General features: G+C 41.3%; 36 protein-coding genes and 3 pseudogenes. 9 read left to right on the plus strand and 30 right to left on the minus strand.

Annotated features, from left to right (window positions below):
• The 25 genes and pseudogenes from BP549_RS02350 to BP549_RS02465 form a co-directional block, all read right to left on the minus strand.
• Positions 1 to 1,385: PKD domain-containing protein (locus BP549_RS02350; RefSeq protein WP_292377801.1), on the minus strand; the 1,385-nt coding region annotated here is incomplete at its 3' end.
• Between the two features lie 1,695 nt (positions 1,386 to 3,080).
• Positions 3,081 to 3,275, minus strand: coding sequence for a PKD domain-containing protein (locus tag BP549_RS15760; RefSeq protein ID WP_349682319.1), 195 nt, complete (start codon positions 3,273 to 3,275; stop codon positions 3,081 to 3,083).
• Positions 3,250 to 4,221: a glycosyl hydrolase family 28-related protein gene (locus BP549_RS02355; protein ID WP_292377803.1), complete on the minus strand. Its 972-nt coding sequence runs from the start codon at positions 4,219 to 4,221 to the stop codon at positions 3,250 to 3,252. The genes BP549_RS15760 and BP549_RS02355 overlap by 26 nt, the downstream gene beginning before the upstream one ends.
• Positions 4,222 to 5,247: 1,026 nt before the next feature.
• On the minus strand, positions 5,248 to 6,216 hold the full coding sequence (locus BP549_RS02360) for a right-handed parallel beta-helix repeat-containing protein (RefSeq protein WP_292377805.1): 969 nt from the start codon (positions 6,214 to 6,216) through the stop codon (positions 5,248 to 5,250).
• Between the two features lie 1,322 nt (positions 6,217 to 7,538).
• Positions 7,539 to 8,294 (minus strand): annotated as a pseudogene (locus BP549_RS02365) (PKD domain-containing protein); the annotation flags it as partial.
• Positions 8,295 to 8,407: 113 nt separating this feature from the next.
• Positions 8,408 to 10,123, minus strand: a complete 1,716-nt coding sequence (locus BP549_RS02370) for a glutamate--tRNA ligase (RefSeq protein WP_292377862.1) — start codon at positions 10,121 to 10,123, stop codon at positions 8,408 to 8,410.
• Between the two features lie 214 nt (positions 10,124 to 10,337).
• Positions 10,338 to 10,643: a hypothetical protein gene (locus tag BP549_RS02375; RefSeq protein WP_292377808.1), complete on the minus strand. Its 306-nt coding sequence runs from the start codon at positions 10,641 to 10,643 to the stop codon at positions 10,338 to 10,340.
• Entirely contained in the window at positions 10,643 to 11,377 is a 735-nt protein-coding gene (locus tag BP549_RS02380) for a fumarylacetoacetate hydrolase family protein (protein WP_292377810.1), read from the minus strand. Before BP549_RS02380 ends, BP549_RS02375 begins: the two co-directional genes overlap by 1 nt.
• A 73-nt stretch (positions 11,378 to 11,450) precedes the next feature.
• The gene (locus BP549_RS02385) at positions 11,451 to 12,230 is read right to left on the minus strand and encodes a dihydroorotate dehydrogenase electron transfer subunit (RefSeq protein WP_292377811.1); all 780 of its coding nucleotides are present in this window, start codon (positions 12,228 to 12,230) and stop codon (positions 11,451 to 11,453) included.
• A complete protein-coding gene (locus BP549_RS02390) occupies positions 12,230 to 13,135 on the minus strand; it encodes a dihydroorotate dehydrogenase (RefSeq protein ID WP_292377814.1) in 906 nt (301 codons plus the stop codon). Before BP549_RS02390 ends, BP549_RS02385 begins: the two co-directional genes overlap by 1 nt.
• A gap of 55 nt (positions 13,136 to 13,190) precedes the next feature.
• Entirely contained in the window at positions 13,191 to 14,141 is a 951-nt protein-coding gene (gene hemC, locus BP549_RS02395) for a hydroxymethylbilane synthase (protein WP_292377815.1), read from the minus strand.
• Positions 14,142 to 14,174: 33 nt separating this feature from the next.
• Positions 14,175 to 15,449: a glutamate-1-semialdehyde 2,1-aminomutase gene (gene hemL, locus BP549_RS02400; RefSeq protein WP_292374378.1), complete on the minus strand. Its 1,275-nt coding sequence runs from the start codon at positions 15,447 to 15,449 to the stop codon at positions 14,175 to 14,177.
• Between the two features lie 386 nt (positions 15,450 to 15,835).
• Positions 15,836 to 16,810 (minus strand): porphobilinogen synthase, encoded by a 975-nt coding sequence (gene hemB / locus BP549_RS02405; RefSeq protein WP_292377818.1) that lies wholly within the window; start codon positions 16,808 to 16,810, stop codon positions 15,836 to 15,838.
• 56 nt (positions 16,811 to 16,866) lie between these two features.
• The gene (gene hemA, locus BP549_RS02410; RefSeq protein ID WP_292377820.1) at positions 16,867 to 18,186 is read right to left on the minus strand and encodes a glutamyl-tRNA reductase; all 1,320 of its coding nucleotides are present in this window, start codon (positions 18,184 to 18,186) and stop codon (positions 16,867 to 16,869) included.
• A 257-nt stretch (positions 18,187 to 18,443) separates the two neighbouring features.
• Entirely contained in the window at positions 18,444 to 19,118 is a 675-nt protein-coding gene (locus BP549_RS02415) for a precorrin-2 dehydrogenase/sirohydrochlorin ferrochelatase family protein (protein WP_292377823.1), read from the minus strand.
• A gap of 39 nt (positions 19,119 to 19,157) precedes the next feature.
• Positions 19,158 to 19,616 (minus strand): siroheme decarboxylase subunit beta, encoded by a 459-nt coding sequence (gene ahbB / locus BP549_RS02420; protein ID WP_292377826.1) that lies wholly within the window; start codon positions 19,614 to 19,616, stop codon positions 19,158 to 19,160.
• 67 nt (positions 19,617 to 19,683) lie between these two features.
• Positions 19,684 to 20,232, minus strand: a complete 549-nt coding sequence (ahbA, locus tag BP549_RS02425) for a siroheme decarboxylase subunit alpha (RefSeq protein ID WP_292377828.1) — start codon at positions 20,230 to 20,232, stop codon at positions 19,684 to 19,686.
• Positions 20,225 to 21,292, minus strand: a complete 1,068-nt coding sequence (gene ahbD, locus BP549_RS02430) for a heme b synthase (RefSeq protein WP_292377830.1) — start codon at positions 21,290 to 21,292, stop codon at positions 20,225 to 20,227. The genes ahbA and ahbD overlap by 8 nt, the downstream gene beginning before the upstream one ends.
• 908 nt (positions 21,293 to 22,200) lie before the next feature.
• Positions 22,201 to 22,866 (minus strand): hypothetical protein, encoded by a 666-nt coding sequence (locus tag BP549_RS02435; protein WP_292377833.1) that lies wholly within the window; start codon positions 22,864 to 22,866, stop codon positions 22,201 to 22,203.
• Between the two features lie 100 nt (positions 22,867 to 22,966).
• A complete protein-coding gene (locus BP549_RS02440) occupies positions 22,967 to 23,161 on the minus strand; it encodes a hypothetical protein (RefSeq protein WP_292377835.1) in 195 nt (64 codons plus the stop codon).
• A 932-nt stretch (positions 23,162 to 24,093) separates the two neighbouring features.
• Positions 24,094 to 24,618: a hypothetical protein gene (locus tag BP549_RS02445; protein WP_292377837.1), complete on the minus strand. Its 525-nt coding sequence runs from the start codon at positions 24,616 to 24,618 to the stop codon at positions 24,094 to 24,096.
• A gap of 164 nt (positions 24,619 to 24,782) precedes the next feature.
• On the minus strand, positions 24,783 to 27,089 hold the full coding sequence (locus tag BP549_RS02450) for a DUF3160 domain-containing protein (protein ID WP_292377865.1): 2,307 nt from the start codon (positions 27,087 to 27,089) through the stop codon (positions 24,783 to 24,785).
• Between the two features lie 649 nt (positions 27,090 to 27,738).
• A complete protein-coding gene (gene aroC / locus BP549_RS02455) occupies positions 27,739 to 28,836 on the minus strand; it encodes a chorismate synthase (RefSeq protein WP_292377840.1) in 1,098 nt (365 codons plus the stop codon).
• A 176-nt stretch (positions 28,837 to 29,012) separates the two neighbouring features.
• Positions 29,013 to 29,753, minus strand: a complete 741-nt coding sequence (ribB, locus tag BP549_RS02460) for a 3,4-dihydroxy-2-butanone-4-phosphate synthase (protein ID WP_292377842.1) — start codon at positions 29,751 to 29,753, stop codon at positions 29,013 to 29,015.
• Positions 29,750 to 30,427, minus strand: coding sequence for a winged helix-turn-helix domain-containing protein/riboflavin kinase (locus BP549_RS02465; protein ID WP_292374362.1), 678 nt, complete (start codon positions 30,425 to 30,427; stop codon positions 29,750 to 29,752). The genes ribB and BP549_RS02465 overlap by 4 nt, the downstream gene beginning before the upstream one ends.
• 143 nt (positions 30,428 to 30,570) lie before the next feature.
• Here BP549_RS02465 and BP549_RS02470 point away from each other — a divergent pair, with 143 nt between their 5' ends.
• The 6 genes and pseudogenes from BP549_RS02470 to BP549_RS02495 all read left to right on the plus strand — a co-directional run bounded on the left by BP549_RS02470 (position 30,571) and on the right by BP549_RS02495 (position 34,470).
• A complete protein-coding gene (locus BP549_RS02470; RefSeq protein ID WP_292377844.1) occupies positions 30,571 to 31,230 on the plus strand; it encodes an HVO_0476 family zinc finger protein in 660 nt (219 codons plus the stop codon).
• A 46-nt stretch (positions 31,231 to 31,276) separates the two neighbouring features.
• Positions 31,277 to 31,921, plus strand: a pseudogene (locus BP549_RS02475) (protein-L-isoaspartate O-methyltransferase).
• A 102-nt stretch (positions 31,922 to 32,023) separates the two neighbouring features.
• A complete protein-coding gene (locus BP549_RS02480; protein WP_292377847.1) occupies positions 32,024 to 32,488 on the plus strand; it encodes a bifunctional nuclease family protein in 465 nt (154 codons plus the stop codon).
• Positions 32,489 to 32,666: 178 nt separating this feature from the next.
• A complete protein-coding gene (gene hisF, locus BP549_RS02485) occupies positions 32,667 to 33,488 on the plus strand; it encodes an imidazole glycerol phosphate synthase subunit HisF (protein WP_292374358.1) in 822 nt (273 codons plus the stop codon).
• 128 nt (positions 33,489 to 33,616) lie between these two features.
• Positions 33,617 to 33,877: a MazG nucleotide pyrophosphohydrolase domain-containing protein gene (locus tag BP549_RS02490; RefSeq protein WP_292377850.1), complete on the plus strand. Its 261-nt coding sequence runs from the start codon at positions 33,617 to 33,619 to the stop codon at positions 33,875 to 33,877.
• Positions 33,878 to 34,071: 194 nt separating this feature from the next.
• On the plus strand, positions 34,072 to 34,470 hold the full coding sequence (locus tag BP549_RS02495; RefSeq protein WP_292377853.1) for a hypothetical protein: 399 nt from the start codon (positions 34,072 to 34,074) through the stop codon (positions 34,468 to 34,470).
• A 182-nt stretch (positions 34,471 to 34,652) separates the two neighbouring features.
• Here BP549_RS02495 and BP549_RS02500 read toward each other — a convergent pair whose 3' ends face one another.
• The gene (locus BP549_RS02500) at positions 34,653 to 35,507 is read right to left on the minus strand and encodes an NmrA family NAD(P)-binding protein (RefSeq protein ID WP_292377855.1); all 855 of its coding nucleotides are present in this window, start codon (positions 35,505 to 35,507) and stop codon (positions 34,653 to 34,655) included.
• 363 nt (positions 35,508 to 35,870) lie between these two features.
• Between BP549_RS02500 and BP549_RS02505 the strand changes: the two genes are divergently transcribed.
• The 3 genes from BP549_RS02505 to BP549_RS02515 all read left to right on the plus strand — a co-directional run bounded on the left by BP549_RS02505 (position 35,871) and on the right by BP549_RS02515 (position 39,333).
• Positions 35,871 to 38,426, plus strand: coding sequence for a DUF3656 domain-containing U32 family peptidase (locus BP549_RS02505; RefSeq protein WP_292377858.1), 2,556 nt, complete (start codon positions 35,871 to 35,873; stop codon positions 38,424 to 38,426).
• A gap of 43 nt (positions 38,427 to 38,469) precedes the next feature.
• Positions 38,470 to 38,928: a nucleoside 2-deoxyribosyltransferase gene (locus tag BP549_RS02510; RefSeq protein WP_292374348.1), complete on the plus strand. Its 459-nt coding sequence runs from the start codon at positions 38,470 to 38,472 to the stop codon at positions 38,926 to 38,928.
• 147 nt (positions 38,929 to 39,075) lie between these two features.
• Positions 39,076 to 39,333 (plus strand): pro-sigmaK processing inhibitor BofA family protein, encoded by a 258-nt coding sequence (locus tag BP549_RS02515; RefSeq protein WP_292374346.1) that lies wholly within the window; start codon positions 39,076 to 39,078, stop codon positions 39,331 to 39,333.
• A gap of 90 nt (positions 39,334 to 39,423) precedes the next feature.
• On the opposite strand, the gene BP549_RS02520 is transcribed toward BP549_RS02515, so the two are convergent.
• The 4 genes and pseudogenes from BP549_RS02520 to mtbB all read right to left on the minus strand — a co-directional run.
• Positions 39,424 to 40,104, minus strand: coding sequence for a class I SAM-dependent methyltransferase (locus BP549_RS02520; RefSeq protein ID WP_292374345.1), 681 nt, complete (start codon positions 40,102 to 40,104; stop codon positions 39,424 to 39,426).
• Positions 40,105 to 40,123: 19 nt separating this feature from the next.
• Entirely contained in the window at positions 40,124 to 41,737 is a 1,614-nt protein-coding gene (lysS, locus tag BP549_RS02525) for a lysine--tRNA ligase (protein ID WP_292377859.1), read from the minus strand.
• A gap of 917 nt (positions 41,738 to 42,654) precedes the next feature.
• Complete coding sequence (locus tag BP549_RS02530; RefSeq protein WP_292377860.1) at positions 42,655 to 43,275, minus strand: PepSY domain-containing protein; 621 nt, start codon at positions 43,273 to 43,275, stop codon at positions 42,655 to 42,657.
• Positions 43,276 to 43,583: 308 nt separating this feature from the next.
• Positions 43,584 to 44,180, minus strand: a pseudogene (gene mtbB / locus BP549_RS02535) ([dimethylamine--corrinoid protein] Co-methyltransferase); the annotation flags it as partial.

The raw sequence follows: 44,180 nt of genomic DNA on the forward strand, positions 1-44,180 counted from the left end.
GCTGTTGAGCTCGTTCCGTCTCCAAAATCCCATTTCCATGATGTGGGAGCTCCTGTGCTGGTATCCGTAAACACAACGTTTAGTGGTTCACTTCCTGATGTCGGAGAAGCCGAAAACTCAGCAACCGGTTTTGTTGCAGCTATTGTTACTGTTATGTAATTTGATTTTTTAACCGTGTTACTTCCAGCTGCATTTGTTGCTGTCAATGTTACTGTGTATTTTCCTGCTTTGGAATATTTATGTGTTGGATTCTGCAGGGTTGACGATGTTCCATCTCCAAAATCCCATTTCCATGAAGTAGGAGTTCCTGTGCTGGTATCCGTAAACACAACGTTTAATGGTGCTTTTCCTGATGTGACATCACTAGTGAAACTTGCAACCGGAGTTACTGGATTTTGTACTTGAGTAGTACCTATAAACTGCCCGAAGGCAGCCGGATCTTCTCCTACCTTCACCGTAGCTATAACTTTGTTTGTGGCGGTGTTAATTACGGATACAGTATTGCTTTCTTCATTTGCCACGTATACCCTTGTTCCCTCAGGGTTGATGGCAATTCCTAATGGGTAGCTTCCTACTTTTATAGTGGCTGTAACTTTGCTTGTGGCAGTATCAATCACAGAGACAGTGTTATCTCCATAGTTCGTTACATATGCCTTTGTTCCCGTCGGGTTGACTGCAACTCCCCACGGATAACTTCCTACAGTCACCGTGGCTGTAACCTTATTTGTTGCTGTGTCAATTACAGAGACGTTGTATTCGTTCGTCACATATATTTTTGTTCCATCTGGACTAACTGCAACTCCAGTAGGGAGATTTCCTACATTCACCGTGGCTGTAACTTTGTTTGTATCTGCGTTAATTACAGCGACATTGTTATCGAGGGTATTCACAACGTATACTTTTGTTCCATCTGGACTGACTGCAATTCCACAGGGATAATTTCCCACTTCTACCGTGGCTGTAACCTTGTTGGCTGCAGGGTCAATTACAGAGACAGTACCACTGCCCTCGTTCGCCACATATACCTTTGTTCCCTTAGGGTTGACTGCAACTCCCCAGGGATTAGATCCTACTTTTACCGTGGCTGTAACCTTGTTTGTAGCTGTATTAATTATAGAGACTGCGTCGCTGACATCGCTCGCGATATACACCTTTGTTCCATCCGGGCTAACTGCAACCCCGTAAGGGTTGTAGCCTACATTCACCGTGGCTTTAACAGTGTTACTTGAGGTGTCAATTACAGAGACAGTAGTACTGCCGCTATTCGTAATATATGCATATCTAGCCGTGTTCGAAGTACTTTGTGCAGTAGCTGCCGATGCAGTAGATAACATCAGAATTAAAACTAAAAAGATCGCTGCTGAAGCTAAAACTACTGAACACAATTTTTCATTTTTTTTCATCATCTGGCTCCGTTATATTTCGTCCTGGATTCAGCAGGTAAATCGTTTTTCCAAATATTTTTACCGACAGCGTTTTGTGGAACCTTAGATTTCATCCCGTACTAAGAAACTGCAAAAATGGTCCGCTGAATATTTCGATAATGAGATTTAGCCCATATGTTATCCAGTTTCAAATACAGTACGGATTTATCTAATTTCTGAAAAGCGCTATCCTGATACCTTCTTCATCTCAAGGGAAAATTTTCTAATCAAAAACACAATAATTCTATCACATATTTTGAAAGTCGAATAAATTTATTAAATATTTTTATGTTTGAATAATTTTTTTAATTTCAGCAAATATGTGATGCTTATTTTTTCCCGTACAGTTTGAAGATGATACCTTCATGAAAAATATCCAAATCCTAATGTCGACCTACCGAATACAGGTTTCGTTATCTAAAACTCAGTTCCAAAATCTAGGTGGTTTTTGTTTTTTGTTTACAGACTGAAGCGGAGTTTATGACAATCATGAAATCGGGATGTAGCTATAGATTCCATGTAGATCTAACAAAATTAACAAACATCAAATCTATTTTGTTCAATTTTGGCATTGTCCAATCTTAAAGTCTACCGTTGGTACTTATTTATACCGTATTCATATCCTCTAAGAAAGAACCGTTATAGGGGTTCTTGTTATAGAGATTGTATGTTAGGTCTTACATGCTAGGAAATTAGCTATTTTTGTTCCACGATCAATGATTCATTCTATCTTTCTCTATTTTATATTAAAATGTTTCGAATATTTGACTAAATAATTTAATTTTTAGTTATTTCTTTTATTTTATGTGTTATTTGATGCGGCTTTGTAATATCAAATAAACTTCGGTTTAATTTATACGAAAAACATGGGCTCCAGTCCTTTCTTTATTGTAAAAATCAAATTCAACTTTAAGATAAATCTTAGACATTAGCATGAAAAATGATACTCATTTGATTTTTCGAATCTTGACCGAGTACGAATATTAATGCATTTAATAAATTGGGGTGTTGTTTTTTCTGTTAAATTACAAATTTTAAGAGATTTTCAAGTCAAAATTTGAGACATAAAAATAGGTTCATTTATGTAATACGAAAACTTGATGTCGGATTTATACTGAAATACTGCCAATCATAATTGCATATTTTGAGTAATTGTCTAAAAGTACTACATAAGAAATATTATTCTTCTTGGAATATCTACTGAAATTTCTTTAAAGTCTATTTTGATTCACAATTCCTGCTTCTCTTGAAGATATATTTTACATTCAACGCCTGTTTTATCTTTTCAAAAGTTGTTGATGTTTCTTTTTATTCCACATCTTCTCCAAAAATTATATTCTGCTACGCTTTTTCAAGTCAAGTATATGCTTTAATTAACCTAATAGCAATTAAAACAAGCAAATATTATTACTAATTTTCCAATTGGAGTATATATCTAAACTTATAGTACTTCAATTGGAAGCACTAATTGAAAACTCCAAATATAAAAAAGTCGAGATGTTATGTAGTGACAGTCGATTGCCGAAAACCGCAAGCACAATGCCGACTCTCAAACCTGGTAATACAAGGCTAAAGGGTTGGTTTTGTCAGATTTGATCATTGATTCTACACGCCCTTTAGTCTTGATCTCTTTCATCGTTTTTCAATTTAAGGTATTCATTTTTTGGATACTACAATATATCCAGCCATAGTTTTAGTGTTACTGCCTTTAGCGTTCTTCACTGTTAAGCTGACAGTGTATTTTCCCGCTTTACTGTATGTTGTGCAGGACTCATAATGTTGAGTACATTCCATCTGTTGAATATGTTCCATCGTGTTTGTTGAATCAGTTGTCAAGAGAGCCATATCCATATCCTTTCGCTACCCAATTCTCAACACTGTGATCAGATGGCCCCAATATGTTTGAACCTGATCCTACCATAACGTAAGGCGACACAGCCCACATAACGTTATCATGAACGTTAATTGACCCTCTTGCATTAAAATTTCCAATGCCTGCACTGCTGCTTGATCCTTTGAAATCATGCATGATATTATGATGGACATTCACATTCGTCAATGAATTTACCATCTCAACACAACACCAGCCAGATTCGGCACTACCTGAGAAGGTATTATGATCTACTTCAATGTTTGTGCAATTGTTTATCCTGACACCTGTATTGGTTTGAACCTCAACATCACAGTTATACATTCTGGAATCCTTAGTACCGGATAAGAATCCTACACCGTCGTGTCCTACGGAATGCATTCTGCAATTGTATACATCTATTCCAGAGCTTTTAGTGATTCTGACACCATCACTATACAGATAGCGAGTGAATAAAATATCGTGTACTTTACAATCACTCGATGACCTGAATTGTATGCAGTTTCGATAGCCTCCATGACCTCCATCATTTGGTCCAGTTGCTGTACTTTTGAACTGAAGGTCACATACTTCAACGTTAGAAACACCTGACCCGAACACATATGCAGGCGATCTCACTGAGTTACAAACTGAACCGGTAGCAAAGATTATTGTATCGTCGCCTGCACCTTTCAGTACCACATTAGATTTCAAAATTATAGGTGCACTTATCTGATAAGTGCCAGCACCAAGGATAACATATCCAGGGTTGCTTGATGTTGCTCCTGATGCAACAGAATTAATTGCTTTATTAATTGCAGTCTGGGCATCTGGTTCAGACGTCGGATTTACAGTTATTGTATTTTGTGCGCCTAACGCAGCAGGTACGGTTGTTAAAATAAGGCATGTTACTAGGAATAGGGTTCCTATCTGTCTTTTTAGCATCATATCACCTTTGGGTTGGATTTGGAATTTGAGTAAACAAAGAATTCCATAGGGTTAGAGTCTATTTTTCCCAAAGCACATACGGCCGTTAAACTAAGATATGTTGTCAGGAATAGGGCTTCCTGCTTCATTTTAAACATCGTATCACCTTTGGGTTGGATTTAAAATTTAAGTAAACTCAAAAACTCAGGATAATCGTATACTCTTTCCTAGATATTTTCTCAAAGTTCTATAATTGGAGGTGGGTTGGACATTAGAAGATTTTGCTTCTATTTCTCAAAATCTGTTACTGACCATAGGATGTTATTCTTCTGGTCGATACTTCCTGTTTCACTAACCACGGCCTCTAGCAAAGTTAACTTTTTTGAAAAGTTTTCATCTATCTGCTATTTTATTGCTAAGTTGGCATTTCAGGTTTATACAGGCTATATTATAAAATAGTATTTATTTTTCGGAAAAATTTTGAAAACAAGTAATGTAAAATATTAATAAGTTATTAGAGAAATCTAATTGTGGAAATAATTTAAATTTTAAGACAAGTACCAAACTTAATTGAACACTTCTGTTATTAACTTTAAAAATTCGAACTACAACAGTAAAACTTTTTAGAAATCGATAAAGAAAAATATTTTTGCTTTCCTTATCGTAACTGAAAAATTTATGAAAATAAATATGTTAATTCATAATCCATAATTATTTTTTAAACTTGTCTTAAAATTTAAATTATTTCCACAATTAGATAACGGGTAATATTAACATACTTCCAACGAGTAGATCTTAAAGAGACTGATTAATCTACACTTTCTCATTATTGATAAAAACAAAAAAATTAATGGAGAGTAGATAAAAGAAAAAGGACAGTTATCTGCCCCTTTTATTTCCGAAAATCACTTATGGGCAAATACGCCATAATTTCGTCTTTCTCTACCGCATCGATCCTACAAAAACCGAAGCTCTCGAACTATACGATCCTGTAAGTGTGTGCAGGACTCTTCTTAATATTGAATATGTTCCATCGTGTTTGTTGAATCAGTTGCCCAGAGAGCCGTATCCATATCCTTTCGCTACCCAGTTCTCAACACTGTGATCAGATGGTCCCAGTGTGTTTGAGCCTGATCCTACAGTAACGTAAGGTGACACGTTCCACATAACGTTATCATGAACTCTAATAGATCCGCTTGCATGAACATTTCCAATGCCTGCACTGCTGCTTGATCCTTTGAAATCATGCATGATATTATGATGGACATTCGTATTTGTCAGTGAATTTTCCAGCTCAACGCAGCACCAGCCAGATCCAGCATTACCTGAGAAGGTATTGTGATCCACTTCAATATTTGCGCAATTGTCTATCCTGACACCTGTATTGGTTTGAACCTCAACATCACAGTTATACATTCTGGAATCCTTAGTTCCGGATAAAAATGCTACACCATCATGTCCTACCGAATGCATTCTGCAATTATATACTTCTATTCCAGAACTTTTACTAACTCTGACACCATCACTGTACAGATAGCGAGTGAACAAAATATCGTGTACTTTACAATCACTCGATGATCTGAATTGTATGCAGTTTCGATAGTTTCCGTGCCCTCCGTCACTTGGTCCAGTTGCTGTACTTTTGAACTGAAGGTCACATACTTCAACGTTAGAAACACCTGACCCGAACACATATGCAGGCGATCCTTCGGAGTTACAAACTGAACCGGTAGCAAAGATTATTGTATCGTCGCCTGCACCTTTCAGTACCACATTAGATTTCAAAATTATAGGTGCACTTATCTGATAAGTGCCAGCACCAAGGATAACATATCCAGGGTTGCTTGATGTTGCTCCTGATGCAACAGAATTAATTGCTTTATTAATTGCAGTCTGGGCATCTGATCCAGACGTCGGATTAACAGTTATTGCATTTTGTGCGCCTAACGCAGCAGGTACGGTTGTTAAAATAAGGCATGTTACCAGGAATAGGGTTCCTAGTTGTCTTTTTAGCATCGTATCACCTTTGGGTTGGATTTGGAATTTGAGTAAACTCAAAAAAACCTTATAGGGACTAGTATATCTTCCCAAAAGCACATACGGCCGTTAAACTAAGACATGGTATCAGGAATAGGGTTTCCTGCTCTACTTTTAGCATCGTATCACCTTTGGGTTGGATTTGGAATCTGCGTAAACTCAAAAAACTATAAGATAGTTATATTTCTCCCAACAGTTGATACGGCTGTTAAAATAAGACATGGTTTCGGGAATAGGGTTTCCTGCTTTATTTTTAGCATCGTATCGCCTCTAGGTTGGAATTCGAATTTGAGCAACTCAAAAATTCCAGGATAATCGCATACTCTTTCCCAGATATTTCTCAAAATTCCATATTACGTACTCGTAATGTTTTTTCCGAACTATCTAATTAGACCGAGTATATCAATATCTAATTATGCCGGGTCTATACGGTAATTCAAAGATTATTATTACGTCTGCGTAATATTTTTGAATCTATCTAATTCAGTTCTCTGCGATTTATGTGGGGCGGACACGTTGCACACAGAGTCTCACTCTCCAATTACATTATAGGGATCAGTCATTGGAGGTGGGGTCGGATATTAGAAGTTTTGGCTTCTATCACTCAAAACCTGCTACTGACCACCATAGGATGTTATTCCTTCTGGTCAATAGTTACTTTTTTTACTAACACGGCCTCTAGCCGGGTCAACTCTTCTGAAAGGTTTTTCACTTTCTGTTGTTTAACTGCTAAGTTGACATCTAGGTTTATACAGGTTATATTATAAAATATTTTTGCATTTTTCAAAAAAAATTTGGAAAGTATACAATATATAATAATATGATTTATTGGAGAATGACTGACTCTAATTATATCCACATTTCTAAGATTTATGTAAAAGTATCTGATTGAAGCGGATCAGTGTAGAAACACAAGTATTTCGGCACAAAAGCATGAGACAAAAACATTAAGAATTTCACATTAGCTAAAAAAGTTAAGAAATTATATCTTGGGAGCCGGTTATTGAAAAATTGAGAGTATGAAGAATTGAGAGTATGAGGGTGGCTTTCAATTATTTTAAAATAAGGTCAAAGGGCGTGTTTATCATATATTATCAATGATACTATCACGCCCTTTCTCCTTGATCTTTTTCTTTTTCCAATTCAGTTTTATTTACTTTCGGAGTATATTCCCAGCCTTGTGTTTGTTGTCACCTTTATGAAGTTTGTCTTCGTTACAGTACTGTTGCCTTCCACATTACTTACTGTAAATCTAATCTTATAGAGCCCCAGAAGATTTACGATCATTTTCGAAATTGCAGTCACTTTGCCACTTTTATATAATTCCATTTTGTTTTTGTACTACTTCCTGCTGCATTTGTTGCTGTAAGTTTAACCGTGTAGGTTCCTGCGGCTGAATATGTGTGTGTTGGACTCTTTTCTGTTGAAGATTTTCCATCTCCGAAATTCCATTTCCATGAGGTTGGCGATCCTTTGCTTGTCTCAGTAAATGTTACCTTTAGTGGCGCTTTTCCTGAGAGTGGCGATCCCCAGAAATCTGCAGTCGGAGCTTGCGAAGTTCCTGTCACGGTTATATAATTTGATTTTGTCACCGTGTTGATGCCTGCCGCATTTGTTACTGTAAGTTTAACAGTATATTTCCCTGTTTTGGAATACTTATGCGTTGGATTCTGCTTGGTTGAAATTGTTCCGTCTCCAAAATCCCATTTCCATTTCTTTGGTGTTCCTGTGCTTGCATCGGTAAATTTAACATTTAATGGAACTTTTCCTGATGTTGGAGATGCAGAGAATGCAGCGACTGGTTTTGTCGCAGCTGTTGTTACTGTTATATAATTTGATTTTGTTGCTGTATTGCTACCCGCAGAGTTAGTTACTGTAAGTGTTACTTTGTATTTTCCTACTTTGGAGTACTTATGCGTTGGATTTTTGGCTGTTGAAGTTGTTCCGTTTCCGAAATTCCATTTCCATGCAGTTGGCGTTCCTGTACTTGTGTCAGTAAATTTAACGTTTAATGGTGCTTTCCCAGAAATTGGAGAAACAGAAAAGTTTGCGGCAGGAGGTATTGGTGCCGGTTCACTTTCAGATAAGAAATAAGAAACAATGAAAAATGAATAAAAAGAGTGAGCAAAAGAAAAGAGAACAGTTTCCTGTTCACCTTCTTCTAGGCATATTATTTGTGGGCAAAGTAAGCCACAATTTCTTCTTCACTTACGGTATCTATCCTGCAAAAACCGAAGCGCTCAAACTGTACAATGTTGTCAAGCTCGGTTGCAATCCCCTGCTCACCGATACCTTTTAGATCACCTTCGGGACCGCGTACTTTCACATTTATTCCTTCAAGTGGGACCCAGTGGATGATTTTTGCCTTTGCTTTTTTAAGAGCTTCAAGAGAAACATCGGAGAGCTTTGCCTGAAGTGGGGAAAGGGAAGTAATCTCTATATTGCAGAAATCTTTTAAGCGGATAACAGAACCCACTTCCAGCTTTTCGACATCCTCCGTGCAGACAAGAACCTTATTTCCTACAGCAATTTCCCTGAATCCCCTTGCATGGTCTGTGGGATGAAGAGGAAGCTTAGCAACTGTCGGTTTCGAATCTGTAATTTCCAGTTCTACAGGGTCCCAGACAAAGAAATAACGGTTTGCAATAGGGTCCACGATTTTGCGGTTTTCGGCGTAGAGAGACTCCATGCTTATACTCACGTCAGTCATTCCGACTCCCATCTCTATCATGAACTTCTTCAGAGCTTCGGCCTGGATTCCACGGCGTCGGATTGCCCGGATTGTGGGAAGCCTCGGGTCGTCCCAGCCACTATATTCCCCTGCTTCTATGGCTTTTCTCAGGGTACTCGTGCTAAACTTTCCAAATTCATGGATCTTGACCCTACCCCAGTGAGTTGTTCTCGGGTATTTCCAACCGAAGTATTTGTATATGTAGCCCTGCCGCTTTTCACTGTCTATAAGGTCTTTACCCCGGATAATATGGGTCATGCCCAGCTCGTGGTCTTCGATTGCGCCTGCAAAATCCAGAAGCGGCCAGACAACATATTTATTCCCAATTTCAGGGCGCGGATGCGACATCTTTCTTATCCTGAAGGCTCCCCAGTCCCTCAACGCAGGATCCTTATGTTTAATGTCGGTCTTGATTCTCAGCACTGCCTGCTGATCTTCGTATTCACCGGCAAGCATCTTTTCCCAATGCATAAGGTTTTCTTCAGGACTGGTATCCCTGTGCGGGCAGGCCTGCTTTGCATCCTTAAACCGTTTGAAATCTTCTCCTTTACAGAAGCAGACATAAGCCTTGCCCATCTCGATAAGTTTTCTTGCGTAGTCGTAATACATAGGGAAGTGGTCAGAGGCATAGACAACCTGGTCAGGTACAACCCCGAGCCATTTGAAGTCATCGAGGTACCAGTCATAAGCCTCAAGCATAGGCCGCTTTATATCAGGATCGGTATCGTCAAAACGCAAGACAAATTTTCCGTTGTACATTTTCACGTATTCGGAGTTAACTACCATGCCTCTTGCACTGCCAAGGGTTGCGGGCCCGTTTGGATTCGGAGCAAAACGCATTACAACTTTGCCATTTTCTGCTCCTTCAAGAGGTTTTAAGCCTTTGTCAGGCTCTTTTTTTACACTAAGGGCTTCGATGAGCTCGGGGGCAATTTCTGAGAGCTTTGCTTCCCAGGTTTCAGGGTTTCCCTTTGCAATCTCGGGAATAATGTTTTCAAGAGCCTCAGATACTGCATTAGGATCGGATCTGAGTTGAGGGCATTCCCCCATTACTTTGCCCATTACAGCTTTAGGCTGGGGGGCTTTCCCATATTTTACAGCATTTTGATAGGCGTATTTTTCAATTGTTTTAAGATCTTCAGGACTTAAGGTCATAGAAGCTTCTCCAAAAATAATCTGGATTGAATGATTAAGAGCAAGTCTTTTTAAATAAGACTTGATCGAATATGTCATGATGTCGTGATCAACCGCAACAGTTGCGGTTGAGAAAAACATGTAAATAGGATTATAAAAAGTCACCGAAGCGCAGGAATTCCCGGCAAAAGCTGAAAAAAAGCTTTCTGAATAGCTTATCCTACATACGGAAATCTCATTTGGGAATGGAAGCTTCGATTTCCCGGATGCGGGATACTTTCTCATTGATTTTCTTAAGCTCAAGCTCAAAATCTTCCAGGAACTTCGGGACTGCATCCCCGGGTACGGCACCCTGAGCCGAGGGCTTGATAAGGTTAGCCTGTTCAAGGACCCTGAGTGAGTAACGCACTTTATGGTTCTGCATTCCGGTAACTTCTGCAAGTTTCAGGATTCCAATAGGAGCTCCTTCAATCACTTTTTTGAGCACCAGAAGATGGCGCTCAGTAAGGTCAAGTTCGGTTACGATATTTCCAAGCAGCATCAGACAACCTCGTTTCTAAGTATTCCTATTCCCTGGATTTCAACTTCCACAATATCTCCACGCTGAAGTTCTCCAACCCCAGGCGGCGTCCCTGTGGCAATAACATCTCCAACTTCCAGGGTCATGATTTCGGTAATAAACTCAATAAGATAAGGAATGTCAAAAATAAGGTTTGAAGTGCTGGAAGCCTGCCTGGTTTCCCCATTTACCCTGCAGGCAATCTTTGCATCCGTAATATCAATCTCGTCGGGAAAAGCAAGATAAGGCCCAAAAGCTGCAAAGGTATCAAAACTCTTTGCCCTTGTCCACTGTCCATCTTTTTGTTGGAGATCCCGCGCGGTCACATCATTAAAGCAAGTATAACCCGCAATCACATCCACGGCCTTTGAGGCTGGGATATTCTTACATCGTTTGCCTATAACGACTGCAAGTTCGGCTTCATGTTCCACTCTGGAGCTTGATTCCGGATAAATTATCTTATCTTCATGCCCTATAACAGCTGAAGGAGGCTTTAAAAAGAGAACAGGTTTTTCCGGGACTTTCATGTTTAGCTCTTCAGCATGATCCTTGTAGTTAAGGCCGACACATACGATTTTGGAGGGAGATGAAGGCGGCAGGATACGAAGTTCCGAAAGCTCATAGATCCCTGCGGAAGTCCCTCCTTTTGGATACACGTGCCCATTTTCGATTTCTCCATAAAAAACTTCATCTTTTGATCTGAACCTTCCAATCATATATCAGTCTTCTCCTGCTTTCTGGGATGGTTTCGTCTGCTTTCCTTTATTTTTTAAAAGGATATATTCAAACTTAAATTTTAACTCTTCGCCCACTGGCATCCCGCATATATTTTCCAAGCTCGGAGTCAAGGAGCTGCTCACCTGAAAACACAGGCCCGTCCTTGCAAACTCTCAATCCGGACCGGTCTATGCAGCACGCCCCGCAGACACCTATTCCGCACTTAAAATAGCGGTGAAGGCTGAACTCAGATTTTTTAAGAGCCTTTCTTTCCTCAAGGAGCCTGAAAACCGAAGCCATCATTATTTCCGGCCCGCAGACTGCAATTCTGTTATAAACCGAAAGATTGAGGCCATTGAGCACATCGGTCACAAAGCCCTTTGTCCCTTTTGAGCCATCATCCGTAGAAACGTAGACTTTCCCTGCTGCTGCAAAACGCTCTTCAAAAAGCAGATCGTCTGCACTCCGGGCTCCGAGAACTGTGTGTACCTCAGAACCTGCACTCCGGGCTGCTTCGGCATAAGGAGCAAGAGGAGCAGCTCCGACCCCGCCTGCAATAACCAGAGTTTTTTCTCCTTCCGATGGCAGGGAAAAGCCCTTTCCGAAAGGCCCTCTGAGTCCGAAAGAATCCCCTTCTTTTAACTCAAAAAGCTTTGAAGTTGCCTCCCCTACTTTCTGGACAGTTATGGAGTTCTTACTCGAGAGGCCCATAGGCACCTCGTCCACACCCCTGACCCAGACCATCACGAACTGGCCGGGCTTCATAGTCTCAAACTGGAGATCAAAGAAAAAAGTCTTAACCGAAGGAGACTCTTCATTTATCCGTAATATTGTAGCATTAAGAGGTAGCATCAGACCATCTCATGGGCAAGCCCTATTAATTCTTTTACATCCGAATAGCCTTTCCTCTGCAGAAAAGCTTCGATACCTGTACTGATTTCTGAGAAGATGTCAAGCCTGTCATAGACGGCTGATCCTACCTGGACAGCCGCAGCCCCTGCCATCATAATTTCTACCGCGTCCTGCCAGGAAGATACCCCTCCTACCCCTATTACAGGAATTTCCAGGGCAGTATATAGGTCATAAACGCATTTGACAGCTACGGGTTTGACAGCCTTTCCTGAAAGTCCTCCTGAACGGTTTCCAAGAACAGGATATCCGGACTCGATATCTATAGCCATCCCTTTTAAGGTATTAATTGCAACAACTGCATCGGCACCCCCTGATTCTGCTGCATTACCTATGCACGTAATATCAGAAACATTCGGGGTAAGTTTAACCCATACTGGCACATTTGCCACATCTTTTACTGCGGCTGTTACTGCCTCTACAAGGCAGGGGTTAGAGCCAATGTCAGCTCCATATCCTTCTGCATGTGGACAACTTACATTAAGCTCAAAAGCATCGGGCTTTGCAGGAAGCATACCTTCAGCAACTTCCTCAAATTCGGCAGGACTTCCACCGAAGATGCTTGCAATTATCGGGACTCCGGAGTCCTTTTTTGCAATCTCGAGTTCCTGGATAAAAGCAGGATAGGAAGGATTCGGAAGTCCCATTGCGTTCAAAAATCCGTAGTCAAGCTTGACCATGCTTGGGTTTGGATGCCCGGTTTTAGGCATGGGACCTATGGATTTGGTCACAGCCGCGCCTGCTCCTCCCTCACGTGCAACCCTGCACAAAGATGCCCCAGTTGTGCCAAGCACTCCGGCTGCAAGAATGGTCGGGTTTTTCAGTTTAAGTCCGGTAAGAGTATACATTAGCTGGCTCCTTTCTGCCCTGTTAGAATATCGTTCTTATTATCATTCGCATTATTCACTCGTATAAATCATCTGAGTCACACGAATCTCTGGAAATCTGCAGGAGTGCTTCTTCAGCTAGTCTCTTTCCACCCATCTGTACAAGTCTGCGTCCGAGCTCCCTGGCTTTCTCGATGCCTCCTGCCATAGGTATGTATTCATTTATTCCTACAGTTTCTGTTCCATCAAGGGAAAGAACCTCAGCCCGCACATGGATTTCTTTCCGGTCAGGTGTAATTTCGGCATAAGAACCTATGGGAGTGGTGCAACCTCCACCGAGTTCGGAAATTAGGATGCGCTCGATTTCGGTGGCAATCCGGCTGTCGGTATGGTCAAGTTTGGAAACTGCAGCTTCAGCTTCAGTGTCTGCCCTTGTGACAACTGCAACCGTACCCTGGTTAGGAGAGGGACAGAAGAAATCAGGAGAAAGAATCTCACCTTCAAGTTCCCAGCCCATGCGTTCAAGCCCTGCCTTGGCAAGCAGGATGCCATCATATTGCCCTTCTTTGAGTTTCCTGAGCCTCGTATCGATATTACCCCTCAAATCCTGTGTAATAAGGTCAGGCCTGTAGCGCTTGATCTGGGCAGCTCTTCTCAGGGAACTGGTACCTATAATGGACTGCTCGGGAAGCTCATCCAGGGATGTCCCGTCATAAGTCAGCAAGATATCAAATGGGGTATCACGCTTCAGAACGGCAGCGGTTGGAAGGGTCGGCGGGCGAATCGTTGGCATATCCTTCATAGAATGGACTGCTATGTCTATTTCTCCTGCAAGCATAACTTCGTCCAGTTCCCTTACAAAAGCCCCAACTCCGCTTGAGATTGCGTGCAGAGGCCGGTCCGTAAACCGATCTCCGTTGGTTTTTATGATTTTCAAGCTGGTTTCAACGCCCTGTGCTTTCAAAAGGCGTTTAACATTCTCGGCCTGGGCAAGTGCAAGCTGGCTGCCCCGCGTACCTATAATCATGTGAAATCCTCGTTTTCAAAGATGTAAATCCGCTCAGAGATTTTCAGTATATGCTTTAAGGGTTTTTTCGATGTCCTCTTCGCTGTGGGCTGCGGAGACGAAATTGGTCTCAAACTGTGAGGGAGGGAGGAAAATTCCGCTTGCGAGCATCCTGTGGAAGAAAGCAAGGTAACCCTCCTTATCGCACTTCAGAGCTTCCTGGTAATTGTGAGGTTCTGCCCCGAAGAATATCTTGAACATTGAAGCAATTCCGCATACGCTGTAATCAAGTCCATTGTCCTCTACAATTTCGGAGAGTACAGCCCGTATGTAATCACCCTTTGAATTGACTTTTTCGTGAATCTTTTCTTCTTTCAGATAGTCGAGCACTGCAATACCTGCAGCCACGGAACACGGGCTTCCGCTGAAAGTTCCTGCCTGATAGACTGGGCCGGATGGAGAGATCATTTCCATGATTTCCCGCCTGCCGCCAAAAACCCCTATAGGCAGGCCTCCACCCACAATCTTTCCAAGGGTGGTCATATCAGGCACGACCCCGAAGTATTCCTGTGCCCCTCCCATTGCGAGCCTGAATCCGGTAATAACCTCATCGAATATAAGAAGCACATCATTTTCCAGGGTAAGCTTCCTGAGTTCTTCCAGGTATCCGGGAAGGGGAGTTATCGGACCTATGTTACCGAGCACAGGCTCTATGATGACTGCAGCCAGTTCATCTCTGTTCTTCTCCACGAGCTCGGTCATTGCTTCAATATCATTGTACGGAGCCTGAAGGGTGTACTTCGTGAAATCTGCAGGAATTCCCAGGGAATCGGGTTCTCCAAGGGTTGTAGCTCCTGACCCTGCTTTTACCAGTACCGCATCATGTGCCCCGTGAAATCCGCCTTCAATTTTGATGAATTTGTTTCTACCAGTAAAGCCACGGGCAAGGCGAAGGGCGCTCATCGTGGCTTCTGTACCTGTGGATACGAAACGGAGCATATCAATACTGGGATAATACCCTGCAATTTTCTCGGCGAGAGTTACTTCAAGCTCTGTTGGGGTTCCGTAGAGCCAGCCTTTGTCGAGCTGGGCTTTAATAGCCTCTTTTATTACAGGGTGGTTGTGCCCAAGGAGAGCAGGGCCATAAGCCAGACAGTAATCGATGTATTCGTTCCCATCAAGATCTTTTATTTTTGAGCCGTCGGCTGATGCTGTATAGAAAGGATAGGGCTTGATTGCGCGTACAGGACTGCTTACCCCACCCGGAATAAGGGTCTTTGCTTTCTCATACATCTGTCTGGACTTCTCAAGTGTTACCTCGGATATCATGGAAATCTCACCGGATTGGACTGAAAATTTGTAATAATTCTTTGTGAATTCAAGTGAAGTTCTGAACTGAGCTTAAATTAGATATCGAACTGAATTTATACTGAGCTAAATCATATCGAACTAAATTATATCGAACTATATTATACCGAACTATATTAATATTAAACGGACTTTATATATTAAGCTGCACTTTGAAGTAAGGCGTTTTATACCTTACTGTATTCCTTTTCTATCTTATAACAGAGCCTTCCCCTATTAAGCAGTTGTTGATGGTTTGGGCTGTAACTGGAATAAGCAATAAGCTTGAAAGACGAAAGCTGAAAGACGGGGAAGAAGAAAAACGAAATAAACTTTCTGAAAAGAAGGAGCGCCTGAAAAAGAGGCGCTTACTTCAGCATGCGGGCGACATCCTTTGCAAAGTAAGTGATGATAATGTCAGCTCCTGCCCTTTTGATGGAAATGAGGGATTCATACACGGTTTTCTCTTCATCAAGCCAGCCTTTAGCTGCTGCGGCTTTAAGCATGGAGTACTCCCCACTTACGTTGTATGCGGCTGTGGGCATCTGGTATTCCGTCTTGACACGATAGATAATATCAAGGTAAGGAAGGGCTGGCTTTACCATTATTATATCTGCACCTTCAGCCACATCGAGGGTTACTTCCCTGAGAGCTTCATCACTGTTTGCAGGGTCCATCTGGTAAGTAGATCGGTCTCCGAAAGAATATCCTGATTCGGCGGCTTCCCTGAAAGGCCCATAGAAAGAAGAATGGTACTTTGCAGCATAGGACATGATTGGAATATTCTCAAATCCGTTGAGGTCAAGTTCTTGCCTAATCGCTTCTACCATTCCGTCCATCATTCCAGAGGGGGCTACCATATCAGCGCCTGCTTTTGCATGGCTGACCGCAATTTTTCCGAGAACCTCAAGGGTGGGATCATTCAGGATTTCTTTCGTTTCAAAATCCACAATTCCGCAGTGTCCGTGGCTTGTGTACTCACACATACAGATATCCGTGATCACCACAAGTTCATCCCCCACTTCGGCTTTGATTCTCCGGACAGCTTCCTGCAGGACATCGGTTTCCCCATAGGAGGAACTGCCTTCCGCGTCTTTGAATGCAGGCACTCCGAAAAGGATTACTGCAGGAATCCCGAGATCTGCAATCTCTCTTGCCTCTTTTGCAACCTCTGAGAGAGGGAAACTGTATATGCCTGGCATGGAAGAAATTTCAACAGCAGAATCGATAGTCTCATTTACAAAAATAGGCTGAACCAGGTCGTCTAGGGATAAGGTAGTTTCGCGCACTAGGTTCCTGATTTTTCCTTTTCTCAATCGTCTTAACCTGATATCTGGAAACATTTGATCACTTCTCTGTGAATTCTCTGCAAATCTCATGTAGTTTCTGATTCTTTTTATTAGTTGCCTTTTTCAGAGACCCGATTTGTCATATTTCCGCAATCGGGTTTTATTTTTTCTATATTTGCCTTTTCTTTTTCCAGGCAGAAGACCCTTGAAACTACGTCAAGGAATTCTTCATTTCCGAGTTCTGCGGCCTGGCGGAGAACTTTGGTAGGTTCGGCAAGAATTTTATTTACTATGGAATGGGTAAGGTCATCAAGTACCTCAGTTTCAATTTCCCCTATAGTATGGTAAGCACAAAGCCTGTTGACTGCTTTTTCCCTTTCCCGTATCCTTACATCGTATACCTGCCTGTAAAGGTCAGAAATGATTTTGTCTGCTTTCTGGCGCTTATACTGGAGATTTAAAAGCCTGATCTCATCCTGAATTATCTCTTCGGCTTTTTTAGCTTCCTCTTTCCTCATCTTGAGCGTCTTCTCACTGATTACCCTGAGATTGTCAATATTGCACAGTTCCACGTTAGCGAGTTCAGCAACCGATTCTTCGATATCCCTGGGATTTGCTATATCAATTAAGAGGAGTTTACGGGATTTATCCCGGTCTTTTATAGCTTTTTCAACAATTTCTCTGGTTAAAATGTAATGAGGAGCACCTGTACCACTGATTACTACGTCAGCATCTTTAAGATAAACCTCTACTTCATCGAGCCTGACCGCGTGTCCTCCTAGTTCATAGGCAATTTCTTCGGCTTTTTTGAAAGTACGGTTAGCAATGTAGATTGCTTCAATGTTCTTTTCAGCCAGAGCTTTTGCTACAAGGACACCGATTTCCCCTGCTCCGATCACAAGTACGTATTTTCCTGTGAGCCCTTCCAGAATGTCCTCTGCAAGATCCACAGCTGCAGAACCTATGGAAACCGAACCCTTATTTATTCTGGTCTCGTTGCGTATACGCTTTCCGACCTGAATAGCCTTATCAAAGGCAGTATCCAGGATTTTTCCCGTTGTTTCTTTTTTCTTGCAATACGCATAGAGGTCTTTTATCTGTCCAAGGATCTGGTCTTCTCCTACAATCATAGACTCAAGCCCCCCAGCAAGCCTGAGAAGGTGCTCAAGGGATTCATCGTGCCCATAGAAATCTATAATATGGGTGGAAGCTCCCATTTCCTTTGCAAAAGAGAAAAGTACACTGCTGCTTTTGGGGGAAACAACATAGATTTCAACGCGGTTGCAGGTTTTTAACACGACACATTCGTGAACGTACTCATAATTACACAGGTGGTGGAGTAGCCCGTCCAGATCTCCGTGCCAGGCGGACTCCATTTCCTCAATTTTTGCTTTTTTATGGGATATAACCATACTTGAGATTTCTGTCACAGAGAGCCTCCGGATAGAATGGATAAGGGGATATAGAATTAATATAAGGAGTTAATATAAGGAATTATAAATTAAACTTTGTCCAGGACTCCTTAGCCTTTTCTCATTAAGTGAATTTTTATCTACAGAATACTTCGAGTTAAAGTTTTCATTTGCAGAATATTTTGATTCATAGAGTATTTATGTTCAAGAAGTTTTATTTCCTTCTTGTTTTTATTCTTCGAAAGTTCTTATAGTTCTTAGCTCCCTGTCAGGTTTTACCTGCTGGAATTTTCAAGGCAACCTGAAATTATATTGTATGCTCTTTCCGCTGCTGTTTCATAAGACTCGGAAAAGCCACTCCAGACAAACTTGCTTTCAAGAATTTTCCAGAGAATTGCCTTTCTCTGCCTCTGTTCTGCCACATGATGCTTGAGATAACTTCTAAGCTCATCCTGAAGCCGAATCATATTGGAATATTCTGGAGTTATCAAACCTTCGATCTGCTTGCGGGTGTATTTTGAGACTGCAGGACTGTGGCCGAGAGTGGAAATACCGATTACAAGGTCGCCTCTTTTTATTACTGATGGGATTACGACACTACCTAAAGCGTCAACCTGATTAATCAAAATATCGCTCTCCCTTGCAATGGCAGTGATTTTTTGGTTAAGTTCAAAATTGCTTGTCGCGGGTATGACAATAAAAGCCCCTGAAATTAGTTCTCTGAGTTCGGAATCCGAAGCTTCAAGCAGATCAAGCCTAACAAGCCGCACCTGTCCTGAAGCTTCAAGTTCCTGAAGGCGCTGGGAGAATTCGAGGCTGGCAACAAGAGTATCTGCACATCCTGAGAAGAGTTCAGCTTTGCGTTCTCCAACCGAGCCTCCTCCAAAGATAACGATTTTTCTGCCAGACAGATCAAGCATAAGCGGGAGAATATTGTTTGTTTCAGCCATAGCCAGGAACCTCGCAATGATAAATTTTAATGCAACACCTTACAGCCTGACCCCGGTTTTTTTGAACTCCCGTTCACTGAAAAAGAGGGTATAATCCTTAATTCCTGTAGCTTCTGAGATTCTGACAGCTACCTCTTTACAGTCTTCTGGAGTATAAGAGTGAACCATAGTGAACAGGTTATATGGCCAGTCAGGATAGCGCGGACGTTCATAGCAATGAGTCACTTCTGGGAATTTGGCCATTATTGTCCCGACTTTTTCAATTTGCTCCCCCGGGACGTTCCAGACACACATAGCATTGGCTGTTATTCCTATTGCCCTGTGCCCTATTGAAGCTGCAAAACGCCGGATTTTTCCGGCTTTCTGAAGGCGTTTAAGTCTGTCAACAACTTCCTGTTCACTTATCCCAAGTTCGGCAGCCAGACCTCTGAAAGGGGAATGGGTTAGCGGGATTCCATCCTGCACGAGCTTGAGAAGTTCAACATCTGTTTGATCCATTTTTTCACCTTATATGGATTTTTTGATAAACCTTTTTTAATAGGGTCTCATCTTTTTCATCCATTTTTCACCTGATATCGAACTTTACATTTATCTTGAAGAGACGCTTTGTGGGGAGATTTAACAGAGGACAGCCGGTTCTCTCCCGGATTTCGTGAATTATCTCTTCAAGTCTCTTTTTGCTGGGGGCCGAGAGGGTAAACCATAGGTTATATTTTGCAGCGTTTCGGAGGTAATTATGGGAAACTTCAGAGTATTCATTTATGAAGTTTGCAACCTCTTCAATTCGAGATTCAGGAACTTTCAGAGCTACAAGTGTGCTTACTCCGCCCATTTTTCTAGTGTTGAGTACAGGCCCTACCCGTCTGACTGCTCCTTTCCTGTTGAGTTCTTGCAGCCTTTCAAGCACCTCGATTTCGGAGAGGCCGAGAATTTCGCCTAACTTCTCAAAGGGCTCGACTTCAAGGGGAACTTCTTGCTGGATCTGGTTCAAAATTCTCTTATCAATCTCATCAAGTTCAAATTCAGGAACTTCTTCTTCGTAAGGCTGCATGTGAGAGGGAAAATTGGCTTTCTCCTGCTGGAGCTGAGTTTTACAGTTTTCAACTTCAATCATCCTGATCACTACCATTTTTTCGAGGCCTGTATATACAGTAAGGCTCTTCTTCAAGATAATCGCCTGTAGCAGCATAAGCTCTTGCCCTACAGCCAGAACAGACTTTTTTGTATTCGCAGATTCCGCATTTTCCCTTAAGTTCGTCGGGATTTCTGAGTTTTGCAAAGACTTCGGAGTTTTCCCATATTTCCTTAAAGGACTGTTCCCGGAGATCGCCGGCAAGTAGAGGCAGGTAGCCGCAAGGGTAGACCTTACCTACACTTGATACGAAGCAGAAACCTGTGCCTCCGAGGCAGCCTTTTGTCATTGCCTCATAGCCATGGGTTTTAACTGAGATCTCAATGCCCTCTTTTTTTGCCTGCTGGCGCATTATCCTGAAATAATGGGGGGCGCAGGTTGCTTTTAGCTGGATTTTCGATTCTTTATGTATCTCATAAAACCAGTGCAGAATACGCTCGTAGTCTTCAGGGGAAACCTCATCGGATTCCTCTCCCCTGCCTGTGGGCACAAGGAAAAATATGTGATACGCAACTGCTCCAATATCTTTTGCAAGCTCAAGAGTCTTGGGGATTTCCTCTATGTTGCGTTTTGAGACCGTAGTATTGATCTGGAAGGGAAAATCAGTTTTCCTTAGGACATCAATGCCTGCAAGCGTTCTTTCAAAAGCCCCGGGCATGCCCCTGAAATTGTCATGTTTCTCTGCAGTCGCTCCGTCAATGCTGATGCTGAGCCGCTGGATGCCCGCTCTTTTCAGTTTCTCCACGATCTCAGGCGTAAGAAGTGTGCCGTTTGTTGCAAGCACTACTCGAAGCCCGGCATCAGTACCATAACGCGCAATTTCAAAAACGTCAGGCCTGGTCAGAGGCTCGCCTCCGCTCAGGATGAGAATGGGTTTTCCAAGCTCTGCAACTTCATCAATGAAATGTTTAGCTTCGTCAGTTGTAAGTTCACCTGCCGGAACCGAGGAAGTGGAAGCTCCCCTGCAGTGTACGCAGTTCAGGTTGCACCCTGCAGTCAGTTCCCATGCAATAAGTCTTGGTGCATTTGTCATGGCGATCATAAATTAGCTGTTTTTATTAATAGCATTCAAAGTTTAATGAGATTTACAAATTAACGATAATTAAAAAGTTAAATTCATAGCTTGAAGAGCGAATAAGATCTAGATTAATTTACCGGGAATTTATCCAATTAAGACATGAAAGATTCAAATTTTATATCTGAAAGGTCATATTCATAAAGTAATATTAATATTCTGCCATTTCATATGAAAAATTGTGGAAAGAAAAAAACCAAATAGTAAGGGTTTTAATTTCATCCAGAGTCGTTGGCAATTTATTATCAAATAATCTATCTAAAAGTCAAAATGGAAAAATAAATTCATTAATTAGTAAACGTAAATCCAAAGCCTAGAAAACTCATTGAAGAATAAGAAATTCTCCTTTTAAACCGTAACTACTCCATCATTATTGGTGTCTCATTATTCCAGTATATATCTATAATGGCTGTACTCCAACGATGCAAAGATATTGAAGTTTTTTCTTTTGCCACTCCGTTATCTAATACAACTTTGAATGTATACTTTTTCTGTTCAAAAGAGTTTTTAAGATTAAACGGTTTTGTTTTTGAGACTGATTCGTCTGGACGGAGCTTATACGATTCCTTAAATATAGATTCATTATGAGAATTGAGTATTTCAACTGATACTTCGTGGGTTCCTACATCATGGTTTCTTAACTCAAAAAAGTTCTCCTCTGCTGGACCAACAAGAAGAAATGTTAACAAATAATAACCTATGATTGCAGCTAGGGGTATGAATTACAGAAATAAAAGTAGTTTTCTAAAATTTCGCATTTGAAACTCCTTTATATTTGAAATTCAACATATTATTCTGAGTTAAATAATTTGAGTCGCATATTGGGTTTTGGGATCTTCTCATTGAAAAAATGATAATGAAAACTAACTTTTTTGTTAAAACCATGGAAGTAATGAGTCTCCTTTTCCTTTTTCATTCCCCATCTTTAAACCATCAACTTTTCCTTCTTCATTAGACATATAATAGGATTCTGCAATCAATTTTTTCAGCGCGGGTGTTTCTTCAGTGAAATTTGTTAAGCCCATGATTCCGTAATAAACTATAAAATAATCTTCTCGAGTTTCAAGGAAAGGTCTCTCATACACTAGAAAATATCCTGACGTTTCAGGGCTTTCATATCCTGTTGCATTAAAAGAGGTAAGGTTATAGGAATTTTCAACTTCACGCTTTTCAGTTTCTTCTTGAAGTTCTTTACTAATATTTAGCTCCTGCTGGAACACATTACCATTTTCTTCGAGATAACGATAGAGGGTATTCTCTCCTTTTAAGAATTCAGATTCATCATCAAAATACCAAACACTTATAAATTTTCCTCCAGAAAAATTACCCATCTCACAGTATGAAGAAATTTTCGGGAAAAGTGCCGTGCATCCCTGTTCACTTTTTTGCCATGCTCCAGGGATGTACCATTTTGGCATGGATTCTGAAGGAGGCAGTCCTGGACCGATCTGAATGAAATCTAGTAATAACCATACTCCAATAACAGCAGCTATGAAAAAAATTAAAAGTGCTATCTTCTTATTAATTTTCTTATAACACATATGCCTGCTCCAGTTTAACAAAAATATAATGGGTGATTAAGGTCTCACCCATGCTGACACAGTTCCAGTCCAGCTCCCTAGCGTCACATGTCTAATGGGTTCACGAACTCACGTACTTTACCCATGTTGCCATAGCTCCAGTCCAGCTTCCAAAAGCCAGGTATCGTGTGGTGGTTGTATCCCATGTATCATGCAAAAGTACGTAGTCAGTATTTCCATCATAGTATCCCATGCAAGTAACACTATGCTCACCATAGTCACCGCTGCCACCAACAGGTGTTCCGCCATTTAGCATACTAAGTACAAAATTTTAATTGTAACACTTAATGTGATTAATTGTTTAATAATTTGCATAGAATGTCTATGTTCAGATATCGCAAGTCTTTTTTTCAAAATAAAGATTGAAGGCACCTGTGAAATGTTACAATTCTCTAAATTTAAGTCCCAAAAACTAATCGAAATTTTGCAGATGACTTTTCTCCTAAAAATCGTGCTTCATAATTACACATTTTTTGAGGGAGGTTCTTTCTTTTTGTTTGTACTATTAACGCAGATTTTGAAAAGAAAAAACTATTCCGCTATTACTCAAAATCTGAAATTTCATATAGATTCTTTCTCATTAAAAAATAAATGGAAATTATTATAATGTATCCACCGGCTATATTGAGAGAATAAGGAATAGTAATTCTAAATAAGAAAGTAATTATTGTTATTAAGAGCCACAGAATAAAGCCTATTAATGCGCTTTTCATACCGACTATGTCACTATTTTTTTCAATTCTACTCATATTCTTACTATACAATAAATAATGTCCGAAAATCACAAAAAATAAAATAAGACCTGTCCCAAGCCATTGATCTATTTGACCCCAATATTGAGCAGTGATTATTTCGCTGCCACTTACAACTGTCCTTTCTGAAAAAAATAACATTTTTGTATTATATATAAATATAGGTCGTCCATCATCATGCGGTTGATGTTCTCATGATTTATTTTCCAGTGCTAGAAATGCCTTATGTTTCGTGCATCAAGCATGTTATTGACCTTACTGAATTGCAAAAAAGGTATGATGCGCCACTAAATATGTTTTGGAACTAATATCAACTAACTAATAGTGCACGACCTAAATATAAGCCAAGAATAAAATAATACGATTCCAAATAAAACTCCGGCTATTTCCTGAATTTTATTTGAAATCGAGGTCGTATCTTTCATACAGTTACACCTTAAGGTCCATCTTCCAAAACTTCCTTAATTACAGTTTCTGTAGTCCATTCAGGCAATTCATCCATCTTTTCAATCGATTTCACTGTCTCATTTGGCGTATCAATAGTTATCATGTAGAACTCTCCACCGGTCATTTGCGAATAAGTAGATATTACGGACCCGTTCAGGGAATCAGCTTCTCTGTAGAGCTCTTCCATGGAAACATCCGGTCCAAGGTTTTTTAATGTACCATTTTGCAGCTCAACAGTTACTTCGTGAATATACCAGCCGTTAATCCGAATATATGCTACAGATTCCCCTGTTTCATTGAAGATGGCACCTATGCCTGAATAGTTTCCTTTTGTCAGGTTTTGGAAACCGCTATCATTTTCATATATTCTTTGCATTACATCTGAAGGAGCCAGTCTGTTTTCTCCACCACAGTTACTAATATCATCATTTGTAACCCAGGACAAATCGCCGGATTCATAGAGGGATAAAAGGAAAATTGCCGAGAATAAACCGATAATTATTAGCGAAAACAATTTACTTCCTTCCAGAATTATCCCTCTTTACCTCTCTGCCTTTTAATTTTTGTACCTGCCTTTTCTAGTTTTAGAAATCTGGCACATTACATGTTTTTTCTGGACTACGCAAGAGTACCCTTAAAATAAAAAATGGATGAAAAAATTAACTATACATGTATCTTTTATATCTTAAAAGACTCAACCCATTTTGGCCTTTCAGGAGGATTATTTGCCAGCATATCTCTCCATTCTTCATCTGTCAACCTCTGTCCTGGGAGCTGCCAGAATTCATAATAACTCATCACAGGACCTGCTCCAAGCACAATCCTGTCATCGGGCTGTTTATAGGCTACAACTATGAGATCCAGTTTTCCGGTTCCTTCTTCCAAAATCTCTCCTTCTCTATCTGTATAGACATCTGCGACCATGACCGACCTCTGGGAATCCTCATCTACGTTCTCAAGCATTGGGGCTATGTTTTGTCCGAAATTTCTTATGAACTCATACTCTTCATCTGTCAGCTCTTTGTTTTCAAGCTCTTTTATCGAGATTTCCAGCAACTTTTCAAGGGTGTTTTCAAGAGTTGTGAAATCTTTATCCGACTGCTCATCAAGCACTTCCATTTCAGCCAGCCCATTGTGTGTCATTTTTGTAAGGGCAAGCATCCTGGAATAGAATTCGGGAACTGGTTCCACATACCCCTGAACAGGCTTTTCTTCTGGAATATAGGGTACACCTGTGTAACGAGCCTGCTTTGCATAGAGAATAGTATCATGCCTGAGTTCAGTCCAGGAAGCAAGAGCTGTGTTAAGCTGTTTATCTTCCCAGGCTCCAGTCTGCATAAATGTAGGATAGCCCTCTGGATAACTTATTAGGAGAGGCTTTAAAGCGTACAGTTGAGCCCAGTAGAGATTTTTATTCCAGTCCTCTTCATCAAAAGCTTCAAATTCATTTTTCAGAGATGTGTGAGCTTTTTTGTATTCTTCATTTTCAGAAATACCCTGATTTTTCAGATGTTCTCTGGCTCTTTCAGAACCGAGAAGATCCATAATGTTCAGGGCAGGAGGTTTTAGTTTCTGGAGAATATAGGAGTCTGGAGTATATCGCTGACCCATGAATCTGAATCCTTTTGTAGCCTCAAGAGTTTTGTTTTCGGTTTCAGAGCCTGCCTGAATTATTTCCCCTGTTCCGCTGTAGATTTTTGGGCTTTCATATTTTTTCAGCTCGGTTTTCAGTGCTGTAAGACTTTCGTTGTTGAAACTTACTCCGTATCTGTCATTTCCAAAAATAGTATCCAGAGCTTTTGTATATTCATAGGGCCCGAGGTCATCAGAAAAACCGACATAAAAAGCAGTTACGTTATAGATTCTGTCCCATCTCTCTCGGAGGTTTTTGTCCTTATCACAATGGTCAGAAATCAAAAAAGCCTGTATAGTCTGGATTCTCGCTTCATTTTCCGGGTCTTCTGTATTAATCATGTCCGGCTTAAGTAGCATACTCATTCTACCATGCCAAATCATGGCCTTGAAGTATTTCTGAAGTTTTTCAGAGGATGTATAGTGTCCCCGTGGAGTGTACTGAGAGTAATCTTCACTGTACTTGAAAATCGGAGACACTCCCTCTTTTTGAGCTTCTATCAAAGTGAGTTCAGCCTCTACATCTTCCTGCACATATTTCGGGACTTCAAAGCTATATTTTTCTGAACTTGAAGTCTCTGTAGACTTGACCTGTATCCGATTTGGATCTGGTTTTTCTTCAAGCAAACTAAGGGCAACCGCAAAGTATGCAACATTTCTTCTTGCAGCTTCCTTTACTTCATCAGATAAAGAACTGTTTTCTTTTATCTCGTTATAATCTTCTATGGAAGATTCAAGGAGCGTTTTGTCAAGTCTCCAGAGCTCGTCGTAAAACTCATTTTCTTCAACCCTTTTTAAGGTCTCATCAAACTGGATACGGTAAAGGTGGAGGAGAGAGTCTGACGTGATGAATATAGGAACGTCAGCCACTTTCAGGTCTCTGTAAGTTACATTTACTTGCTCCACTTTAAATTGATTTTTGGTGACTTCATTTTCGATTACAATAAAACCATTTTTATATAGTAAATCTCTGCTTTCTTTAGTTAGGGGAATCTTTTGGACAAAATCATCATAATTTACAATTTCGGAAGCTTGTAAAGGTAGAGAATAAGTGGGAACTGCAGCCTCGAACTGCAGATTTTCTTTACTGTAATATTTGGAAAAGGAGTTTTGCCCTTCAAGTTTAAGGGCATTTTTACTTTTTTCGGAGGAGTTCTCTATAGAAACGTCTTCTTCGGTGGAATTATATGAACTAGTCTGAGTGTTCATCTCATCCTCAAGCTTTGTCTCATTAACTAGTTTTGTTTCATTAGCTAGCTTTGTCTCTTTTACTGGCTCACTGCTATTGTCAATGCAGCCTGATCCAGATATCAGTGATGCTATAAGCAAGCAAATAATTGTCAGTGCCCTCATTTTCAACTAAGATCCCCTCGAAACTGCAAAAGTAAACACAAATTCAATAACTAACAATTTTTAAATAAATTGGACTCTATAATTTAATTTAAGCATACACTTTATAAGTTTTTCTAGCCAAATCTTCAAACTTGTTCTTCTCATACCGTCTTCAAGTTATAATCGTTCCTTGATCTTTAATTGTCAGAGACTGTACACAGAATGCTTATATAACGACAGAGACCGTAGCTATTTCCTGTGATAAAGAAACTGTGACCTCACAACTTTATGATTTTTTACACGGCATTTCTACCAATATAAAAAGTTAGAATTTAGTACCAGATCTTTTTCAGACTCAGGTTTGGAAAAGGCAAAAAAATTCGATAAAAGGCAGAATTATCTGGTAAAACAATCTTGTTTTTCAAGAGCAAAAAGAAAAGAATTTGCGATGGAGAAAGTTGAAAAGAATTTGCGATGGAGAATGCTTATCGTCAGAGTGAATTCTAGAGGAAAAAGTCACAAAAAAATACGGGTAAAGGCAAAGCTACCTTATTATTTTGAAAACTATTCTAATAATTTTTGATAATTCCTAACAATTTGGCATAAGCTGGAATTGTATCAGTTGAAATGGATATTTTAGTGGGTTTGGATACAGTTCCATTGCATTCTCTTACTCCAGCAAAGTCCTCGGATTAATAAAACCGCTCCTGAGCATATGGTCGGCAAGCACAAGGGCAACCATGGCTTCGGCAACCGGCACCATGCGCGGAGGAATTGTCGGGTCATGCCGGCCTTTGATTGCAATTTCTGTATTTTCTAATGTTTTGAGGTCAACGGTCTGCTGAAGTTTTCCTATGGACGGGGTTGGCTTTACTGCTGCCCTGCAAATGATATCCAGGCCGGTTGAAATTCCTCCGAGAATCCCACCGGCATTATTGCTCGAGGTGGTTATTTTTCCTTCCTCGATCCGGAAAGGATCGTTCATTTCACTTCCGCGCAGGCGAGCAGCTTCAAATCCTGCTCCGATTTCAAAACCTTTGACAGCAGGAATACTCATAAGGGCTTTTGCAAGGTCCGCATCCAGTCGATCAAAGACAGGCTCTCCAAGGCCGGCTGGCACACCTTTTATAATGAGCTCGACGATGCCTCCAACGCTGTCTCCTTCCTGCCGAAGGGACGCAACTTTCTCAAGCATCTTTTCAGCAGCTTCAAGATCGGCACAGCGTACAGGGGTCTTTTCTATGTTTTCGAGGATTTCTTCAAAAGAAAGGGGCTTTGCCCGGATGGTTCCGAGTTCGATCACATGCCCGACAACTCGGATTCCGAATCTGGAAAGCAGGAGTTTTGCAAGGGCTCCACCTGCAACCCTGCCTATTGTTTCCCGGGCTGAAGACCTGCCTCCCCCACGGTGGTCTCTCATTCCATAGCGGGCCATATAGGTAAAATCGGCATGTCCGGGCCTGGGAGTATCTTTAATGGCATCATAAGCTGAAGACCTGGCATCCGAGTTCCAGACAAGCATGGAAACTGGAGTACCTGTACTCATTCCTTCAAAAACTCCCGAAAGGATCTCCACCCTGTCAGCCTCGTGCCGAGGAGTTGAAACCTCACTCTGCCCCGGGCGCCTCCTGTCTAGTTCTTTCTGGATGTCAGTCTCGGAGAAAGGAAGCCCTGCAGGCAATCCGTCTACTACAACACCTACAGCCCTGCCGTGGGATTCGCCCCAGGTGGTAATTCGAAACATCTGCCCGAAAACGTTTCCAGCCATGCATCTTAACTGGTTTTTTTGCTATTTGATCCTTGGGGTTGCTGAAGGAAGAGACGAAAATATCAGATGAAAAAAATTAAATGAAATAAATAACATGAAAAAGTCAAATGAATAAATCAGATGAAAAAATTAAGATGAAAAAGTTAAATTAAGAAAAGCGGAAGAAAAAAGAATTCTTATTCCGAGCCTGTCCATGTCATATAAGCTTCTACTATTTCCTGCCCTTCTAGAAATACCAGCCCGTGTTCTTTACCGTATTCTTTTGAGTCTTCTTTGGAGAGGGCCTTCCCATTATTATCGTCAAGCATCTCGCAGACTACCATTGCAGGGGTAATGCCTGCCATACGGGCAAGGGCAACTGAAAGTTCGGTCTGGCCTTTGCGCTCATCCAGAAGCCCTTCGGCAGCCCTCAACAGGGCAACGTGCCCAGGGGTTCGGAATTCATCTCCAAAATGAATTACGTCTCCGGACAGCTTCTTTTCAGTAATTTCCCCTATTTTCCGGATAGTAAGGGCTCTTTCGTTATCAGGAATGCCGGTTCTGGTCTCTCTGTGATTGACCCAGAGAGAAAAGGAAGAATGAGAATCATATTTGAGGTCGCCTTCTTTCTCTACGATTTCCCCAAGCACGTCACTGGCTTTGCTGGCTTCCCGGACGAGTTCAGCCATAAAGGGCAGCTTTAGCTGTTTTGAAGCCACAGGATCCACAGCCACACAGATAAGGCCGCCTGCATCTTTTCGCATCCATTTTACATCTTTGAAAGTGACCGCTTTTGCAGGGATTACAAGATCAGTTTCTCCTTCCCTCGAGTCCGAATCGTAAATCTGGATCATTTTTCCGGCTCTCAGGGCTTCCAGTGCTTGGTTGATGTTCTCATTTCTGTACGTAAGACATTCGTAAACTGTACTTCCGCTCATTTTTGGTTCTCCATGCCCTGTTTTTTTAACTTTACCACAACTCTGTCCCCATCGTTCAATTCCAAGGCGTCTCTTAACTTTACCGGTGCAATAATTTCAATCAAATCTGATGGGTAGTGCGTTCTTTCAGGAGCTACTACAGCAGCTTCTATACCGCCAACGATAACAGGATAGCAATTTCCGCTTCCAAATGTCCGTTCTCCATCGTTGAAACCTTCTACCCGGATAGCCGGCATTTCACGTAAAAGATTTCTAATAGGCGAACTGCTTTTAGAAAGCTGTACGTTCAGAGTCCCGGGAAAAGGTACAAAATGCAATTTTTCTTCGAATTGCTTCCGATACCCGGGTATATTTACGTAATACTGGCCTTCGCCAAGTCCCTTAAGCACCTTTCCTTCAAGCTCCAGAATTTCGGGTTCCGGAGAAAAGATCCTACTATAGTCGACGTATTCGTTCTTAAGAACTTCAATCCCTTTTTCTGTCATTTTTATCAACTGGCCACCGGGAACGATCTTCCGTTGGATCAGCCCTTCCTCTTCCAGCTGCTTTAGCTTTCTTGCTGCGGTTTTGGAGCTTGCCCCCGTGTGCTTTTGAAACTCGCTTGATGAGACCTTGATGGTTTTATTTACTGCTCCCATTAGTGCGAGTTTTTTAAGGTATTCAATATCAGGCACTTTCGGCACCTATCTTAATTTTGAGATGCATCTCAATTATGAGATGTTAGACTATGCATTCTGTTATAATAAAACTTTTGATAGCACTTTCTAACTGGTAAATCTTCAAGAAAGGCATCCGGAGAAGTTAAGTATTTAGTATCTTGAATCCATCTATTGATTATACCATGACAAGAGAAATTGAAGTTGAGTGCCCCTCATGTTCCCCTGAAGAAGAGGTAGGGCATGAGGTTCTGAAAGAGGGGCAGAGCCCGCTTGTACGCTGTCTGGAATGCGGGCAGGTGCATGCTGCGAAGCTTAAAACCCCTAAATCTGTCAGATTGAAAGTGATAGTAAGTAAGATGGACATTTCAAACACTTATAGAACTGAACTCGATTCTGAGACTGTCCTTCAGGTAGACGATGAGCTGGTTGTAGATGATGAAGAAACAGGAGTAGTGGTGCCTATATTGATCACTGCTCTTGATGCAGGAGGAAAACGAGTCCTGATTGCCAGGGCAGAAGATACCGAGACAATCTGGGGCAGAGCTATTGATGAGGTAACTGTAAAATTTTCCGCACAGGCAGGAACTGAAAAAACTGAAGTTCTTGAAAAACGCGTGCCTGGAGATTATGAATTTGTCGTAGGATCCGAAGAAAGAGTGGGAAATAAACGCATTTTCATTAACAAAATCAAGGTGAGAGACGGAGCATTCCGATCCAGAAAAGGCGATGTTGTGCTTGCAAAATACGTAAAAAGAATTTTTGCGAGAAAGAAAGGGGAAGGTTCGGGTCAACGTGATTTCCGAAGAGGGCCGTGGTAAAGGAAAAAATAAAAGAGATAAAGAAGAGGAAGAAATACTCGAAGAAATGCGCAGGCGCCTCGTAGACAATCTTGGGGCTTACCTGTTGCTGAAAGATAATGTTCGCGAGGCTATGCTTCGTGTCCCAAGACATAAGTTTGTTCCTGAGTATGAGCAAAAAGCAGCTTATGTAGATAGACCCCTTGAAATCGGCTATGGGCAAACAATCTCTGCCCCGCATATGGTTGCGATTATGTGTGACCTTCTTGAACTTTCAGAAGGTCACAAAGTCCTTGAAGTAGGGGCAGGTTCAGGATATAATGCTGCAGTTATGGGGGAACTAATAGGAAAAAGCGGACATGTGTATGCTGTTGAACGCATAGAAGCCCTTGTGAATTTTGCAAGAGATAACCTGAAAAAAACAGGATATGAGAATGTTACAGTAGTACTTGAAGATGGCTCAATGGGTTATTCTTAGTGTGCTCCCTACGACAGAATAGCCGTGACCTGCGCAGCTCCCTATATTCCTGAGCCTTTGCTGGAACAGTTGAAGCCGGGGGGTATAATGGTCATTCCTGTAGGGGACTATTCTCAAGAACTCTATAAAGTTAAAAAGGACAGCAAGGGCAATATACATAAAAAGAAAAAAGGTGGGGTCGTTTTTGTACCCTTGATTGGAAAACATGGCTTCCGAAAAAGTCCTGAACTCTAAGATTACGATCCGAAAAAGGTAGAACCCAGCTTTAAGCGGCTTCTTTAAAAATTTTAAAAAAATTAAATAAGGTATTAATAAGTGTAAAATCATCTATTGAATATGGGCGTCGACATTTATGAGGACTTTGAGGAAATTCGAGTCAAGGATGTCTACATAGTCGATGTTTTTACAGATCCGACTCCTGTGGTGCTTCTTGAAGATACACAGGGGAATATGCTTCCCATATATATCGGACATCTCGAAGCTTTATCAATAGGAAACGTAATTAAAAAGATTTCTCCACCGAGGCCCATGGCTCATGACCTCATGCTCAATATTTTCGACAGGCTGGAAGTGAAAATCGAGGGAGTATTAATTGATGAAAAGGTGGACAAGATCTATTACGCCCGGCTTCTTATAAGAAAAGACAACAGTATCATGCAATTTGACGCAAGGCCAAGTGACTGCATTGCTCTTGCCCTGCGTGTTGGAGCTCCGATAAGAGTTAGGAAAAAGGTGCTTGAAAGTTCCGAAGTCGAGATGTCAAGGCTTGAGGGTGCCCGTGTGATAAATATTTTCGGTTAGTGCCTGTTTGAGCGCTCAGAATTTCCTTCCTGGGCCTCTGGACCTCAACTTATTTTCGCTTACCGTCGCTTATCCCTGTCTTTTCAGTCTGCGAAATGTTGCTTTTAATGTTAAGACGGGCGGGCATTGACTTGATTTCGATAAGCTTTTAATAACAGTTAAATTCATTATCCCATAGATGCTCACCAAAAGAATAATACCATGCCTTGATGTGACCCTTGACAGAGCGGGCGGCTGTGTTGTTAAGGGGGTTGAGTTCGTGGACCTGAAAGAGGCCGGAGATCCTGTGGAACTCGCCAAGCGCTACAACCAAGAGGGCGCAGACGAGCTTGTTTTTCTGGATATTACAGCTTCGGCTCATGGTAGGGAAACCATGATCGATGTGATTGAAAGGACTGCAGATGAAGTTTTCATTCCTCTTACCATTGGAGGGGGGATAAATTCTATCGACGCAATTCGCCAGATTCTTAGAGCTGGTGCAGATAAAGTCTCAGTTAACACCTCTGCGGTCAAGAATCCTGACTTCATCAAAGAAGCCTCAGATATATTCGGAGCTCAGTGTATTGTTACTGCGATTGACTGCAGGCGAAATACCGATGTAAAGAATAACCCCGACAAAACCATTCTTGAAATGGAGGACGGGACCCCTGCCTGGTACGAGGTAGTAATCTACGGGGGCAGGGAAGCTACAGGAATCGATGCCGTGCAGTGGGCAAAAAGGGCAGAAGGACTGGGCTCAGGAGAAATCCTGCTCACAAGCATGGATCGAGATGGAACATGTGCTGGCTATGACCTGCCAATTACAAGAAAGCTTTCTGAAGAGCTTGATGTCCCGATTATAGCCTCAGGAGGAGTTGGAAGCCCTCAACACATCTATGAGGGATTCTCAATAGGAAAAGCCGATGCCGCCCTTGCAGCAAGCATCTTCCACTTTAGGGAATACTCAATTAAAGAAGTTAAAGAATACCTCAAGGAACGTGAAATTCCCGTAAGGCTCTAAATTCAGTAAAAAGCAGAAAAAAGGGAGTGGGAAGATAATAGAGATCTCAGAATTCTAGAAACTAATTCAAGGACTATACTAACATTGACAGGAATCTCCTCTTTTCGGTCAGGCCTTTTTAAAAAGGGTTGATATACGAACTGTATGATCATAATGACAGGAAAAGGGAAGGTAACGCTACTATACTCTGGCTGGTTGAGGAAATTGGAGAACTTGCCGAAGCCATCCGCAGGGAAGAGCTAGAAAATATCGAAGGGGAGCTTGCAGATTACTTCGCCTGGATAGGGGCATTGCTAATCTTTATGGTGTGGATCTCGAAGAAGCTTTCCTTAAAAAGTACCCTGGCATGTGTCCTAATTGCAAGCAAAAACCCTATATGCACGGAATAAGTAAAGTAAACATATTTTTCTTCGAGGAACCTGATTTTCAGAATTTGTTCCCTTGATCTTAATTGTCCTGTTTTTATCTTTCCGGAGATTTTTATATACATTCCTAGATATCTTGAGATACTTTTTTATTTCTTCGAGGCAATATCTTATGCGGAATTCTTATTTGGATTCTTTATTTATCTGGGGGAATATATATGTCAGCCGAAACCATGGAACTTCTTGAGGGGTTGCAGCTGAAGATTCTTAACAACACTGGCGAGGATCTAGTGCTTCAAGCTCAGAAAATTGAGAAAGGGAAATATAAAAAAGGCCGCCAGGCTCCTGCTAAAATCGAGTCTTATGAGGAAAAAAGTTTTGAGCTCGTTGCTTGTGAAGGGAGCTGCGAAGGTGGAGTGGATATTGAGGGTTGGGTCAAGTATGGGATAGGATGTACGGAGGGGTACTGTAAGATACACTTCAAATATGTAGGAAAAACAGACAAACTAGGCTACTCCTGTGAATGCCACATGCACGATGGAAAGATGCTCTGCGATGCTTCAAAGGATGAGAAAACCGGGAGGACCGTGAGCTGGATAATAGGGCCAAAGGTATAAACCCAAAAGAAATACTTATTTGACTTGCCCGATAACACTTTCAATTCATAGCTTCTTTTTTATTTTGGCTATGCTACAATCCCTGGTTGTAACTTAATATTTTCTAGCAGAGCAAACAAAAACGCTCTGCTAGTATACTCAATAACGCCCAGTAATCTATTATTAGTCGTCAGTAGAACCGATTATATAAAATTTTTCAAATAGCTTTCGAAGTCTGTAGAAAAATAGACCGGATTAGATATCTCATTTTTAGTTTTTCCTTCAATAACTGCTTTTGTCATAAGTGCAAGATTTTTTGCCCCATCTTTTGAGAACCCTGTCTGTATCAGTGTACTTTCCCATTCTTCAGGTAGCACCTGCTGTAAAATGACATTTCTATTTAATACCTCTCCAAATATCTTTGCTATATCTAAAGAACTGTAAGCGTGGGGTCCGGTTATCTCATATATTCTTTCTTTTGGGATTTTACAAACTATTACCTCTGACAAAAATTCTGCAACATCGGAAGGAGCAATCATAGGCACCTTCATCTCAGGTGGGAAAAAAGTTGGCAGTATTCCATGTTCCTTAATCAATTCTAAATATCCAAGCCAGTTACTAAAATAATAAGAAGGTCGGACAAAAACCTGTTCGATTTCAAGGTCAGAAAATGCGTGTTCCAGCATATAAGATGCCATCAGATTACCTGTTCCAGATTCATGCTGTGCCCCATTAGATGACAAACCAACAATTTTAGTGATGCCGGATGCTAAAATAGCCTCTCTATAATTATTTAAAATCGTTTTAGTTTCGCTTATAAAATCTTGAGATTCAGGATTTTCAGGTGTTAATAGAAAAGCTGAACTTCCTCCTTGAAAGGCTTTTTTTAAGGCTTCTACATCAAAATAATCTGCAATACTAACCTCAACACCCTTACTTCTCAATCTCTCTGCTTTAGAACCATTTCGAACAACAGCTCTTACGGATTGACCTCTCTTTATAAGATTATCAACAAGCATTGAGCCTATCTGTCCTGTTGCTCCTAATATTATATCCATTTTATAATCCCATCCATATAACTAATTTGAATTAAATTCAGTATTATTAACCCAATAACGGAAAGTCTGTTAGATATCCCTTAAATTTATAAGTCATTAATGATGGCTTCACTGTTTTAAAAGATTATTTGCTTATAAGCTATTGGGTTATTTTCACACTATTCAGTTATTCCATGCAAGAAAATTATAGAGATACATGTAGATACGCTGTAGGTACACAGTAAAATTTCCTTATAAAGCCTCTCAACTTGCTATAATAGGAATTGCTATGCTGTAATTCTTTCTTATAATCTCAGTTTCAGGTTTCCAGGAAATAGAGAGGATGCCAAAGTTTAATAAAGTGCAGGCTCTCTAATTCCATCGATGAAGCCTGAAAAACCGGAACTGCTTGCCCCGGCAGGTGGTATGGAAGCTTTTGTTGCGGCCGTAGAAAATGGGGCGGATGCTGTGTACCTCGGAGCCCGGGCTTTCAGTGCTCGAAGGTATGCCTCAAACTTTTCAGAGGAAGAACTTGAAGAAGCCATCGATTATGCTCATCTAAGAGGCGTGAAGGTATACGTAACCGTAAATACATTACTTAAGGAAAAAGAAGTAGAAAACGCCCTTAAACTGCTTTCCTGGCTGAGACAAATCGGAACTGACGCAATCATAATTCAAGATCTCGGGCTTATCTCCCTTGCAAGAAAATATCTGCCTGATCTTCCGCTGCATGCGAGCACACAAATGACTTTGCATAATAGCGAAGGGGTCGAATTTGTAAAAAAACTGGGAATAGAGAGGGTTGTGCTCTCAAGGGAGTGCTCGCTTGAAGAGATTGAACAAATGAGAAAGAAAACCGGGACTGAAATCGAGGTTTTCATACATGGGGCTCTCTGCATTTCTTATTCCGGCCAGTGTCTCCTGAGCAGCCTTATAGGGGGAAGGAGCGGAAATCGTGGGTTCTGTGCCCAGCCGTGCCGCAAAAAATACAGGCTATACTGCGAAGGAAAACTTATCAAAACAACCGGAAGCTACCTTTTAAGCCCGAAAGACCTTAACACGACTTCAGGACTGGGGGCCCTTATAGAAGCCGGGATTGAATCTTTTAAAATCGAAGGCCGGATGAAAAGGCCTGAGTATGTTGCAGGCGTTGTAAGGATTTACCGCCGCCTGATTGACAGGTATATTGAAAACCCTGCAGAGTATTACGTTTCCGAAGAAGAGCAGGAAACCCTCACTCAACTATTTAACAGGGGTTTTACTCAGGGTTACTTTTTTAAAAACCCGCGCTGGGAGCTCATGAGCCGGGAGAACCCTCACAACCGTGGAGTTCCGGCAGGTACGGTTATAGGATATGACAGGCGTTCAACCCGTATCCGGGTAAAACTTTCAAAGCCTCTTCGCCTGGGAGACGGGATAATGGTTGAAAATGCAGAGACCAGGCCCGAAGATAAAGGAAAAATCATATCCTCAATGTATACAGGAAAGGGCCAAGTATACAGTGCAGGACCGGGAGATATGGTAGAAATTCCCTTCGATTCAAGAGCACCTTCAGGAAGCACGGTGTACAGAACACATGACAAAAAGCTTATGGATTCCCTCAAAAAAGAAAGCGAGTCCGGAAGCCTGAGGCCTAAAATCCCTGTATTTATCATTGCAATTATTGCACCGGGAAGGCCGATAAGGCTTGAAGTAAAAGACAGAGATTCAAACGCAGTAGCAATTGAGTCCGAATATCTGGTTGAGAAAGCCAAAAAACAGCCTACTTCAAAGTCTCAAATCGAAAAACAACTTTCAAAACTTGGAAACACAATTTTTGAGGCTGCTGAACTTCATGTCACTGTGGATGGGGATATTTTTGTTCCTATGGGACAGTTGAATGAGCTGAGGACAAAAGCAATAGAGCAGCTTGAAAACCTGCGTATTTTCAGGTGGAAGCGAAAGCCTCTTGATACTCAACAATTCTTCGAATCTGAAGAAAAGGAATCTAGAGAGAAGGCAGGACAGGAAACCGAAAAAACTATTCTAGAGAGCCTTCCTATACGTCCTATGCTCTCGGTTTCCGTTTATTCCCTTGAAGGGCTTGAAGGGGCGCTTGCAGGCGGGGCCGATAGAATATATTTTGGAGAAGGACTTTTCAGAAGACCGGAAACATCAGGAAAAAAAGAGAGCCCGGCAAAAAGGCCTGAAGCCGTTTTTGAAAATGCTGTTGCGGAGGCGCAAAAGGCAGGGAAGAAAATCTATTTCATTACTCCAAAGCTTGTTAAAGATTCTAGAATGGAGTCTGTAGAAAAAATCTTCTCTCGGGTAAGAGAAACGGAAGCTGACGGAGTCCTTGTTTCAAACCTGGGAACTATGGGCCTCGCAAAAGCCGGAAAAATCCCTTTTATCGTGGACAGTCCTCTGAACATCTTTAACAGCCATACTTTTGCCCTTCTTTTGCAGGAAGGGGCTCAGATGGCGGTAATTTCTCCGGAGCTGACCCTTGAGGAATTAAAAAGTGTTGCATCTCACGGGCCTGCAGAGTGTATTGTTTACGGCAGGCTTGAACTCATAGAATCCGAACACTGCCTTACAGGCGGGCTGCTCGGGAACAATAAAGGGCAATGTAGTGCCCCCTGCAGGTCAGGAAAGTTTAAATTGGTAGACGAGAAAAACTATGAGTTTCCCCTGCTTATGGACTATGAATGCAGGATGCATCTACTTAACTCTAGATCGCTCTGCATGCTTGAATACGTTCCTGAAATCCTTGAAAGTGGAGTTTCAAGTCTGAGGATCGAAACTCTGGGAATGGAAAATCCAGACGAGATTCGAAAGGTAACTCGGGCGTACAGGAAAGCGATTGATATTTACCTTGAATCTGGAAAAAAAGGTAAGGACAACTGCGAAAAGCTTGGAAAAGGTTTTACTACAGGACACTATTTTAGGGGTGTCCAGTAAAAGCCGGAAGTGCCAGGAATGTGGATTAGAAGGTGAAAATAATATGGAAAACCTGGAGAAAATGAAGGTTTCTGAAAACAGAGGCCCCAAAATCTTTCTTTCCGGATCTATCCGTGGGGGGAGGCAACTGCTTGATACATACAGGTTTATGTTTGATATCTTGAAAGAAGCAGGGTCGGAAGTCCTCAGCTGGCACGTTGCAGATCCTGAGCTGGAAAAAACCGAAATGACAATGACAGAGGAAGAGATTTACATAAGGGACATGAATTTGCTTGTAAAAAGCGATGCTCTGATTGCAGAAGTTACGGTGCCATCCATTGGCGTGGGTTATGAAATCTGTAGGGCGCTTGTCCAGGAAATTCCCGTTCTCTGCCTTTACAGCCCAAATGCAATAGTTTCAGCAATGGTATTGGGAAATCCAGACCCTTTACTTGAGGCAAGAGCTTATTCGGACAAAGCCTCACTCAAAAAAATTATTACTGAGTTTCTCAGGGCTCTATGAGTAAAAAGCCTGAAATTTTTTCCCTTTTTTTGCAAAAAAAGTCTTCGGACGTCCTGCTCAAGTCTGATATATAATCTTTCATAGCTCGAAGCTGTATTCTAAAACTCAGTGATAATTATAAATAAGTTGAGCCCCTATGTATGATTTATGGTAGTTGGAATTATAGAAGTTTTAGTATTGATTCTGGCAATCATAGTGGCCTTTGTCCTGTATAAAGTACTTAAGACCGCAACCAGCCTTGCAATAAACGCAGTACTCGGGGTCTTAGTCCTTATGGCGGCAAAACTTTTGCTCGGACTTGAAATCGCAATTACCTGGGTAGCAGTTCTTATCTGCGCAATAGGGGGCATTTTCGGAGCGCTTGTTATAATTGTGCTGAATTATCTGAAAATAGCTTTCGTATAACAGTAAATAACAGCATAGTTTCATGAAATATTGAAAGTTATGGGAAGAATTTTTGATAAAACTTTTTTCTAAAAAGTTTTCAGAAGATCTTCATGGTTTCTGAAAGACTCCTTTTATCAGATGTCTCCTGTAAACTTTCCCTTTGAATATTTTTTCTTTTATTGCATCTTCCAATTCTATAATTTCGAATTCCTTAAAAACTTCCCTGATCTCTTCTTTAGTAAAATAGTGGTAGATTATTCCATTTTGTCGGGCAAAAGTCTTCTCTTCAAAAGGGATTGAGGCTTCTCCTCCGCAGCGCATATCCTCATAGCCGAAGGCCTCAAAGAAGAAAAGACCACCCTTTCGGAGTGTTTGACTGAATTCTTTAACAGCGGATTCCCTTTCTTCTTTGAAGAGGTGCTGGAGTACCCCGTAACAGAGAATTCCATCAAAAGTCTGGGCTTTAAATGGAAGATCCGAAATACTTGCCCCAAGGTGCTCAGCAAACCTTCCACTCCTTGCAAGCTGAACTCTGGAACCATTAAGAGCCGTTAATGAAATGTCAATTCCTACTGCGTTGTAATGCCTTGCGAGTTCTCCAAGGTATCTGCCATTTCCCGAGCCTGCATCAAGAATCCTGGACCCCGGAAGAAGATAGGCCTGTATATCCCGAATAGGAGCAGGCCCACCCCATTTCAGATGGGAGTATTCTTTGTCCCAGGCAAGGAAATGAATCTTCGAGGGACCTGCCTGTGAACCTGCGAGATTATGAGTATCCGAATTATCCATTTTTGCGATTCATCCGTGTTTATGACTGTTTTTCAGGGCTGTAATTTGAAGCTTCTTCGAACCTTTCTACCAGGAATTCCTTCTCAAATGAAGATAAGAACCATCCGGCTTTAGGGCCCGAGCTTTGTCCGAGTAATGAAATGTAAATTGCTTTGAAAAGCTCCTTAGGATCAACCTGCGGAGAGGGAATATTCAACTTTTCCGCAATCCGTCTATTTAGTTCGGAACCCTCGTCCTTTGCAGAATAGACAAGCATATGGTATTCTTCTCCACTGATTTCGCCTCTGGACTCAATAAGGGCTGCAAAGGCTGAAAGAAAGGCTTTCTGAAGTTCGGATAGGGTTACCGCTTGCACAGGCACCTTTTCTTTCACTTTAAACTTGGCAAAGGGCGGAGCATAGAGTTCGAGCCATTTAGAAACGTTATCTACCAGTTCTTTTATACACTTTTCATCCTTAGTTGAAAAGCCTGAACGTTTCACTATTTTCAGGATTTGATCAAAATCTCCCCTTGCTACCTGATAGATAGTCACCATCTGCTTGAAAGGAATTTCAGACTGGCAGATCCCTGTTGCCCTGGAAAGTTCATACACTCTTTTCTGAAATGTACCGAGCAAAGGATCATTTTCCCTGAACTGCGTCCTAAGTCGTTCGTATTCGTCCACAAGAGTGAGAAGAGGCTGTCCAGGATCAAACTGAATGTGTTTTTCAGGTTTTGTGCGGATGATCAGGTAACGAAGAACTTCAGGAGGCACGACTTCCAGCATGTCCGAAATCGAGACAACGACCCCTGTAGAAGAAGACATTGCTCCCTGTTTTCCAAGCATTATCCACTCATAAACAATAGGATACGGAGGTTCGTGCCCGAAAATTTCTTTTACTATTCTCTTTCCGGTATCGTAAGAACCGCCTCTTGAAGCATGGTCTTTTCCGAAAGGCTCAACTGTCACTTCTAAAACCGACCAGCGAGCAGGCCAGTCCACGCGCCAGGTAAGTTTCCCTCCCCCTGCCATAGGCACGGTTCCGGAGTGTCCGCATGCACAGACATAGTCTACGGTTTCAGCTTCCAGACCAAAGCCCGTAACCTTCGTGGTTGTGATCTTTCCGCATTGATTACATCTGGGATTGAAAGGACTCCAATCCGGAGCTACGGTTTTCCCCGAGACTTCTTCGAGGATTTTCGCAATCTCGTCTCTTTTAACAAGGGCGGTTTTTATTGCTTCGGTGTATTTTCCTGTCCTGTACATCTCGTCTGCCCTGTAAACCCGAGGATTGATACCCAGGCGTCTGAGGGCTTCCAGGAAAGGTTTCAGGAAATGCTCGGCATAGTTTGCGCATTTTCCGCAGGGACAGGGAACTTCGGATATGGGTTTTCCCACATGTTCGGCATAACTCTCGGGAAGGAATGGGTAAACCTTGCGCAGGGGATCATAATTGTCGGCAATATAAATAAAATCTGCATCTGCCCCCTTATCAATTAGAGCTCTATATGCAGCATCGGCAGTCACGACTTCTCTCATGTTACCTATATGAATATGCCCCGAAGGAGTTATGCCTGTGGCAACAAGATGTTTGCCGTTGTTTTTTAGCACTTCTTCGGCTATGACGTCTGCCCAGTGAACTGTGTCAGCCATATTTCTCACCAGAATTTATGCACAAGCCTTTTGAAAAAAACTGCTTGCCTGCAAGCCTTCTCCGAAAAGACTTGAGCGAAAAACTTTGAATTCCCTGCATAATCATCGTATCAAGTTATAAACCTTGGGCTGGAAGGCAAGGAATCGGAATCTGTTTTCATTTTGTGGTCTTTGGCAATAAAATATATAATTGAAACCAAAAATAAAAACCAGATATAAAAAATAAAAAAGAAGAAAAATTAATGGAGGTTCAAAGGCAAATTAATTCAGGAGTCTGCAGATTTACAGAGATTTAATATGGCACTTTACAGAGCAAATCAAGCAAACTTGATTTACTAAATAATAAAAGCACGTAAAAATATATAAATATTTCGAAATTGGTGGAATTAAATTGTAAAATCAAAAAGTAGTAGGACAAGCTAATTGAAAACAATATAATAGGAGTATGTCGTAAAAATTCTACTAAGAAACAGATGGACAGTTGTGAAACACAAATTAAAAAAGATAACTATATTTATACATATTTTTTTAAATAAATTAAAGTAAACTGAAACATACTAACAACTATAACAAATTAAAATACACTCTAAATAAAATAACAATCAAGAATTCCCGAAATGGGTTCAGAAAATTTATTGGAGTCTCCGCAAAAGCCCTTTCAGAATGACCTGATCAAAAGTGACCCTAAAAGTAGGACATACTCACATGAGGTACAAAATTAAAATGGTAAATATTGTATTTTTATTTCTATTTTATACAGTTAAATGTTTGATGCCACTGATTTTTCAGTTCGACTGCAAAGTTCCATTAAAGAATAAATTTTACTATGCTTTATTAATTTAATGAGTTTATATCCTTGAAATATCTTACCTAGTTTTTTATTTACACTTATAAAGTTTAACTATTTCTCCAGTATCTCAATCATCAACAACAGATTCAACGCTCCAATCCACAATTGTTCCAGTAGCTGCATTGATTTCAAATTCATATTTCATATTGCCAAAAACAATAGACCCTTCATATATTGCCATTCTATCTTCAGAATCAAAATGAAGCTGGATATCGGACTCAGTTGCTCCTGGGACTTTTGCAAGTGCTATGGATTTGGCCTTTTCTTCCCCAATATACGTATTAGTATTGCCTGATTGTGTACTGCCGGATGCCGAATAGTTTTCTGCATCAGAGTCATAGCTTAAAACCTCTCCGGTAGACATATCGATTTCATAATCGTACTCGGTGCTGGCATTGTAAAACTCGATTTCATATTCTTGTCTGCCATCGTCGGTGTCAAGGTTTGCTTTAACAAAAGTAACGTCAGCTTCTGTAAGTCCGGCATGAGCAAGAGCGATTTCCTTTGCTCTGTCTGCAGTAATATTATCCGCAACGATAGTAGTCTCATTTACTGACGAAGTTTCAGAAATTGCAGGGGGTAATGCTTCATCGTTAGTGCTGGGTGTCACATCATCTGTAGACGCACAACCAGCAGCACTGATTGCTAATAGACTGACCATTAACATTGAAAATATTTCTTTTTTCATTATAAATGCCTCAAATAGTTATAAATGACTCTCTGGTAAAATAACTATCTGATAAAATCACTAATGGCTTCAAGAAGCGTATTGGTGAGAATTAGCTAACTGTATTAAAAAGTACGTTAACCCTCTAAAAAATAGAAATAACAGTAGGGAATGTGGTCGCTATTTACCAAGGAAGAATTTTTCGGACCCGCCTGAGGAGTTTAATAGCTATCCTACTGCTGTTTTTTGGCAGGTCCGTAGTTCTCCAGTCTGGATCTTGTTTATCCCTACTGTGGAGGAACACTCAGGTTGCTACCTGAATTTTTTCTTTATGCTATCTGTTTTCTAAATTTATTGCAGGAGTTTATCTTTATATCGAGCAACTTTTCGATATTCATTTTTGCTGCAATACCTTTTGCTGCTCCTGGTACCGATGTAATGACCCCTATATCGAGTTCTTCACGCAGCTCGCGCATAACGTGCTCGTCTACGAGGTCCATCTTGTCGACTCCGAGTTTCTTTGCGACGTACTCTTTTGCTTCTCCTATGCGCATGTTCTTTGAGAACTCCATTCTTGCAACAAGGTCTCCTGCAGCTCTCATACCTGTCATACCTGAAGCCATAATGTGGGAAATCGGCATACCCAATGGGTCGCCGACTCCGATCTATATGCCGTCTACGCCTGCAATTTCTACCATTGCTTTGCTTGCCCTTGTAACTGCATCAATTGGAGGAGTCTCAAGCATTGGGATTCCGCCGACACCCATACCCATGTCAACATGACATGGAATTGGGGATGCTTCGACAGCTGCCTTCATGAAGGTAACTGCACGTGCAAGGTTCCAGGCTGAGGTCTTGCTGGTGTTGGTATTGCAAACTGGACCGAAAACGTTTGCACCGGCTTTTGCAACCAGAGGCGCCTGCTG

It is taken from the genome of Methanosarcina sp. UBA289, assembly GCA_002496565.1.
Classification (GTDB): domain Archaea; phylum Halobacteriota; class Methanosarcinia; order Methanosarcinales; family Methanosarcinaceae; genus Methanosarcina.

What these genes read in the sequence shown, in the direction of transcription:
- BP549_RS02370 (WP_292377862.1), bottom strand. Translation starts at nt 10,123, where the DNA reads ATGACCTTAAGTCCTGAAGATCTTAAAACAATTGAAAAATACGCCTAT.
- BP549_RS02505 (WP_292377858.1), top strand. Translation starts at nt 35,871, where the DNA reads ATGAAGCCTGAAAAACCGGAACTGCTTGCCCCGGCAGGTGGTATGGAA.
- BP549_RS02385 (WP_292377811.1), bottom strand. Translation starts at nt 12,230, where the DNA reads ATGCTACCTCTTAATGCTACAATATTACGGATAAATGAAGAGTCTCCT.
- BP549_RS02415 (WP_292377823.1), bottom strand. Translation starts at nt 19,118, where the DNA reads ATGGCTGAAACAAACAATATTCTCCCGCTTATGCTTGATCTGTCTGGC.
- aroC (WP_292377840.1), bottom strand. Translation starts at nt 28,836, where the DNA reads ATGGCTGGAAACGTTTTCGGGCAGATGTTTCGAATTACCACCTGGGGC.
- BP549_RS02530 (WP_292377860.1), bottom strand. Translation starts at nt 43,275, where the DNA reads ATGAAAAAAGAAATATTTTCAATGTTAATGGTCAGTCTATTAGCAATC.
- BP549_RS02495 (WP_292377853.1), top strand. Translation starts at nt 34,072, where the DNA reads ATGTCAGCCGAAACCATGGAACTTCTTGAGGGGTTGCAGCTGAAGATT.
- BP549_RS02450 (WP_292377865.1), bottom strand. Translation starts at nt 27,089, where the DNA reads ATGAGGGCACTGACAATTATTTGCTTGCTTATAGCATCACTGATATCT.
- BP549_RS02440 (WP_292377835.1), bottom strand. Translation starts at nt 23,161, where the DNA reads ATGCTAAATGGCGGAACACCTGTTGGTGGCAGCGGTGACTATGGTGAG.
- ahbA (WP_292377828.1), bottom strand. Translation starts at nt 20,232, where the DNA reads ATGATTGAAGTTGAAAACTGTAAAACTCAGCTCCAGCAGGAGAAAGCC.
- BP549_RS02360 (WP_292377805.1), bottom strand. Translation starts at nt 6,216, where the DNA reads ATGCTAAAAAGACAACTAGGAACCCTATTCCTGGTAACATGCCTTATT.
- hisF (WP_292374358.1), top strand. Translation starts at nt 32,667, where the DNA reads ATGCTCACCAAAAGAATAATACCATGCCTTGATGTGACCCTTGACAGA.
- lysS (WP_292377859.1), bottom strand. Translation starts at nt 41,737, where the DNA reads ATGGCTGACACAGTTCACTGGGCAGACGTCATAGCCGAAGAAGTGCTA.
- BP549_RS15760 (WP_349682319.1), bottom strand. Translation starts at nt 3,275, where the DNA reads ATGGATATGGCTCTCTTGACAACTGATTCAACAAACACGATGGAACAT.
- BP549_RS02380 (WP_292377810.1), bottom strand. Translation starts at nt 11,377, where the DNA reads ATGATTGGAAGGTTCAGATCAAAAGATGAAGTTTTTTATGGAGAAATC.
- ahbD (WP_292377830.1), bottom strand. Translation starts at nt 21,292, where the DNA reads ATGATCGCCATGACAAATGCACCAAGACTTATTGCATGGGAACTGACT.
- BP549_RS02355 (WP_292377803.1), bottom strand. Translation starts at nt 4,221, where the DNA reads ATGATGCTAAAAAGACAGATAGGAACCCTATTCCTAGTAACATGCCTT.
- hemC (WP_292377815.1), bottom strand. Translation starts at nt 14,141, where the DNA reads ATGATTATAGGTACGCGGGGCAGCCAGCTTGCACTTGCCCAGGCCGAG.
- BP549_RS02375 (WP_292377808.1), bottom strand. Translation starts at nt 10,643, where the DNA reads ATGCTGCTTGGAAATATCGTAACCGAACTTGACCTTACTGAGCGCCAT.
- BP549_RS02390 (WP_292377814.1), bottom strand. Translation starts at nt 13,135, where the DNA reads ATGTATACTCTTACCGGACTTAAACTGAAAAACCCGACCATTCTTGCA.
- hemB (WP_292377818.1), bottom strand. Translation starts at nt 16,810, where the DNA reads ATGTTTCCAGATATCAGGTTAAGACGATTGAGAAAAGGAAAAATCAGG.
- BP549_RS02500 (WP_292377855.1), bottom strand. Translation starts at nt 35,507, where the DNA reads ATGGATATAATATTAGGAGCAACAGGACAGATAGGCTCAATGCTTGTT.
- BP549_RS02520 (WP_292374345.1), bottom strand. Translation starts at nt 40,104, where the DNA reads ATGGATAATTCGGATACTCATAATCTCGCAGGTTCACAGGCAGGTCCC.
- BP549_RS02510 (WP_292374348.1), top strand. Translation starts at nt 38,470, where the DNA reads ATGGAAAACCTGGAGAAAATGAAGGTTTCTGAAAACAGAGGCCCCAAA.
- ribB (WP_292377842.1), bottom strand. Translation starts at nt 29,753, where the DNA reads ATGAGCGGAAGTACAGTTTACGAATGTCTTACGTACAGAAATGAGAAC.
- BP549_RS02480 (WP_292377847.1), top strand. Translation starts at nt 32,024, where the DNA reads ATGGGCGTCGACATTTATGAGGACTTTGAGGAAATTCGAGTCAAGGAT.
- hemL (WP_292374378.1), bottom strand. Translation starts at nt 15,449, where the DNA reads ATGATATCCGAGGTAACACTTGAGAAGTCCAGACAGATGTATGAGAAA.
- BP549_RS02515 (WP_292374346.1), top strand. Translation starts at nt 39,076, where the DNA reads ATGGTAGTTGGAATTATAGAAGTTTTAGTATTGATTCTGGCAATCATA.
- ahbB (WP_292377826.1), bottom strand. Translation starts at nt 19,616, where the DNA reads ATGGATCAAACAGATGTTGAACTTCTCAAGCTCGTGCAGGATGGAATC.
- BP549_RS02435 (WP_292377833.1), bottom strand. Translation starts at nt 22,866, where the DNA reads ATGTGTTATAAGAAAATTAATAAGAAGATAGCACTTTTAATTTTTTTC.